Origin of the sequence: Mycobacterium sp. E2699, from assembly GCF_001666745.1 — a bacterium.
Taxonomy (GTDB): Bacteria; Actinomycetota; Actinomycetes; order Mycobacteriales; family Mycobacteriaceae; genus Mycobacterium.
Genome location: NZ_LZJH01000091.1, coordinates 1 through 57,000, shown reverse-complemented (window position 1 = coordinate 57,000; position 57,000 = coordinate 1). Strand labels below are relative to the sequence as shown.

Annotated in this window: 53 protein-coding genes and 1 pseudogene (1 of these 54 only partly in view); 29 read left to right on the top strand and 25 right to left on the bottom strand. The window is 69.8% G+C overall.

The window, feature by feature from the left end; all coding sequences use genetic code 11:
* A protein-coding gene (locus A5696_RS16795) for a cation:proton antiporter (protein ID WP_067881234.1) crosses the window boundary here: on the top strand, positions 1-1,226 show its 3' portion. The gene continues 70 nt to the left of window position 1, outside the view; only the last 1,226 of its 1,296 coding nucleotides appear in the window; its start codon lies off the left edge, out of view; the stop codon is at positions 1,224-1,226.
* A 4-nt stretch (positions 1,227-1,230) separates the two neighbouring features.
* On the opposite strand, the gene A5696_RS16790 is transcribed toward A5696_RS16795, so the two are convergent.
* The 3 genes from A5696_RS16790 to A5696_RS16780 all read right to left on the bottom strand — a co-directional run bounded on the left by A5696_RS16790 (position 1,231) and on the right by A5696_RS16780 (position 3,998).
* Positions 1,231-1,881 carry a GAP family protein gene (locus A5696_RS16790; RefSeq protein WP_067881229.1) on the bottom strand — a complete coding sequence of 217 codons (651 nt, stop codon included), beginning with the start codon at positions 1,879-1,881 and terminating at the stop codon, positions 1,231-1,233.
* A 30-nt stretch (positions 1,882-1,911) separates the two neighbouring features.
* The gene (locus tag A5696_RS16785) at positions 1,912-3,039 is read right to left on the bottom strand and encodes a YeiH family protein (protein WP_067881228.1); all 1,128 of its coding nucleotides are present in this window, start codon (positions 3,037-3,039) and stop codon (positions 1,912-1,914) included.
* Between the two features lie 155 nt (positions 3,040-3,194).
* Complete coding sequence (locus A5696_RS16780; protein ID WP_067881226.1) at positions 3,195-3,998, bottom strand: Stf0 family sulfotransferase; 804 nt, start codon at positions 3,996-3,998, stop codon at positions 3,195-3,197.
* 400 nt (positions 3,999-4,398) lie between these two features.
* Here A5696_RS16780 and A5696_RS27705 point away from each other — a divergent pair, with 400 nt between their 5' ends.
* Positions 4,399-4,698 (top strand): hypothetical protein, encoded by a 300-nt coding sequence (locus A5696_RS27705; RefSeq protein ID WP_156738437.1) that lies wholly within the window; start codon positions 4,399-4,401, stop codon positions 4,696-4,698.
* Positions 4,699-4,713: 15 nt separating this feature from the next.
* On the opposite strand, the gene A5696_RS16775 is transcribed toward A5696_RS27705, so the two are convergent.
* Entirely contained in the window at positions 4,714-7,323 is a 2,610-nt protein-coding gene (locus tag A5696_RS16775; RefSeq protein ID WP_067881223.1) for a LuxR C-terminal-related transcriptional regulator, read from the bottom strand.
* 876 nt (positions 7,324-8,199) lie between these two features.
* Here A5696_RS16775 and A5696_RS29205 point away from each other — a divergent pair.
* The 3 genes and pseudogenes from A5696_RS29205 to A5696_RS16765 all read left to right on the top strand — a co-directional run.
* Positions 8,200-8,286 (top strand): annotated as a pseudogene (locus A5696_RS29205) (DivIVA domain-containing protein); the annotation flags it as partial.
* Positions 8,284-8,868 carry a DivIVA domain-containing protein gene (locus A5696_RS29200; RefSeq protein WP_369803362.1) on the top strand — a complete coding sequence of 195 codons (585 nt, stop codon included), beginning with the start codon at positions 8,284-8,286 and terminating at the stop codon, positions 8,866-8,868. The pseudogene A5696_RS29205 and the gene A5696_RS29200, both read left to right, overlap by 3 nt.
* Before the next feature lie 40 nt (positions 8,869-8,908).
* Positions 8,909-9,373 (top strand): hypothetical protein, encoded by a 465-nt coding sequence (locus A5696_RS16765; protein WP_067881218.1) that lies wholly within the window; start codon positions 8,909-8,911, stop codon positions 9,371-9,373.
* Between the two features lie 23 nt (positions 9,374-9,396).
* Here A5696_RS16765 and A5696_RS16760 read toward each other — a convergent pair whose 3' ends face one another.
* A complete protein-coding gene (locus tag A5696_RS16760) occupies positions 9,397-10,989 on the bottom strand; it encodes a CdaR family transcriptional regulator (protein ID WP_156738436.1) in 1,593 nt (530 codons plus the stop codon).
* Positions 10,990-11,073: 84 nt separating this feature from the next.
* Between A5696_RS16760 and pruA the strand changes: the two genes are divergently transcribed.
* The 4 genes from pruA (at position 11,074) to A5696_RS16745 (ending at position 14,768) form a co-directional block, all read left to right on the top strand.
* Entirely contained in the window at positions 11,074-12,714 is a 1,641-nt protein-coding gene (pruA, locus tag A5696_RS16755; protein WP_067881214.1) for an L-glutamate gamma-semialdehyde dehydrogenase, read from the top strand.
* Positions 12,714-13,676: a proline dehydrogenase family protein gene (locus A5696_RS16750; RefSeq protein ID WP_067881211.1), complete on the top strand. Its 963-nt coding sequence runs from the start codon at positions 12,714-12,716 to the stop codon at positions 13,674-13,676. Before pruA ends, A5696_RS16750 begins: the two co-directional genes overlap by 1 nt.
* A gap of 103 nt (positions 13,677-13,779) precedes the next feature.
* The gene (locus tag A5696_RS27175; RefSeq protein WP_068280132.1) at positions 13,780-13,998 is read left to right on the top strand and encodes a hypothetical protein; all 219 of its coding nucleotides are present in this window, start codon (positions 13,780-13,782) and stop codon (positions 13,996-13,998) included.
* Between the two features lie 32 nt (positions 13,999-14,030).
* Positions 14,031-14,768: an MBL fold metallo-hydrolase gene (locus tag A5696_RS16745; protein WP_067881208.1), complete on the top strand. Its 738-nt coding sequence runs from the start codon at positions 14,031-14,033 to the stop codon at positions 14,766-14,768.
* Between the two features lie 82 nt (positions 14,769-14,850).
* On the opposite strand, the gene A5696_RS16740 is transcribed toward A5696_RS16745, so the two are convergent.
* Genes A5696_RS16740 through A5696_RS16700 form a run of 9 tightly spaced genes read right to left on the bottom strand, consistent with a single transcriptional unit; the run spans position 14,851 to position 22,615 of the window.
* On the bottom strand, positions 14,851-15,456 hold the full coding sequence (locus A5696_RS16740; protein ID WP_067881202.1) for a TetR/AcrR family transcriptional regulator: 606 nt from the start codon (positions 15,454-15,456) through the stop codon (positions 14,851-14,853).
* A complete protein-coding gene (locus A5696_RS16735) occupies positions 15,453-16,523 on the bottom strand; it encodes a zinc-binding dehydrogenase (protein WP_067881192.1) in 1,071 nt (356 codons plus the stop codon). Before A5696_RS16735 ends, A5696_RS16740 begins: the two co-directional genes overlap by 4 nt.
* Before the next feature lie 11 nt (positions 16,524-16,534).
* On the bottom strand, positions 16,535-17,704 hold the full coding sequence (locus A5696_RS16730; RefSeq protein WP_067881190.1) for a lipid-transfer protein: 1,170 nt from the start codon (positions 17,702-17,704) through the stop codon (positions 16,535-16,537).
* Positions 17,701-18,153 carry a MaoC family dehydratase gene (locus A5696_RS16725; RefSeq protein WP_067881181.1) on the bottom strand — a complete coding sequence of 151 codons (453 nt, stop codon included), beginning with the start codon at positions 18,151-18,153 and terminating at the stop codon, positions 17,701-17,703. Before A5696_RS16725 ends, A5696_RS16730 begins: the two co-directional genes overlap by 4 nt.
* A complete protein-coding gene (locus A5696_RS16720) occupies positions 18,150-19,241 on the bottom strand; it encodes an acyl-CoA dehydrogenase family protein (RefSeq protein ID WP_067881178.1) in 1,092 nt (363 codons plus the stop codon). The genes A5696_RS16725 and A5696_RS16720 overlap by 4 nt, the downstream gene beginning before the upstream one ends.
* An 8-nt stretch (positions 19,242-19,249) precedes the next feature.
* A complete protein-coding gene (locus tag A5696_RS16715; RefSeq protein ID WP_067881175.1) occupies positions 19,250-19,648 on the bottom strand; it encodes a Zn-ribbon domain-containing OB-fold protein in 399 nt (132 codons plus the stop codon).
* Positions 19,648-20,196 (bottom strand): MaoC family dehydratase N-terminal domain-containing protein, encoded by a 549-nt coding sequence (locus tag A5696_RS16710; protein WP_067881172.1) that lies wholly within the window; start codon positions 20,194-20,196, stop codon positions 19,648-19,650. Before A5696_RS16710 ends, A5696_RS16715 begins: the two co-directional genes overlap by 1 nt.
* Positions 20,193-21,392, bottom strand: coding sequence for an acyl-CoA dehydrogenase family protein (locus A5696_RS16705; protein WP_067881169.1), 1,200 nt, complete (start codon positions 21,390-21,392; stop codon positions 20,193-20,195). The genes A5696_RS16710 and A5696_RS16705 overlap by 4 nt, the downstream gene beginning before the upstream one ends.
* The gene (locus tag A5696_RS16700) at positions 21,392-22,615 is read right to left on the bottom strand and encodes a cytochrome P450 (protein WP_067881166.1); all 1,224 of its coding nucleotides are present in this window, start codon (positions 22,613-22,615) and stop codon (positions 21,392-21,394) included. The genes A5696_RS16705 and A5696_RS16700 overlap by 1 nt, the downstream gene beginning before the upstream one ends.
* 169 nt (positions 22,616-22,784) lie before the next feature.
* Between A5696_RS16700 and A5696_RS16695 the strand changes: the two genes are divergently transcribed.
* From A5696_RS16695 to A5696_RS16675, 5 genes are all read left to right on the top strand, one after another.
* Positions 22,785-24,254 (top strand): aldehyde dehydrogenase family protein, encoded by a 1,470-nt coding sequence (locus tag A5696_RS16695; RefSeq protein ID WP_067881163.1) that lies wholly within the window; start codon positions 22,785-22,787, stop codon positions 24,252-24,254.
* Positions 24,251-26,458, top strand: a complete 2,208-nt coding sequence (locus A5696_RS16690; protein WP_067881160.1) for a CaiB/BaiF CoA-transferase family protein — start codon at positions 24,251-24,253, stop codon at positions 26,456-26,458. Before A5696_RS16695 ends, A5696_RS16690 begins: the two co-directional genes overlap by 4 nt.
* A gap of 128 nt (positions 26,459-26,586) precedes the next feature.
* A complete protein-coding gene (locus A5696_RS16685) occupies positions 26,587-27,495 on the top strand; it encodes an alpha/beta fold hydrolase (RefSeq protein WP_067881158.1) in 909 nt (302 codons plus the stop codon).
* Between the two features lie 22 nt (positions 27,496-27,517).
* Entirely contained in the window at positions 27,518-28,939 is a 1,422-nt protein-coding gene (locus A5696_RS16680) for an acyl-CoA synthetase (RefSeq protein ID WP_067881155.1), read from the top strand.
* Positions 28,940-29,146: 207 nt separating this feature from the next.
* On the top strand, positions 29,147-30,424 hold the full coding sequence (locus A5696_RS16675) for an MFS transporter (RefSeq protein WP_067881320.1): 1,278 nt from the start codon (positions 29,147-29,149) through the stop codon (positions 30,422-30,424).
* 1 nt (position 30,425) lies between these two features.
* Here the strand turns inward: A5696_RS16675 and dapD are convergent, their stop codons facing one another.
* Positions 30,426-31,379: a 2,3,4,5-tetrahydropyridine-2,6-dicarboxylate N-succinyltransferase gene (gene dapD, locus A5696_RS16670; protein WP_156738435.1), complete on the bottom strand. Its 954-nt coding sequence runs from the start codon at positions 31,377-31,379 to the stop codon at positions 30,426-30,428.
* An 86-nt stretch (positions 31,380-31,465) separates the two neighbouring features.
* Here dapD and dapE point away from each other — a divergent pair, with 86 nt between their 5' ends.
* The 3 genes from dapE to A5696_RS16655 are packed head-to-tail and all read left to right on the top strand — an operon-like array spanning position 31,466 to position 33,208.
* Positions 31,466-32,530 carry a succinyl-diaminopimelate desuccinylase gene (gene dapE, locus A5696_RS16665; protein WP_067881152.1) on the top strand — a complete coding sequence of 355 codons (1,065 nt, stop codon included), beginning with the start codon at positions 31,466-31,468 and terminating at the stop codon, positions 32,528-32,530.
* Positions 32,531-32,563: 33 nt separating this feature from the next.
* The gene (locus tag A5696_RS16660) at positions 32,564-32,812 is read left to right on the top strand and encodes a type II toxin-antitoxin system Phd/YefM family antitoxin (RefSeq protein ID WP_067881149.1); all 249 of its coding nucleotides are present in this window, start codon (positions 32,564-32,566) and stop codon (positions 32,810-32,812) included.
* On the top strand, positions 32,813-33,208 hold the full coding sequence (locus tag A5696_RS16655; RefSeq protein WP_067881146.1) for a type II toxin-antitoxin system VapC family toxin: 396 nt from the start codon (positions 32,813-32,815) through the stop codon (positions 33,206-33,208). It begins immediately after the preceding gene.
* A 3-nt stretch (positions 33,209-33,211) separates the two neighbouring features.
* On the opposite strand, the gene A5696_RS16650 is transcribed toward A5696_RS16655, so the two are convergent.
* Positions 33,212-34,711: a cellulase family glycosylhydrolase gene (locus A5696_RS16650; RefSeq protein WP_067881142.1), complete on the bottom strand. Its 1,500-nt coding sequence runs from the start codon at positions 34,709-34,711 to the stop codon at positions 33,212-33,214.
* Between the two features lie 113 nt (positions 34,712-34,824).
* Entirely contained in the window at positions 34,825-36,948 is a 2,124-nt protein-coding gene (locus tag A5696_RS16645; protein ID WP_067881139.1) for an AAA family ATPase, read from the bottom strand.
* A gap of 61 nt (positions 36,949-37,009) precedes the next feature.
* Between A5696_RS16645 and A5696_RS16640 the strand changes: the two genes are divergently transcribed.
* From A5696_RS16640 to A5696_RS16610, 7 genes are all read left to right on the top strand, one after another.
* A complete protein-coding gene (locus A5696_RS16640; protein ID WP_067881136.1) occupies positions 37,010-37,573 on the top strand; it encodes a TIGR00730 family Rossman fold protein in 564 nt (187 codons plus the stop codon).
* 36 nt (positions 37,574-37,609) lie between these two features.
* Positions 37,610-39,394: a long-chain-acyl-CoA synthetase FadD6 gene (gene fadD6, locus A5696_RS16635; RefSeq protein WP_067881133.1), complete on the top strand. Its 1,785-nt coding sequence runs from the start codon at positions 37,610-37,612 to the stop codon at positions 39,392-39,394.
* A gap of 449 nt (positions 39,395-39,843) precedes the next feature.
* A complete protein-coding gene (folP, locus tag A5696_RS16630) occupies positions 39,844-40,668 on the top strand; it encodes a dihydropteroate synthase (protein ID WP_067881129.1) in 825 nt (274 codons plus the stop codon).
* A complete protein-coding gene (locus tag A5696_RS16625; RefSeq protein WP_067881127.1) occupies positions 40,665-41,621 on the top strand; it encodes a glucosyl-3-phosphoglycerate synthase in 957 nt (318 codons plus the stop codon). Before folP ends, A5696_RS16625 begins: the two co-directional genes overlap by 4 nt.
* Positions 41,622-41,668: 47 nt before the next feature.
* A complete protein-coding gene (locus A5696_RS16620) occupies positions 41,669-42,034 on the top strand; it encodes a DivIVA domain-containing protein (protein WP_067881124.1) in 366 nt (121 codons plus the stop codon).
* A complete protein-coding gene (locus A5696_RS16615; protein ID WP_067881122.1) occupies positions 42,031-42,615 on the top strand; it encodes a DNA-3-methyladenine glycosylase I in 585 nt (194 codons plus the stop codon). The genes A5696_RS16620 and A5696_RS16615 overlap by 4 nt, the downstream gene beginning before the upstream one ends.
* A 186-nt stretch (positions 42,616-42,801) precedes the next feature.
* Positions 42,802-42,969 carry a DUF3117 domain-containing protein gene (locus A5696_RS16610; protein WP_003406247.1) on the top strand — a complete coding sequence of 56 codons (168 nt, stop codon included), beginning with the start codon at positions 42,802-42,804 and terminating at the stop codon, positions 42,967-42,969.
* A 5-nt stretch (positions 42,970-42,974) separates the two neighbouring features.
* Here the strand turns inward: A5696_RS16610 and glgA are convergent, their stop codons facing one another.
* On the bottom strand, positions 42,975-44,138 hold the full coding sequence (gene glgA, locus A5696_RS16605; RefSeq protein ID WP_067881120.1) for a glycogen synthase: 1,164 nt from the start codon (positions 44,136-44,138) through the stop codon (positions 42,975-42,977).
* Between the two features lie 230 nt (positions 44,139-44,368).
* On the opposite strand from glgA, the gene glgC reads away from it, so the two are divergent.
* Positions 44,369-45,583: a glucose-1-phosphate adenylyltransferase gene (glgC, locus tag A5696_RS16600; protein WP_067881118.1), complete on the top strand. Its 1,215-nt coding sequence runs from the start codon at positions 44,369-44,371 to the stop codon at positions 45,581-45,583.
* 68 nt (positions 45,584-45,651) lie between these two features.
* Here the strand turns inward: glgC and A5696_RS16595 are convergent, their stop codons facing one another.
* The 6 genes from A5696_RS16595 to A5696_RS16570 form a co-directional block, all read right to left on the bottom strand.
* A complete protein-coding gene (locus A5696_RS16595) occupies positions 45,652-47,331 on the bottom strand; it encodes a CocE/NonD family hydrolase (RefSeq protein ID WP_067881116.1) in 1,680 nt (559 codons plus the stop codon).
* A gap of 18 nt (positions 47,332-47,349) precedes the next feature.
* Positions 47,350-48,024: an isoprenylcysteine carboxylmethyltransferase family protein gene (locus A5696_RS16590; RefSeq protein WP_067881114.1), complete on the bottom strand. Its 675-nt coding sequence runs from the start codon at positions 48,022-48,024 to the stop codon at positions 47,350-47,352.
* Between the two features lie 8 nt (positions 48,025-48,032).
* Positions 48,033-49,673 (bottom strand): ABC transporter permease, encoded by a 1,641-nt coding sequence (locus tag A5696_RS16585; protein ID WP_156738434.1) that lies wholly within the window; start codon positions 49,671-49,673, stop codon positions 48,033-48,035.
* Entirely contained in the window at positions 49,670-50,581 is a 912-nt protein-coding gene (locus A5696_RS16580; RefSeq protein WP_067881112.1) for an ABC transporter ATP-binding protein, read from the bottom strand. Before A5696_RS16580 ends, A5696_RS16585 begins: the two co-directional genes overlap by 4 nt.
* Positions 50,571-51,209 carry a TetR/AcrR family transcriptional regulator gene (locus A5696_RS16575; protein ID WP_067881110.1) on the bottom strand — a complete coding sequence of 213 codons (639 nt, stop codon included), beginning with the start codon at positions 51,207-51,209 and terminating at the stop codon, positions 50,571-50,573. The genes A5696_RS16580 and A5696_RS16575 overlap by 11 nt, the downstream gene beginning before the upstream one ends.
* Positions 51,210-51,502: 293 nt before the next feature.
* Positions 51,503-52,171, bottom strand: coding sequence for an O-methyltransferase (locus tag A5696_RS16570; protein WP_067881104.1), 669 nt, complete (start codon positions 52,169-52,171; stop codon positions 51,503-51,505).
* 202 nt (positions 52,172-52,373) lie between these two features.
* On the opposite strand from A5696_RS16570, the gene sigE reads away from it, so the two are divergent.
* From sigE to tatB, 4 genes are all read left to right on the top strand, one after another.
* A complete protein-coding gene (gene sigE, locus A5696_RS16565) occupies positions 52,374-53,150 on the top strand; it encodes an RNA polymerase sigma factor SigE (RefSeq protein ID WP_067881101.1) in 777 nt (258 codons plus the stop codon).
* 143 nt (positions 53,151-53,293) lie between these two features.
* Complete coding sequence (gene rseA, locus A5696_RS16560; protein WP_067881098.1) at positions 53,294-53,668, top strand: anti-sigma E factor RseA; 375 nt, start codon at positions 53,294-53,296, stop codon at positions 53,666-53,668.
* Positions 53,669-53,774: 106 nt separating this feature from the next.
* Positions 53,775-55,283 (top strand): S1C family serine protease, encoded by a 1,509-nt coding sequence (locus A5696_RS16555; protein ID WP_067881094.1) that lies wholly within the window; start codon positions 53,775-53,777, stop codon positions 55,281-55,283.
* Positions 55,284-55,688: a Sec-independent protein translocase protein TatB gene (gene tatB, locus A5696_RS16550; RefSeq protein WP_067881093.1), complete on the top strand. Its 405-nt coding sequence runs from the start codon at positions 55,284-55,286 to the stop codon at positions 55,686-55,688.
* A gap of 86 nt (positions 55,689-55,774) precedes the next feature.
* Here tatB and A5696_RS16545 read toward each other — a convergent pair whose 3' ends face one another.
* Complete coding sequence (locus A5696_RS16545) at positions 55,775-56,917, bottom strand: Mrp/NBP35 family ATP-binding protein (RefSeq protein WP_067881091.1); 1,143 nt, start codon at positions 56,915-56,917, stop codon at positions 55,775-55,777.
* Between the last annotated feature and the right edge of the window lie 83 nt (positions 56,918-57,000).

The following is a 57,000-nucleotide window of genomic DNA, read 5'->3' as shown; positions in this document are numbered from 1 at the left end:
GCTATGTGTTCGTGAAGCTGCGACAGCCGAAGGTGGTCGGCGAAATCTTGGCCGGGGTGGTGCTGGGCCCGGCTCTGCTCGGCCGGTTGCCGTTCGTGGCGCACGTGATGGGCACCGCCCGGCACAACACCCACATCTTGAGCTTCGTCTATTGGCTCGGGCTGCTGCTGCTGATGTTCGTCTCGGGCGCCGAGATGCAGCAGTTGTTCGGCCGGGGCGAGCGGCGCACGGTGAGCTGGCTCGTGATCGTGGGCACCGGCATCCCATTCCTGCTCGGGCTGATCTTCGCGCCGCACCTGATCACTCCCAGCCTGGCCGGGCCGCACGGCAACCGCGTGTCACTGATCATCATTCTCGCGGTGGGCGTCGCCGTGACCTCGGTGCCGGTGGTGTCCAAGATCTTCGCCGACCTCAACATCCTGGACACCCGGTTCGCGCGGCTGATCCTCGGCGTCGCCGTGCTCGAGGACATCGTGCTGTGGCTCGCGCTGGCGATCGCCACCTCGATCGCGGCGAAATCCCACTTGAATCCCTGGCAGATGTCGTTGCACCTCCTGGTGACGGTGGCCTACTTCGGGCTCGGCCTCACCGTGGTGCCGCGCCTGATCAAGCGCCTCAACACGGCCCGCTGGAACGCCCTGGCGCGGCACTCGCCCACCGGCTACGCGATCGCGGTGCTGCTGGCGTACTGCGCGGCCGCCGGGGCGCTGGACGTCAACCTCGTCTTCGCCGCGTTCCTGGCGGGTTTCGCCCTGGTGCACCGCAAGCGCCGAATCTTCGACGACTCGATCGACGCGATCAGCAAGGTTGCGTTCGCCTTCTTCATTCCCGTGTACTTCGCGATCGTGGGGCTGAAGCTGGACCTCATCCGCGGTGTCTCGCTGCCCATGATCGTCGTCTTCATCGTCGCCACCTGCGCGGTCAAAATGGCGTCGGTCGCGCTGGCCGGGCGGTTCGCCGGCTTCCGGGGCCTGGACCTGATCAACCTCGGCATCACCACCAACGCCCGCGGCGGCCCTGGCATCGTCCTGGCCAGCGTCGCCTTCGACGCCGGCATCATCAGCTCGAAGTTCTACACCACGCTGGTGGTCGCGGCGGTGCTCACTTCGCAGTTCGCCGGCGCCTGGCTCGACCACATCCTGCGCAAGGGCTGGCCGCTGCTGAAGTCGGACGTCGCGAACGAACCCGTGCAGGTGGTGACGCCGCCGGCGCCGACGCCGGCCTAGCTTTTCACGCGCCGGCCAGGCCGACCGCGAGCAGAACGCCCCCGACGCCCGTGAGCAGGGTGGCCACCTCGATGCGGCGTCGGGACCGGATCCAGGCGTGCAGGGCGCCCATCGTCGCGCGCGTCCGCCGCGGCGCCAGCAGATAGGCGAGCAGCGGAACCTCCACCAGCGCGAAGGCCACGGCGTTGAACATGACCAGCGCCCCGACCTGCGTCGCCGCGGCCGCGCCCGAGGCCAGGATGACGGCCAGCGCGGCCAGGTAGTCCACCGACGGCAGCGCGATGCCGAGGCCGACCACTCCGGCGACCCACAACGAACGCCCGTTCACGAGCCGCCGGCCGTGTGTCGCCAGCCGCTGGGGCACGGCGGCGCGGCGCGTGTCGGGTTTCAGGAGCACCGCGGCGGCGACCAGCAGGGCGAGCACGCCGATGCCGATCTGCACCCTGGGCAAGGTGAAGTACGTCGAGCCCAGCAGCCGGCGGCGCAGCACGAACAAGACGACCAGGCCCACGGTCATGCCCATCGCGAAGCCGCCGCACAGGAACACGAGCAGTTGCAGCAGCGGTCGGGGCCGGTTCAGCATCAGCACCGTCATGCCGACCCGGAACGGTTCGAGGCTCACCGCGACGGCCATCACCAGGATCGTGATCAACATGACGGCCGCCAGGTTACCGTCCGGCCTTCGCTACGTGGTTACGCCCCAATGGAACACGCGGGAGGTGAGCAGCACGAGCCCGAGGGAGACGGATGCGACGACGGTCAGCCCGATGACTGCGACGACGAGCGGACGCCACCCGGTGCGGGCGATCTGCCGGATGTCGGTGGTCAGGCCGACGCCGGCGAACGTCAGCAGGAACGCCCATTTCGACACGTTGGCCAGGTTGGCGGTCTGCCCCTTGCTCAGCCAGTGCGCCGTCGCGATCGCCGAGACCGCGAGGAAGCCGAGCACGAATTTCGGGAACTTCGCCCAGACGAACGCGGCCTTGGCCCTGGCGCCGGGCGCGATCTCGTCGGCCTCCCCGCGGGCGGCCCAGTACAGCGCGAAGCCCAGGACGACGAAGCCGATCAGCGCGTTGCGAGTGGACTTGACCAGCACGGCGATCTTGCCGGCGTGATCGGAGAACAGGTAGCCGGTGGCGGTGGTCTCGGCGGTGTTGTCCACCGCCAGGCCCGCCCACAGGCCGAATTCGTAGTTCGTCAGGCCGAGCAGGTGCCCCAACGGCGGCAACGCGAATAGCGCGACCGCGCCCAGCGCCAGGATCGCCGCGATCGCGTAGCTGACGTCGGCGTTGCGCGCCCGGATCGCGCCCTTGGCGGCCACGATCGCCGACACCCCGCAGATCGAGGTGCCGATCGCCAGCAGCGAACCCAACTTGCCCGACAGCCCGAAGGCGCGCGCGACGATGAGAATGATGGTTCCCGCGACCGCCATGTCCACCAGGATCTGGACCAGGCTGGTGGCGCCGAGCTTGGCGATGTCGCCCAGCACGAATCGCGAACCCAGGGCCACGATCCCAACCTTCAGCCAGAACTGGTAGGTCAGCACGCCAGGCCGAAATATTCGGTGCAGGCCGACGGTGTTGGCGATGACCAGCCCAATCACGATGGCCCACAACACGTATTCGATGTCGGGGACCGTCCAGTGGTGGCGTTTGGCCGCCGCGTTCCACCAGATTTGGGCGTACTTGCCCAGCACGCCCACGGCGATCAGCAGCAGGATGCCGGGCACGTAGTCCAGCGGGCGGCCGCTGGTGAAGGCGGCTTCGGCCGGCTCTTCTTCGGCTTCCGTGGCGTCGACGCTGACGGTGCTCACCGCGTCACCAGGGGATCTTCGGAAGTGCGCCCGCGACCGCCAACGCGACGATCACGCCCGCCAGCAGCGTCGCCCACCAATCTTCGGATAACCGGTTCACGACGCCATGGTGGCGTGGCTCGGGTTCGGGGCCAACCGATTGGCTCGCGCTGAGTTTAGGTGGGCAGCCCGTCGCGCTCGGCGTCGGCACGGTAACGCTCCACCCATTCATCGGAGCGCTGGTCGGCCTGGCGCTCCAGTGCCGGTTCGGGCGCCAGCGCCGGGTCGAGCCCCAACGCCTCGAGGATGGTCGCGACCACCTGAGTCAGGTTGCGCCACAACACCGGGTAGGGAACCTCCAGCGGCTCGATGCCCTCCTCGGCGAACCAGGTCCGCCAGCCCGCCTCCTGGGCGCGCAGCATGGTGACGACGTGCGCGATGGCGCCGGCGTGGTAGGTGGCGCGCGCATCCCGCGTGGGATCGGGCCTGCCGCGCCACACCCGCGTCTGCACCGCGCGCCAGAACGACACGGCCTGCGACACCACGTCGGGCCGGTGCACGTGGATGAGGAGCGGTTCTTCGCCGATGACGTCGCGGATCGCGGCCCGCAGGCCGTCGCCGGACCGGTTCGGCAGGTCCTTCGCGCGGTTCAGCAGCAGCGGCGTTTGGTTCCACATCAGCTTGCCGCCCCAGACGCCGTTCGGTGTCCGGCCGACCGTGCGGATGTAGTCGCGCCAAATCTCGGGCGGCGCGAGGTCCGGCGTCCCTTCGTCGATGGGGTCGAGCAATCGCAGGATCGACTCGTCCTCCACGTCGGCGAACCACTCCCGCGGCTGCGGGGCCTGGCTGGTGGCGGGCAGGTACTGAAAGAACTCCTGGGGTTCCCCGGCCACGCCGGTGGCGCGCAGCGATTCGACCAGCAGCGTGCTGCCGCTGCGCTGAGAAGCCAGCACCAGATATGACGACGGGCCTTCAGTCACCAAGGAAGCCTAACCGGAGCAAAATGCCCCGCAAGTCGTTCGATTGGCTTCACCCTGAACACAACCATTGCGCGATGCGGGGATCACCTGGCGCGTCGACGGGGCCGCTGAATCCGGTGGCGTGGACGGCTTTCGGGGGTAGGGGCATGCCGACGGCGGGCGCTCTGCCCCATCGAGGCGCCCGATCGGCTGTGGCTTTCTGCGACCACAGCGCGGACTCACGGTTCTTCCCCCGGCTGCCCGAGCTGTTCCCGCCGTACTCAACATTGCGATTCGGCAAACGGCGCGCTCAAGAAGTGGAGTAGCGATCGAGTAGTCAACTACGCGTGCCGGGGCGGGGCTCGCTGGGACGATTGGTTGCAGCCCGGTCCCGCACCGAACCAACAGACGAGGGGGCGGTATGACCAACCTCACCATGCGGCGCCTTCGCCCGGTGCTGCGGCTTGTCCCGCACAGCAGGCGGAGGGGTCGTCATCGCGCGCTGCCATACGATCTCCCGGCGGTCCGGATCACCAGCGCACGGCTCGATCACGGTTCCACCGTCCCGCTCTGCGCTATGTGCATCGAAGCCGGCCTGGCGACGGAAGCCACCTACCAGACGAGCGGGCTGGTGTGCGGCTGCGATCGACACATCTACGAGCTGGAGCGAGACGGCAGGGCGGCGATTCACCGTCAACGAAAGCTGACCGCGGCAACATGACGCGATGAACGTCGCTTAATTCTCGTCCCACGACAGTCGTATCAGCTCGACGAGCTGCTCGCGGTCTTCGATGCCGAGCTTGCCGAAGATGCGGTAGACGTGGCCCTCCACGGTCCGCACCGAGACGAACAGCTTTTCGGCGATCTGACGGTTGGACAAACCGGCCGTGACCAGGGTTACGATCTCGCGTTCGCGGGCCGTGATGGGCAACGGCGAGGCGGCCGCTGAGACCGCGGGCGTTCGCATTTCGCCCCTTGCGGCCAACGTGTGCGCGCGGCTCGATGACCGTATTTCCTTGGTGCGCTGGCGATTACGCGCGTGTTCGCGTGCTGCGTGGGCCGCCGCGTCGGCGGCGAGCGCCATCGCGCCCAGGCCGGCGAATCGGTCGCCGGCTGCGTCGAGCACATCTCCGTCGTGTTCGGCCAAGCCGCGGGCGTGCTGGGCGATCGCATCTGCCAGCGGGGTGTTGAGTGTCTCGGCGAGCTGCGCCAACCGCTGGGATTGAGAACGGTCATCGAACCGGACGGCGGTGTGCAGGGCGCGCATCTCGACGGCGCACATCCCGGATTGCCGTGCGAGCTGTGCGGCGCACAGCGCGTGTGTTCGCGCGGCCGTCGTGTCGCCGGCGGCGGCTCGCTCCCAGGCGCGGGCCAGCTCGAGTTCCGGCAAGAACACCGCGACATACGGTCCGTGGGCATCCTCGGCCCTGTGCAGCGCGGCCGCGGCGGCCGCGCTGTCTCCCCGTGCGCCCTCGGCCTGTGCGGACCAGGCAGATACCAGCATCAACCAGCCCGACGGAAAGCCTTGCGCCATGGCCGATATCGAATCCTGAAGGGCGGCACACGCGAACGTCAACCCGCCCCGGGAAAGCTGCACCCATCCGAGCATGGCGTGCAGGAAGGCGTCTGCGGCGGGCCACACCATGGTCGTGGAAGCGTAGCGTTCGCGAACCCGCTCGGCCGCCAAGTCATCACCGGCGGCCGTCAAGGCCACGACTTCGGCCAAACCCATCACAAACCGGCAGGGACCGGATCGATCGAACGCGCCTGCCCGCCCGGCGTCGGCTACCCGCCGGACTTCCTGGAACTGCCCCGTGAGGGCCAACGCCCAACACGTCCACGTTGCAGCCCACATCCTCATCACCGCCGGCACATCGGATTCAAGCACTTCGAATCCCAGGCCCAATGCCGTCCGGAAGTCACCGGAAAAGCATGCGAAGGCCGCTTCCATGGCCGTGACGAGCGGGCGCAGCGCGTCGGAATCGGCGCGGGCCCGTACGTCGGCCAGTGCCAGCCTCGCCGGCTCCACCTGCCGGCAGCTGAAGAAAAGATTCGCGGCGCGCAGACAACCCCACTGCACGACCATCCGCTCGTCGGCACCCTCGGGATCGACGTTGTTGAGCACCGCCTCGACCTCGGCGCCCCGCCCCTGCCAGCCCATCGCCTCCGCCAGCACCAGGGCGGCCGGTAGGCCACCGCCGCGCTCGAAGGCGAATCGGGCCAAGTCCTCTCCGCAATCGATGTCCGACATCGTCATCGCGCTCGCCGCGGCGTCGACGATCACGTCGAGGTCCGGCGTCAGGTCGCTTCGGGTCATGAGTTGCGCCAGCCGTATCCGGGTGCGCACGTCGGGAGACCCCGAATGCTGATGCTGTTTGCGCATCTGCCGCTGAAGTTGTTGTGCCAGCAGGGTTGTCAGCTGACGCGTGCGCACCACCCCGGCGCGTTGCATCGCCACCTCGCCGAACACGGGGTGACCCAACCGCGCCACCGTGGTGAAGCCGTCGGCAACCAGCCGGATCACTCCGCGTCGCTCGAGACGACTCACCACGTCGGCGTCGCAGAGCTCACGCAGGATCTCCCAGTCCAGCACCTCCGCCGCCGCCAGGATCTCTACGGCCTCCAATTCCTCCGGTGGGAAGGTCTGCAGTCGAAACTCGAGCAGATCGTGGAGTTCGCGGTCCGCACGCAGCGCGCCGTGAAGTTGCCAACCCGCGTCGGTACGCACCAGCACGCCGCTTTCGCGGCCCGCGCCCAGCAAGCTGCGCAGCAGCAGCGGGCTGCCCGCCGACCGGCCGTGCAACGCCGTGATCAGCTCGGTGTCGACGACGCCGCCGAGCACGGCGCGGGCCAGCGCCGCGGTCTGCTCCGGGGTGAATGGGTCAATGTGCAGGCTCAGCAACAACCGCTCCTTCAACAGCGCGGTGACCGCGTCCGGTACCGGCTCGCCGGACCGGATCGTCACGATCAATCGCGCGCTGCCACCGGCCGCGAGTTGTTGCACCAGCGTCGACGACAACGGATCCAGCAGCTGCGCGTCGTCCACGACGACGACGAGGTTGTCTTCCTGCTCCAGGGTGCGTTGCGCGGCCGCGAGCATGGCGGCCGGTTCCCGCGGCGCCACCACGGTCAGGGATCGATAGAACGCGCCCAACGGCACCGCGGAACCGGTCTGGGTGCCCAGCACGTACCGCACCGTCGCCCCGCGCACCTCGAGCGTGTCGGCGAGCGAGTGGGCCAGGGTCGATTTGCCCACCCCGCTGTCGCCGATCAATGCGACGCCGTGCAACTCCGCGTCATCGAGCGCCGCCAGGGCGCGGCGCAGTTCGGCGTCGCGGGCCACCATCGGCCATTCCGACGCGCTCTCCGTTGGCACGACGCGAAACCTCCATGGCCGAGCGTTTTCGGAGAGGCTACTGATTCCGCCCCGCGGTTCGGCCCGAATTGCGATTTCTGGGCAAAATCCGGTTTGCCGGGGTGGCCGCATGCGATTTCCCGCCAAAATCATGCCTCTTGCAGGGTTTTTCGGTGGGTGTCGTACTCGACGGTCTTAGGCGCGGCGCAAATCATTCTGCGAGCCGCTCCAAACGGGGGTAGAGAGCGATCGCAAGGGCACGGAAACGTCGACGCGAGTGTTTGGGAGGGAACCGATCCTCCTCCTCCGGAGGCGACGCAGAAGCCACCGTGCGGGTTTCCTTTCATGTGTTCGGGCACACCGTGATCGGCGGCTGAGCGGCGCCAAAACGTCGGCATTGCGGGTGCGCTCGGCGCCGATGCATTGAGCGCGGTCTCGCCGCCCGGTTCGCCGCCTGGCGGGCATCATCAATCCGCGCTCGCCGGGAAGTGGGCGACGGTCGGCACCCGGACACCAGAGCGGTGGCGCTTTCGCCCTTCCGCGGTCGACCGGAGCAGGTCATGATTGTCACCGGGGCCGGCAAAGCGGTGCACCGGATGTGGGTATCGCCGCGCAGTGGTTGACACGGGAGAGGCACAAGAATTTCGCAAATGCCCCGCAGTAATCTCTGGCCACACCGCAGCGACAGGAAGCGCCATGGAGATCAACCAGGACGACCCCGAGAAGCGTATCGCCGACCTGGAGCGCCAGTTGGCCGAGCAACAGCGCATGAAAGCCGCCCCCAGCGCGTCCGGGCGACAAAAGTGGAAGGTCAACAGGTTCGCGCCGGCGACGGGCGATGGCCTTACTGCGGAACAGGTTCGCACCGTGACCTTCTCCAAGCCACCCATCGGGAAGTCCGGCTACAACGAAGATCAGGTCGACGCGTTTCTCGACCTCGTCGAGTCGGCCCTGCGAGACCCCGCCGGACGCGCCCTGACCTCGGAGCAGGTGCGCAACGTGGCATTCGCGAGGCCACCGATCGGACGACGCGGGTACAACGAAGACGAGGTCGATGAGTTCCTCGATCTTATCGAGCATCAACTGAGCCCGCGGCGGGTCGCGGATTCGCAGCCGCACGTGGCCCGGGTGCCCACGACGCACGCCGCGAGTCCCCAGAGCTCGAGCCGCAGGATCATCAACATCTTCAGCTCTGTCTTCAGCAGCTTTTGGTTTTGGTACTTCATCATTTTCGCGATCTTCGCCGGCGGTGGGGCCTTGTTGCGATTTCTCGGACGCTTCGTTGCCATGGACCGGCCAGCCCCGAACTGGATGGGCATTGCGTTTTTCGCCATTCCCGTGCTGATGTTCGTCGGGTATGTGGTTCGGTCGTGGCAAACCCGCAACAGGCGCCGCCACCGCTATTGGGCGACGGGCGGCGACGGAGGGGGCGGTTCCGGCTGCAGCGGCGGGCACAGCGGCTGCGGCGGCGGTCACAGCGGTTGCGGCGGAGGATCCGGCTGCGGCGGAGGCGGCTGCGGTGGCGGCGGCCATTGACATACCGAAAATCCGCCGGCGCGGCGGTCGGTTCGATCGGATGAACGCCGCGGTCGCGCGGCTGGAGCTTCCCGCGGCGGTGTTCAAAACCTGCCCGTGGGAGCCGAGATCGCTTGTCGACACTGGGTTGCGGCAGTGGCTGCGTTGCTGTGCGCCCGCGCTGCGGGACCATCGCGTGATCGGGATGCCTTCGCGCGCAGTCGATGAGGCGTGGCACGGACTGATCCTGTGCACAGTCCAGTATGCGACGTTCTGCAGGCGGGCGTATGGCCAGTTTCTGCATCACTACCCGGAGGGAGGCGCACCGGAGGAGGTTCGCGGCGCGTTCGATCCAACCGAAGAGCAGCTGCGCAGGACGGTTCTCGCATGGTCGCTCGTCGCAACCCCGGGCGAGCATTGCGTCCTGTGGGATCTGGACCAACGCGTCGGCGTCGACGAGCCCTGGGGTATCGATCGCGAAAGGGTCGCGGCGATCCAGAGCGCTGCGGCGAAAGCCCATGGTTGATTCGACGACACCCGTTCCCTGAGCTACGCCGAGCGTTCGGTCACCCGCAATCCCAGCGAAAACACCAGCCGCACCTCGGGATCCGACAGTGACGTCGACAGTAGCTTCTCGATCCGCCGCACGCGGTACCGAACGGTGTTGGGGTGCACCTGCAGCGCCCGCGCTGCCGCACCGACGTCGCCGAAGCTGTCCAGGTAGGCCCGCAGTGTCTCGACCAGCACCGGGTCCTGCGCGCGCAGGTCGGCTATCCGCGGATCGACGAGCCGCTCGTCCGCGCCGACCAGGGTGACGATCTCGTCGAGCAGGACCGTGGTGCGCGCTTCGGCCAGTGTCGTCACCTGGCCCATCGAAACCGGGTGCCGCCCAGCGCTATCCAGGACGCGGTCGACCTCCGAACGCGCCGCCGCCACCTCCCTCAGACCGGCGACCGGTGCTGCGATGGCGGCCCGCAGCTCGACGCCGAGTTCGGCGCGCAGGGAGCCGATCGTGCCGCGCACCCATGAGGCGACCGACCGTACCTGTGTCTGGGGCAGCAGCACGTAGATGCGGGATTGTCGCGAAGCGACCTGGGCGTCGCGCCGAAAAGCGCTGGCGCTCAGCGCCATTACGTCCGCCATCCGTGGGTGCGGAGTCCCGACGGTGTCCCAGCCGACCAGCGCGGCGACGCCGTCGGCGGGGAGGCCGAGTTCGCGGGCGACGGCGGCCGCGTCGGCGGGTTCGGCGACATCCGCCTCCGAGAGCCCGAGAAGTTGCTGCACCCGCCGCGCGTGCGTCGACGGCCGGGCCGCCAGCCGGGCCATGATTCGCGCGGCGAGGACCGCCGCGCCCCGCAGCATGTCCTCGGCGTCGTCGGCCAGGGGCTGCGAGCCCTGCTGCACCCAGATCGCGCCGGCGAACACCGGCGGTCGGCGGGCAGCGGCAGGTGGCTGGTGGATGCCGATCGCCAGCCGCGGACGCAGGCCCAATTCCGGGCGCTCTTCGACACGCACTACCTCGCCGCTGGAGCGCAGCGCATCGAAGATGCCCCATTGACCGATCCACTCGAGATGCTCGGGCGGCCCGGCGCGCCCCAGGATGGACAGGCGGCGCAGTTCGTCGGCCTCGTCGTTCGACGCCGAATAGGCGAGCACGTGCGACTGGGCGTTCTCGATGCTGACCATGCCGTGGATGCGGTCGGCCAGCGACTGCGCCAGGCCGAACAGGTCGGTGCCCGAGTCGTCGACCGGATCGCCGCGGTCGCCGTGATGTTCCAGCACGTGATTGACCAACTGATAGAGCCGCTCCCAACGCGCCCGCGGCTCCACGGCCACCACCGCCGACCCGGCCGCGGCCGCCGCCGCCACCAGGGCATCGGACGGCTCCTTGACGAAGATCGCCGCCGGTGCGGGCGTCCGTCCGTCGAGCCACCGCAGCGCTTCGTCCGCGGTCACGCCGAGCAGGAAGAAGACGTCGGCCGAGCCCGCCGCCGCCGCAAGGCCGAGGCGCACATCGTCGGAATCGATCAGCGCCGCCGACGCCACCGGCAGGTCCAGGCCCCGGGGGGCGTCGACCAGGCTGACCAGCGTCGCGTCCAGCGCGAGCAACAGCTGGCCCAGACCGACACCCGCCACCCGCATGTTGTTCGATCTTACTAGCGCCCGCTCTAAGTCTTGTCCAATCAGCCAACACGATAGGCGCGCGCGCCGGGGATCCTGAGCACCATGGACGCGATCACTGGGTTTTCCGAGGTACCAGCTCCGGCCAACGAGCCGGTCCACGACTATGCGCCACAATCCCCGGAACGCGCCCGGCTGCTCGCCGAGTTGCGCGCGCTGGCCGACCAACCGATCGACCTGCCGCACGTCATCGGCGGCAACCACCGGATGGGCGGGGGCGAGCCATTCGGCGTCGTCCAGCCGCACCGGCACACCGCGAAGCTGGGCACCCTCACCAACGCCACGCACGCCGACGCGGCGGCCGCCGTCGAGGCCGCGATGGCCGCCAAGAAGGACTGGGCGGCTATGCCTTTCGACGAGCGCGCCGCGGTTTTCCTGCGGGCCGCCGATTTGCTGGCCGGTCCGTGGCGCGAAAAGATCGCCGCCGCAACAATGCTCGGCCAATCCAAGTCCGCCTATCAGGCCGAGATCGACTCGCCGTGCGAGCAGGTCGACTTCTGGCGGTTCAACGTCGCGTTCGCCCGCCAGATCCTGGCGCAGCAGCCCATCAGCGGGCCGGGCGAATGGAACCGCAGCGACTACCGCCCGCTCGACGGCTTCGTCTACGCGATCACGCCGTTCAACTTCACCTCGATCGCCGGCAACCTGCCGACCGCGCCGGCGCTGATGGGCAACACCGTGGTGTGGAAGCCGTCGATCACCCAGACCCTGTCGGCGTACCTGACCATGCAGTTGCTCGAGGCCGCGGGTCTGCCGCCCGGCGTGATCAACCTGCTCACCGGCGACGGCTTCGCGGTTTCCGATGTGGCGCTGAACGATCCGCGACTGGCTGGCATCCACTTCACCGGATCCACGGCCACCTTCCAGCACCTGTGGCAGCGCGTGGGTGCCAACATCGGCGGCTACCACAGCTATCCCCGCCTGGTCGGCGAGACCGGCGGCAAGGACTTCGTCGTCGCCCACCCCTCGGCGCGCCCGGACGTGTTGTGCACGGCGCTCATTCGCGGCGCGTTCGACTATCAGGGCCAGAAGTGCTCGGCCGCATCGCGGGCGTTCATCCCGCACTCGGTGTGGCAGCGCATGGGCGACACGTTCCTGGGCGAGACCGCCGCGCTGCGCTACGGTGACATCACCGACCTGACCAACTACGGCGGCGCGCTGATCGACCGACGGGCCTTCCTCAAAAACGTCGACGCCATCGAGCGGGCGAAGGGCGCGCCCGGGGTCACGATCGCGGTCGGCGGCGAATACGACGACAGCGTCGGCTATTTCGTGCGGCCCACCGTGCTGCTGTCCGACGACCCGACCGACGATTCGTTCGCGACGGAGTACTTCGGCCCGCTGCTGTCGGTGCATGTCTACCCCGACGCCGACTACGAACGGATCCTCGACGTCATCGACATCGGGTCTCGCTACGCGCTGACCGGCGCCGTCATCGCCGACGACCGGGCGGCCGTGCTGACCGCCCAGGACCGGCTGCGGTTCGCCGCCGGAAACTTCTACGTCAACGACAAGCCGACCGGTGCGGTGGTCGGTCGCCAGCCGTTCGGCGGCTCGCGCGGATCCGGCACCAACGACAAGGCCGGCTCGGTGCTGAACCTGCTGCGCTGGACGTCGGCCCGCACGATCAAGGAGACCTTCGTCCCGGCCACCGACCACACCTACCCGCACATGGCGGCCGACTGATGGCCGGGTTGTTCGCCCACACCGTCCGCCCGGCGATCATGGCGGCGGGCCGGTGGGACGGGTTGCGCCGCACCGCCGAGCGGACGCCGATCACGCGCAAGGTGGTGCGGCGGTTCGTGCCCGGCGAGACGATCGACAGCGCGCTGCACAGCGTTGCCGCGCTGCGTGATTCGGGGCGTCTGGTCAGCGTCGACTACCTCGGCGAGGACGTCACCGACGTCGACGACGCCGACGCGGCGGTGCGGGTGTACCTGGACCTGATCGACCGGCTGGGCCGGTTGGGCACGGGGTGTGGCGGCGTTCGGCCGCTGGAGGTGTCGCTGAAGCTGTCCGCGTTGGGGCAGGCCGTGGATCGCGATGGGGAGAAGATCGCCCGCGAGAACGCCTGGTCGATTTGTGATGCCGCCCGGAGGGCCGGTGTGTGGGTGACGGTGGACGCCGAGGACCACACCACCACCGATTCGACGCTGTCCATCGTGCGCGACCTGCGGGCCGACTTTCCTTGGCTGGGCACGGTTCTGCAGGCCTACCTGAGGCGTACGCACGCGGATTGCGAGGAATTCGCCGCGGCCGGCGCGCGGATCCGGTTGTGCAAGGGCGCCTACGACGAACCCGCATCCGTGGCCTACCGGGACGACGCCGAGGTCACCGACTCGTACCTGCGGTGCCTGCGTGTGCTGATGGCGGGCAGCGGATATCCGATGGTGGCGTCGCACGACCCGGCGGTGATCGACGCGGTTCCCGGCATGGTGCGCGAATCCGGCCGCGGCGTAGGCGATTTCGAATACCAGATGTTGTACGGCATCCGCGACGGCGAACAGCGACGGTTGGCCGACCTCGGCAACCAGGTCCGTGTCTACGTGCCGTTCGGCACCCAGTGGTACGGGTACTTCGTCCGGCGGCTGGCGGAACGACCCGCCAACCTGAAGTTCTTCCTGCGGGCGCTGACGCACCGGGCGTGAACTCGGGGCTTTCAGTGTGAACGCAGGGCGAAGATTTCGCGAAAACCCCGCCGCGGCGGCACACTCAACGCCCAGGATGCACTCTCGCTATAGATTTGGGGCCATGCGTATCAAGCAGCTGCTGGCCGGTTTCACCGTCGCCGCGGCGCTGGGGGTGGGCGCATCCGGTCTCGGCGTCGGCGCGGCGCACGCCGATCCGCCGCCACCCCCGCCGCCCGGGCAACCTTGGGGCCAACCGCCACCGCCGGCCCCGCCGTCGACCGAGCCCCCGCCGTGGTCCCCGCCCCTCGACTTCCCGATTCCCGTGCCAGGCGCGGGCTAGTAGTCGGCTGAGCCGGGCGTAGCCTCTCGGGCATGAGCCTGGTTATCGACGAGATGCCGGATCTCGGCATCTCGCGGGTGTCGCGCTGGATTTTCAACTGCTATGTCCTGAGGGGCGGCGACGGCGTCGTGGTGGTCGACGCCGGGCTACCGCGGGTCGCCCGCGACCTGGCCGCCGTCCTCGGTGGGGCGCTGCAAGCCGTGGTGGCAACGCACGGGCACAGCGATCACGTCGCGGGCGCGTCGGCGCTGGCCGCGCGGCACGGGGCGCCAATCTGGTTGCCCGACAAGACGCTTACCTATCTCGACGGGGTGAAACCGCGCACTCCGACGCCGGCGAAGGCCGCAACGATCTGGCCCACCATGATCGACCAGCCATTTGATCGAATCGGGGTGGCGGGGCTCTTCGGCGGCGCCCGGGTGGCGGGGTACGGCACCCCGCTCGGGATGCGCTGGAGGGGGCCGTCGCCCGCTGGTGGGCTGGCCGAGGGTCAGCAGGTGCCCGGGGCGCCGGATTGGACCGTGGTCAATGCCAACGGTCACACGGACGACAGCATCGCGCTCTGGAACCCGACCACCCGGACGCTGCTGTCCGGCGACGCCGTGCTGTCCGTCCGCGGCCAGGCCTGGCACACGCCGGAGATCGTCGACGCCGAGAGCGCCGCCGCCACCCGCAAGCGCCTCGAGGAACTACCCGTCGCGCATCTGCTGCCCGGCCATGGCCGGCCGGTTCATGCGGCCGACACCGTTTGGGCCCAACAGCGCCGTTGAGTGTGCGCTCAGGTACTTGAGTGTGCGTCCAGGGCGCCCTCGGCGCACACTGGACGCCCACGATGCACACTCATCAGCGCCACTAACCGCGCCGGGGCCGCGCGCGATCCCCGGCGAACCCGCGGAGCACGAAGGCGCGCACGAATTCCGCAGCCACCTCGGGGTCGTCCATGTCCAGGGTCGACGACGGCGTGCTGAAGAGCGAGAAGAGTATCCGGGCGAACCATTCGCCGGCGGCCTCGACGTCGAGGTCTTTGCGGACCTCGCCGGTGAGCCGGGCCGCGGCGAGATACGGCGCGAAGAAGTCGACACACTCGCGCAGCAACACCGCGGCGTCCTTGGTCAGCAGCAGGCTGACCGCGTCCTCGTCAAAGTACTTCTCGGAGGCGATGACTCGCCGCGCCTGGGTGACGAACACCGCCGCGCGGCTCAGCTTGTCCTCCAGCGAGCTGCCCCGGTCCATCGCCTTGGACATTTCACAGTAGAACCGTTCGGAGGCGTGTTCGGCGCAGGCTTCGACGATCGCGCCCTTGTCGCTGAAATACTCGTAAATGGTGCTGCGTGAAACGCCGGCTTGCTTGGCGATGTCGACGATGGTGGCCTTGTCCAATCCCTGTCTGCCGAAACAAATGAACGCGGACTCGACGATGAGTTCGCGCGTGTCGGTGCTCTGCGCCGCCTGAGTCATGGCACCAGCGCCCCGCGCGGCACCAGGCCGGCATCGGCCGAGGCGAAGGCGTCGTTGACCTCGGCGAGGTGGAACGGCTTGGGCATCAGCCGGCCGAATGGAAAGTCGGTGTGCTGCAGGAAGTTCAGGCCGATCGCCAGCGTGACCGGGTCGTAGAGCATGACGCCGCGCACGGCCTTGTTGCCGTAGACCAGCGCGCTCGGGTCGAGTTCGAACGTGCGGCCCATCCCCACGTTGCCGACCTCGAGCAGCGTGCCGCCGTTGTTCAGAAAGCCCACCCCGTCGGGGATGACGCCCGGCACCCCGACCACCTCGAGCACCCAGTCGGCGCCGATGCCGTCGGTGTGCTCGCGGACCCGCTCCGCCACCTCGAAGGTCGAGATGCCGCTCGCGTCGATGCAGAAGGTGGCGCCGAAATCGGCTGCGACATCGAGCCTTTCGGGGATCTTGTCGATGACGATAACGGCGGACGCCCCCGCGGTGCGCGCGACGGCGGCGGCGTTGATGCCCAACCCGCCCGCGCCCTGGATGACGACCGTGTCGCCCAGCCGCACGTCGCGGAGCGCGAACAACACCTGGGCCAGGGCGCAATTCAGCGGCGCGACGGCCTCGTCGGCGAGGTCCTCGGGCACCTTGTACAGCGGCTGCCGCCGGCTGGTGTAGTAGTACTCGCCGTGCGCGGCGACGAAGTGCGGCTCCTGGTCATGGGTGCGGTACTCACCGGCCATCAGGTTCTGGCACGCGTGGGGCCGGCCGCGGGCGCACGCGTGACACTGCCCGCAGGTCCAAAAGTAGGGTGTGACGACGCGATCGCCGACAGCCAGCGGCTTGCCGGTCGCGTCAGTGGTGAGTCCCTCGCCGAGTTCGGTTATCTCCCCGACCATTTCGTGGCCCAGGGCAAACGGGCACGGCAACGGCAGCTCGCCGCGGAAGATGTGCAGATCGGATCCGCAGATGCCCGCCATCCGCAGCTTGAGCGCCGCCGTTCCGGGCGCGGGCGCGGTGAGCGGGAACTCGGCCAGCTCGATCGGCCCCCCGGGTGCGGTCAATACCGCGAGCTTGGGCATGAGCTTCCCCCTTAGTCGGCAGGCGCGAGGATCAGTCCGCTGGTGGGCACGCCGGTGCCCGACGTGACGAGCACGTGCTCGACGCCCTCGACCTGGTTGTGCGAGGTACCGCGGATCTGCCGCACGCCCTCGGTGATGCCGTTCATGCCGTGGATGTACGCCTCGCCGAGCAGCCCGCCGTTGGTGTTGATCGGGAATTCCCCGCCGAGCGACAGCCGCTCCACGGTGGCGAAGTCCTTGGCCTCGCCGCGCCCGCAGAAGCCGAGCTCCTCGAGCTGCGTGAACACGAACGGCGTGAAATGATCGTAGATGAAGGCGGTTTGGATGTCTTGGGGCTTGAGGCCCGAATCGCGCCAGAGCCGGTTGGCGACCACCCCCATCTCCGGGAGCCCCGTGATGTCCTCGCGGTAGTAACTCGTCATCATCTCGCCGTTGGCGGCCGCGCCCTGGGCGGCCGCGGTGATGACCGCCGGCGGCTGGCGAAGATCCCGGGCGCGTTCGGCGCTGGTCACCACCAGGGCGACGCCGCCGTCGCTCTCCTGGCAGCAATCCAGCAGTCTCAGCACGGGTTCGACGATCCAGCGCGAGTTCTGGTGATCCTCCAGCGTGATCGGGCGTTGGTAGAACCAGGCGTCGGGGTTGTTCGCCGCGTGCGCCCGGTCGACGACGGCGATACGACCGAAGTCCTCGTTGGTCACCCCGTACGTCGACATGTAGCGCTGGGCGTGCATGGCGACCCAGGCCGCCGGGGTGAGCAGTCCGAACGGAGCATAGTGCGCCATGAACAGCGGGGTCGCGGTCATGTCGCGCCCGCTGCCGCCGAAGCGGAAGCCGGACCGTTCGTTGAACGCGCGCCAGCACACCACGACGTCGGCGACGCCGGTCGCGACGGCCATCGCCGCGTGCACGACGGTGCCGGCCGCCGCGCCGCCGCCGTGATGGACGCGGGAGAAGAAACTCAGGTCGCCGATGCCCACGTTGCGGGCGATGTCGATCTCGTCGCTGGAGTCCATGGTGAAGGTCACCATGCCGTCGACGTCGGCGGGCGTCAGGCCGGCGTCGTCGAGCGCGGCGCTGACCGCCTCGCAGGCCAATTGGAGCTCGCTGCGCCCGGAGTCCTTGGAGAACTCGGTCTGGCCGATGCCGACGATGGCGCAGCTGCCGGGAAGCGAGGAGGTCACGCGCCCGCCCCGTCCAGCAGGCTGAGCACCGCGGTCCCGGAGACGTGATCGCCGAGGCTGTTGGAACCCTTGAACGTCACTTCGACGAAGTTCTCCCCGCCGGAGCCCTCGGTCTTGGAAGTCACGGTGCCGGTGAAGCGCAGCGGGTCGTCGGGGAAGCACGGCACACCGAGGCGGATCGACAGGTTCTTCACCATCGCCTCGGGGCCGGCCCAGTCGGTGAGGAAGCGCACGCAGTACCCGTTGGTGGTCAGGATGTTCATGAACAGGTTCGGCGAGCCCTGCTTCTTAGCGAAGTCGCGGTCGTGATGCACCGGCATGAAATCCCGTGAGGCGATCGCGCCGGCGACGATCATCGTTGTGGTGATCGGGATTTCGAGCGGGGTCACCTCGTCGCCGACGTTGATGTCGGCCCACTTGAGCGTGGTGTGGCTGTCAGCGGTCGTCATCGGATTCCTTCCGGATAGGTACTGCCGATACTGGCCAGCTGGGCGGGCGCGGGACCGAGGGTGAGCTCGTTGTGCTTGGCCCACAGGAAATAGCGGTGCAGCGGGTAGGTCACGTCGATGCCGATGCCGCCGTGGACCTGCTGGGCGCTGGCGGCGACCCGCGAGCCGGCCTCGGCCGCCCAGAACTTCGCGATGCGGGCCGCCCGCTCGGCCTCTCCCGGGGGGCGTCCCCGCGCGATCAGCCAGGCCGCGTGCCAGGTGGTCCAGCGGATCGCCTCGACGTCGATGAAGGCGTCGGCCAGCCGCTGCTGCACGGCCTGGAAGCTGCCGATGGGCCGCCCGAATTGCTCACGGCCGCTGGTGTACTCGGCCGCGATGCGCAGGGCGCGTTCGCAGACGCCGAGCTGGATCGCGCACAGCCCGACCAGGGCGCGGGTGTGCAGCGATCCGACCGGGCCGTCGAGCCGGTCGTCGGCGGAAACGGTTGCGCCATCGAGGAATACGTCGGCGTGCGGTTCGCGGTTGGTGGTCGCGACCGGCCGGACCTCGACGCCGCCGGCGTCGGCGGGCAGCAGGAAAAGGCCGGTGTCGTCCTCGTCGATGGCTGCCGGAATCAGGATGGTGTCGGCGATTTGGGCGGCCGGCACCAGCTCCTTGACCCCGTCGAGGCGCCAACGGGGGCCGTCGCGGCGCGCCGTGGCGGCGGGGCCCTGCAGGCCCGCGGTCAGGATGCGGGTCCCGGCGGCGACGCCGGGCAGGAACCGTCGCCGTTGCTCCGGGCTTCCGTGCCGGGCGATCGGGTCGGCGCCGAGCACCAGCGTCGCGTAGGCGGGCACCGGTGCGACGCTCCAGCCGACCTCGGCCAGCAGCACGCCGAGCTCCAGGAAGCCGCCGCCGTTCCCGCCGTCCGCCTCCGGTAGCGCCGCACCCAGCAGGTCGGTGGCGGCGAGCTCACTCCACAGCGCCGGGTCGTAACGGGTCTCGCCGGCTTCCAGCTCGGTCAGCCGGTCGGGGGCGGCGCGGCGCTCGAAGATCTCGCGGGCGAGCTCGGCGATGGTCTCCTGCTCCTCGGTGAACGTGAAATCCATTGCGCCACCTACCGGACGGGCCGGAACTGGTGCAGCACCAGGTCGTTATCGAAAGTCTGGTAGTAGATTTCGACCGGCATCCCGACCGTGACGTCGGCGGGGTCGATGCCACACAGGTTCGACACCAGCCGCACCCCCTCGTCGAGCTGCACCAGCGCCACGATGTAGGGGTAGTCGAAGAACGGGAACCGTGGTTCGTGCGGCATCACATAGCTGTAGACGGTGCCGCGGCCGGACGACTCGATCGCCTCCCAGTCCAGAGACCGGCAGTGCGGGCACATCGGGCGGGGCGGGTGGCGCAGCGCCCCGCATCCGGAGCAGCGCTGGATGAGCAGCTTCTGCTCGCGCAAGCCGTTCCAGAAGAACTCGGTGTCCGGGCTGATGGCCGGCGCCAGGCGGGTGGCCATCAGCGCGCCGGCCTGAATCGCAACACGCGGAATCGCTGCCGCCCCAGCACCTCACCGTTCTGGTCGGTGTAGGTGATCAGCCAGGTCAGGAAGAACCCGGTGCCCAGCGCCGTCGTCTTCTCGTCGGAGACCTCCTCGAACACCGACGTCGAGCTGATGACATCGCCCAGCCGGGGATAGCGTTCGATCTCGAATTCCGAGTTGGTGGCCACGGTGCTGGTGTATCCGGCCTCGTCCAGGAACGCCGTTGGGTTGCTGAGGATCTCGACGGGGGCGCCGCCCCGGTCGCCGATCCCCTCCAGCTTCGGAGACGGCATCGTCCAGGTTTGCAGCATGACCGGCGGCGACACGATGCCGCCGAACCGCGACGACGCCGCGAACTCCGGATCGAGGTAGACGGGGTTCATGTCGTCGAGCGCATGGGCCCAGTGCCGAATCATCGGCTGGTTGACCGGATCCGGTGCCACCGAGGGCAGTCCGGTGCCGCCGGTGGGCTGGCCGACGAGCGCCCGCAGTTTGGCGCGCACCTCGGATTCTTGCTCGGTCATGGTCCTCCTGTTGTCTGCTGGGCGCGAAGGTCGCGGGGCGCCCTCGGCATCCCCAACCCGGCCATGGCGATGATGTCACGCTGAATCTCGTTGGCGCCACCGCCGAACGTATTGATGACCGCCCAGCGATATGCGGTTTCCAGGGCGCCGCGCAGCGGCGCGTCCTCGCCGCGGCGCACCCCGTTGCCGTCGAGCACCTCCAGCAGCTGGCGGGCGACCTGTTGCGTGAGCTCGGTGCCGAAGACCTTGGCGGCGGAAGCCTCTCCCATGCCGAGCACGCCTTTCGTCATCGCCGCGTTGACCCGCATGTTGACGAGCTTGTAGGCGGCGACCTGCGCCTCGACCCGAGCCAGAGCGAGCCGCACCCAGGGCTGGTCGATGACGCGGCCACCGTCGAGATCGGTGACGGTGGCCCACTCCAGGGTCTTCTCGAACAGGGGCTCGAGCGCCCCGAGGTTGCCCAGGGCGGCGCGTTCGAAGTTCAACTGGGTGGTGATCAGCTGCCAGCCCTGGTTTTCGCCGGCCACGATGGCGCTGTCCGGGACCCGGACGTCGTCGTAGAACGTGTAGAAGGTCGAGATGCCCGGCATGGTGTGCAGCGGCTGCCAGGAGAACCCGGGCGACGAGGTGGGCACGATGAAGATGGAAATGCCCTTGTGCTTCTTGGCGTTCGGGTCGGTTCGCGCCGCCAGCCAGATGTAATCGGCATACGCGGCGCCGCTGGTGAACATCTTCTGGCCGTTGATCACCCAGTCCGCGCCGTCGCGCACCGCCGTGGTGCGCAGCGACGCCAGGTCGCTGCCCGCGCCCGGCTCGGAGTATCCGATCGCGAATTCCACGCTGCCGTCGAGGATGGCCGGCAGGAATTTCTGCTTTTGCTCCTCGGTGCCGCATTGCATCAAAGTGGGGCCGACCGTGTTGAGCGTCACCAGCGGGATGGGCGCGTTGACTCGCTGCGCTTCTTGGGCGAAGATGAACTGTTCGATCGCCGAGAAACCCCGTCCGCCATATTCTTTGGGCCAGCCGACGCCCAGCAGGTTGGCCGCGGCCAGGGCCCGTACGCATTCCCGCACCTCGGGACCGCCCTCCATGCGCTCGCTGAGCGCCATGGTTCGTTCGGGCGTCATCACCTTTTCCAGCGCGGCGCGGATCTCGGCGCGCAGCCGCTGTTGCTCGGGCGTGTAGTCGAGCTCCATCAACCGGCCGCCCCGAGCCGCACCGGCATCCGCTTCACGCCGGGCACCATCGTGGCCCGCATCCGGTCCACCTCGCCGACCAGCTCCAGCCGGGGAAACCGCCGCAGCAGCTCGTCGAACATGACCGACGCCTCCAAACGCGCCAACTGCGCACCGACACAAGAGTGTTCGCCGCAACCGAACGCGATGTGCGGGTTCGGGTGCCGGGTCACCCTGAACTCCTCGGAATCAGGTCCGAAGATGTCCTCGTCGCGGTTGGCCGACCCGTACAGCATCACCACCGTGTCACCCTCGGCGATGCGCTGCCCGCGGATCTCGACGTCGGCCGTCGCGGTGCGGGCCATGTGCACCACCGGGCTGTTCCAGCGCAGCATCTCCTCGACGGCGCCCGGGATCAGCGACCGGTCCTCGACCACCAGGCGACACTGGTCGGGGTGGGCGATCAACGCCAGCGTGCCCAAGGCGATGAGATTGCGGGTGGTTTCGTTGCCGGCCACCAGCAACAGGAACGCGAAGTTGAGCAGGTCCTCGTCGGTGAGCCGGACCCCGTCGATCTCCGCGCCGGCCAGCACCGACAGCAGGTCGTCGTGCGCCTCGACTCGCCGCTGGGCGATCAGCTTCTGGAAGTACTCGAAGAGCTGCCCCATGGCCACCAGGGGATCGAGTTCGATCTCCGGGTCGGCGCTTCCGGTGGCGGCGTCCGACCACGCCCGGAACTGCTCCCAGTCGTCGGGAGGGGCGCCGATCAGCTCGGCGATCATCCGGGTGGGCAGCGGGGCGGCGATCTCCTCGGCGAACTCGTGGACCGAATCGGGTTGTACGCCATCGAGAATGCCGCGCACGATCTCGCGGATCTTCGGCTCGAGGACGGCCACCCGGCGCCGGGTGAACCCGGAGTTGATCAGCTTGCGCATCTGCCGGTGCCGCGGCGGGTCGGTGAAGATCAGGCTGCCCGGCTGGACCGGGCTCGGCTGTGCCGGATCGGGGATGGTGATGCCCCCCGCCGACGAGAACAGCGCCGGGTTGCTCGACACGAAGCGGACGTCCTCGTACTTCAGCAGCGCCCAGAAGTTCGTCACATCGTTCCAGCACACCGGCGACGACGCGCGCAGCTCCCGGTACGCCGGGTACGGGTCGCCCGCGTAGAAGTCGGGGGAGTGCAACAGACAAGCGGGAAACGTGGTCCGCACGGCGGGCCTCCCTCGGCAGGCGATCCGACACATCACACCAATGTGTCTTGCGACGTTGTGTCTACTCGGTCCGGCCAGGTCTGTCAATGCACCGCCAACGCAATGAAATAGGACGGAATTCGCCGATTTGATGATTGACGCCGGGGAGCCATGGGTGAACACTGGCTGTCTAGATGACCGACGTTCGGGTGAGGAAGCGCGCATGACCGAGCTGCAAACCGCGGGATCCCTTGTCGACACCTACCAGCTCTACATCGACGGCAGCTGGGTCGACGCGGAGGACGGTCGCTACGACGACATCAATCCGGCCACCGAACAATCGATCGGCACCGCGCCCGACGCCAGCATCGCCCAGGTCGGCGCAGCGATCGACGCCGCGCGCCGGGCCTTCGACAGCGGGCCGTGGGGCCGCATGGGCCCGCAGGAGCGGGCCGGCTGCCTCAACCAGCTCGGCACGGCGCTGCTGAAACACGCCGACGAGTTTTTCGCGCTGTCGCAGGCGGAGTGGGGCTGCGTTTCGAACGAGCGGATGATGCAGATCGACGGGGCCGGATACATGTCGATGGTCGCGGCCCAGCTCGCCGAACAGCTGGGCGAGGAGGCGGTGACCGGGATGAGCGCGGGCACCACGTTGCTCCGTCACCAGCCGCTGGGCGTCGTATCGGTCCTGACGCCGTGGAACTTCCCGCACTGCCTCAACGTCATGAAGCTCAACCACGCTCTGGCCGCCGGCAACACCGTCGTGCTCAAGCCCTCGCCGCTGACCCCGCTCGCGGGGCTCGCACTCGCGCGGATCATCGACGAGGATACCGACATCCCGCCCGGGGTGGTCAACGTCGTCACGCCGTCGGGCATCGAGGCGGCCAAGCTGCTCACCGCCGACCCGCGCATCGACATGGTGAGCTTCACGGGCAGTTCGGTCGTCGGGCGCCAGGTCATGTCCGCCGCGGGCGACACCATGAAGCGGATCCTGCTGGAGCTGGGCGGCAAGTCGGCCAGCATCGTCCTGGACGACACCGAGGTCACCGACGAGATGTTGCAGCAGATGCTGTTCGACTCGTGCTCGCTGCACGCCGGGCAGGCCTGCATCCTGCACAGCCGGATGCTGCTGCCCGATTCGCTGCACGACGACGTGGTCGACCGGCTCGTGGCGCTGGCCCGCGACGTCAAGGTCGGCGATCCCGCCGACCCCGACGTGCAGATGGGGCCGCTGATCAGCGCGGCGCAGCGGGACCGGGTCCAGGCGCACGTCGACGGCGCGGTCAACGACGGAGCCCGGCTGGCAACGGGAGGTGGCCGCCCGGCCGGCCTGGACGTCGGATTCTATTTCGAGCCAACGATTCTCACCGGCGTCGACCCGGATTCGACCATCGCCCAGGAGGAGGTGTTCGGGCCGGTGCTGACGGTGCTGCGCTACCGTGACGACGACGAGGCGGTCGCCATCGCGAACAACTCCCGGTACGGGCTTTCCGGAGCGGTGTGGGGCGGGGATGTGGACCGTGCCGTCGGCGTCGCGCGACGCATCCGCACCGGGCAGGTCGCGGTCAACGGGTGCGGTCCCGGTGGCGCGCCGTTCGGCGGGTTCAAGCTGAGCGGGTTGGGGCGCGAGGGCGGCGGCATCGCCGGGCTGCACCAGTACATGGAACAAATGGCAATCGGGGTACCCGCGTGAGCGGACCCCTCGCGGGGCTGTCCGTCGTCGAAATCACCAGGGAGATCTCCGGCCCTTATGCGGCAAAGCTTTTCGTCGACCTCGGCGCCGAGGTCACCAAGATCGAGCCGCCGGGCGGAGATCCGCTGCGCCACTGGGGCCCGTTTCCCCGCGGCGTTCCGGATCCCGAACGCAGCGGATTATTTCAATATCTGAACGCCGGCAAGCGAATTGCGGCGCTCGAGGATGCCCGCGAGCTGATCGCGGGTGCGCACCTGGTCATCGAGAACTTCCCGCCCGGAACGCTGGAAGGCTGGGGATTCGACCGCGACGCCCTGAGCGGGCTCAACCCGAACCTGGTGCTGCTCCGCTTCTCTGCATTCGGGCAGTCCGGGCCGTGGCGGGACCGGCCGGCCACGTCGCTGACGCTGCAGGCGGCGTCGGGCTGGGTCAGCGCCCGCGATCCCGACCGCCCGCCGGTGCAGGTCGGCGCGCGGATCGCCGAGTACGTCGCGGGCGCCTACGGCGCGCTGGGCGCGCTCACCGCACTGCGTTGCGCATCCGATGAGGTTGTGCAGGTGGATGTTTCGGAATTCGAGTCGTTGCTGTCGACGCTGCCGTATCCCATGCTGATGGCGCAGAAGATGCTCGGCCTGGGTCTGCCCGCCAATGCCCGGGGGGCTCCGATGCTGGGCGTGGTCCGCGCCGCCGACGGCTGGGTGGGGATCAACTGCCTGACGGGCCAGCACTGGCTGGACGTGTGCGCGATGCTGGGACTGCCCGAGTTCGGCGAGCAGCAGATCCCGATCATGTTGGGCGGGCCCGAACGCGGCGAATTCTATGCTCGCGCAGAGCCGTTGCTCGCCGAGCAGACCGTCGCCGAGATCGTCGACCTGAGCCAGGCGTTGCGGATCCCGGCCACCCCGGTCAACGACGGCGCCACCGTGCTGGAATGTCCGCAATACGCCAAGCGCGAGTTCTTCCTCGACGGCGGGGCGTTCCAACGCCCCAGTGCGCCCTTCCGCCTGACCAAAGGCCCCGTGGTGCAGCATCATCCGGCATCTACCCAGGCGTCAGGGGCCCTTCCCTTTGCGGGGGTGAAGGTGCTCGACCTCAGCACCTTCTGGGCGGGCGCATATCTGACCTGCTACCTGGGCGCGTTCGGCGCCGACATCGTCAAGGTCGAGTCGATCCAGCGGCCCGACGGCTTCCGCTACTCCGGCGCGTTTCCCTTCGAGGGCGACGATTGGTACGAGCGCAGCGGCCTATGGCAGGCCACCAACCTCAACAAGAAGGACCTCACGCTGGACCTGACCTCGCGGCGCGGCCGGGACATCGTCCGGCGGCTGGCCGCACAGGCCGACGTTGTCGTGGAGAACTTCTCGCCGCGCGTGGTCGAGCAGTTCGGTCTGGACTATGACTCGCTGGTGGCGCTGAAGCCCGACGTGATCATGGTCCGGATGCCGGGTTTCGGCCTTCAGGGCCCCTGGCGCGATTACGTCGGCTGGGCGCTCAACTTCGAGCAGACCGCGGGGATGTCGGCCGTCACCGGATACGCGGACGGGCCGCCTTGCAACCCGCAGGGGCCGGCCGACCCGATCGTCGGCGTGCACGCCGGGGTCGCGCTGCTGGCCGCGCTCGAGCACCGGCGCCGCACCGGGGAGGGGCAACTGATCGAGGTCGCCCAGATCGAGGTCGCCGCCGCCGTGACCGCCGAACCGGTGATCGAGTACTCGATGAACGGCGTCGTGTCAGCGCGGGAGGGCAACCGCCGGCGCGGCTACCTGCAGGGGGTGTACCCGACGAACGAGGACGGCGCGTGGGTGGCCCTGTCGTTACCCGAAGAGCCGGGAGTCGACCACGACGCGTTCGACGCACTGGTCGCCGCGTGGACCCGCACCCAGGCTCCGGAAGCGATCGTCGAAGCCCTTGCGGCGCAGGGCATCCCGGCCGAGCGCGTGATCACCGGAGAGCGGATGTACGAGATCGCCCAGCTCGACGCTCGCGGGTTCTACCAGGAGCTCGTGCATCCCGTCACCGGATCACACCGGTATCCCGGCTGGCCGTTTCGGATCGCCCCCGGGCCGGCGCGTCACCACCGCAGCGCCCCGCCGACGCTGGGTCAGCACAACGACGAGATCCTTTGCGGGCTCGGCCTTTCCGACGACGAGCTGGCCGCCCTGCGGGCCGACAGGGTCATCGGGGAGCGGCCGCTCGGGTCGTAGCGTGGTCGCACCCCATTCACGAAGTGGTAGCGCCCGCGATAGCGGTTTCGGTGAACGGTCATCGGTCCGGACTCGGTGGCGCTCGTGAGCCTTTGGTAATCGGCTCGTCACATGCAAAGCTTCTGGGCATGGTCATCGAGATCGCCCGCCCCAAGCTCGAAGGCAACATCGCCGTCGGCGAGGATCGCCAGATCGGCTTCGCCGAGTTCGGTAACCCCCAGGGGCGCGCGATGTTCTGGCTGCACGGCACCCCCGGCGCCCGCCGGCAGATCCCGGTCGAGGCCCGCGTCTACGCCGAACAGCACAACATCCGGCTGATCGGCCTGGACCGGCCCGGCATCGGGTCGTCGACGCCCCACCGGTACGAGAACATCCGGGCCTTCGGCGACGACCTGCGGACGATCGCCGACACGCTGGGCATCGACAAGATGGCCGTCATCGGCCTGTCCGGCGGCGGCCCGTACGCGCTGGCGGCGGCCGCGGTGCTGTCCGATCGCGTGGTGGCGGCCGGCGTGCTGGGCGGCGTCGCGCCCTTCCTCGGTGACGAGGGCATCACCAGCGGCCTGATGAACCTTGGCAAGCGGGTGGCGCCGCTGCTGCGGCTCGGGGGCGACCCGCTGCGTATCGGCGCCAGCCTGGTGGTCCGGATGATCCGTCCCGTAGCGAACCCCGCGCTGTATCTGTACGCCGCGATATCGCCCGAAGGCGACCGGCGGCTGCTCACCCGGCCCGAGTTCGGGGCCATGTTCCTCGACGACCTGCTCAACGGCAGCCGCAAGCAACTGGCGGCCCCCTTCAACGACGTCATCCTGTTCACCCAGGACTGGGGTTTCCGGCTGGACGAGGTGAAGGTCCCGGTCCGCTGGTGGCACGGCGACAGCGACCACATCGTCCCCTTCGCGCACGGCGAGCACGTCGTGTCCCTGCTGCCCGACGCCGAGCTGATCGTGCTGCCGGGTGAAAGTCATCTCGGTGGGCTGGGCCGCGGCGAGGAGATCCTGTCCACCCTGATCAAGATCTGGGACGAGCAGGCCTGAGGCCGCCGGGTAACCTGCAGACGTGCTACTCGCGTCGCTCAATCCCTCGGCCGTTACCACCACCGACATCGCCGACGCAGTGCGGATCGACGGCGCCACGCTCAGCCGCGGCGACTTGGTCGGTGCCGCAACGTCGGTGGCCGAGCGGGTCGCCGGTGCGAACCGGGTCGCGATCCTGGCCACGCCGACCGCGGCCACCGTCCTCGCGGTCACCGGCTGCCTGATCGCCGGCGTGCCCTTCGTGCCGGTGCCGTCCGACGTCGGCGTGGCCGAGCGCCGGCACATGCTCACCGACTCCGGGGCGGAGGCGTGGCTGGGCCCCGACCCCGACGACCGCGACGGGTTGCCGCACATCCCGGTTCGCTTGCACGCCCGCTCCTGGCACCGCTACCCCGAGCCGTCGCCCGACGCGACGGCGATGATCATCTACACGTCGGGCACCACCGGCCTGCCCAAGGGCGTGCAGCTGAGCCGACGCGCGATCGCCGCCGACCTCGACGCGCTGGCGGAGGCCTGGCAGTGGACGGCCGACGACGTCCTCGTGCACGGACTGCCGCTGTTCCACGTGCACGGCTTGGTGCTGGGCCTGCTCGGGTCGCTGCGGATCGGAAACCGCTTCGTGCACACCGGAAGACCGACGCCGGCCGGCTACGCCCAGGCCTGCTCGGAATGGGGCGGAACCCTGTACTTCGCCGTTCCCACGGTGTGGTCGCGGGTGGTGGCCGACCCGTCGGCGGCCGAGGCGCTGCGGCCGGCGCGGCTGCTGGTGTCCGGCAGCGCGCCGCTGCCGGTGCCGGTGTTCGACCGGCTGGCCGAGCTCACCGGGCATCAGCCCATCGAACGGTACGGCGCGTCGGAGTCGCTGATCACCATCTCGACGCGCGCCGACGGCGAGCGCCGCGCCGGCTGGGTGGGCCTGCCCGTCGCCGGCGTGCAGACCCGGCTGCTCGACGACAACGACGCCCCGGTGCCGCAGGATGGGGAAACCGTTGGGCGGCTTCAGGTTCGGGGCCCGATGATGTTCGACGGCTACCTGAACCGGCCCGAGGCCACCGCGGAGGCGTTCACGCCCGACGGCTTCTACCGCACCGGCGACGTCGCGGTGATCGACGGTGGCGGCATGCACCGCATCGTCGGGCGTGAATCGGTCGACCTGATCAAGTCCGGCGGGTACCGCGTCGGCGCGGGAGAGATCGAGACCTCGCTGCTGGGCCACCCCGGCGTGCAGGAGGCGGCCGTCGTCGGGCTGCCCGACGAGGACCTGGGCCAGCGCATCGTCGCCTACGTCGTCGGCTCCTCCGAGCTGCGGGCCGACGACCTGATCAACCACGTCGCCCAGGAGCTCTCGATACACAAGCGCCCGCGCGAGGTGCGCCTGGTGGAGGCGCTGCCCCGCAACGCCATGGGCAAGGTGCTCAAGAAGCAGCTGCTCGCCGAGGGCTGAGTCGGGCCGAACCCGGGCGCGAGCGTGCGCAGATGTACGGCCTCAACGGCGTGTCTATGTACAAACACGCACGCTCGCGGTGAATGGCCCTTAGGCGACACGCAGCGTTTTGCCAGCTTTTCCGTCGAGCGCGACCGTGAACCTTCACCTACCGTCGTAGGCGTGACGGAACTGCCGACAGTCGCGGCGCGAACCGCCCCGACGCCCATGCGGCGGATTGCGGCCGCCTGCCTCGTCGGCTCGGCGATCGAGTATTACGACTTCCTCATCTACGGCACGGCGGCGGCGCTGGTGTTCCCGACGGTGTTCTTCCCCCGACTCGGTTCGACGCTGGGCATCGTCGCCGCGATGGCGACGTTCGCGACGGCGTTCCTGTCCCGGCCGCTCGGCGCGGCCGTCTTCGGGTACTTCGGCGACCGGCTGGGGCGCAAGAAGACACTGATCGCCACGCTGCTGATCATGGCCGTGTCGACCGTCAGCGTCGGGCTGGTGCCCAGCACGGCCGCCATCGGCGCCTTCGCCCCCGTGATCCTGATCCTGCTGCGGCTCATGCAGGGGTTCGCCGTCGGCGGCGAATGGGCCGGGTCGGCGCTGCTGAGCGCCGAGTACGCGCCCCCCGGCAAGCGGGGCCGCTACGGCATGTTCACCCTGCTCGGCGCCGGCACCGCGTCCGTGCTGGCCAGCGTGACCTTTCTGGGCGTGAACTTCAGCATCGGCGAAAAGAGCGCCGCGTTCATGCAGTGGGGATGGCGGCTGCCGTTCCTGTTCAGCGCGGCGCTGATCGGCATCGCCCTCTACGTGCGGCTCAACATCGACGAAACCCCGGTGTTCGCCGAGGAGAAGGCCCGCAACCTGGTCCCCAAGGCGCCGCTCGGGGAGCTGTGGCGCGTGCAGCGCCGCGAGATCCTGCTGGCCGGCGGCAGCCTGCTGGGCGGATTCGGGTTCGGCTACCTCGGCCACACCTACCTCCTCATCTACGCCAATTCCCACCTCGGGTATACGCGTGGCTTCATCTGGTCGGTGGGCGCGTTGACCGGGCTGATCAGCATCGCCACGGTCGCGGCCTCGGCCACCCTGTCCGACCGGGTCGGGCGCCGCCGCCTGATGCTGCTGGGCTGGTCGATCCTCTTGCCGTGGGCGTTCGTGGTGATGCCGTTGCTGGACACCCGCAACCCGGCGCTGTACGTGGTCGCCGTCGTCGGCATGGCCGTCGGTGGTGCGATCGGCTCCGGACCCACCGCGGCCTTCATTCCGGAGCTGTTCGCCACGCGGTACCGCTACAGCGGATCGGCGCTGGCCCTCAACCTCGCCGGCGTCATCGGCGGGGCCCTGCCGCCGCTGCTCGCCGGCTCACTGCTGGCGACCTACGGCAGCTGGGCGATCGGCCTGATGCTGGCCGCCCTGCTGGCGGCCGGCCTGTTGTGCACGTATCTGTTGCCGGAAACCATCGGGACGACGATGGGGGCCGGAAGCGAAGACCGGTGACTCAGTTGGCGTGCAGGTCCTCGTTCAGCGCGATGCCCTGACCGTCGCGGGCCACCACCTCGACCGCGCCGGTGACCGAGTTGCGCCGGAACAGCAGGTTGTTCGCCCCGGAAAGCTCGCGGGCCTTGACCGCCGCGCCGTCGGGCGTGGTGACCTTGGTGCCCGCGGTGACGTAGAGGCCGGCCTCGACGATGCAGTCGTCGCCCAGGGAGATGCCCAGGCCCGCGTTGGCGCCGAGCAGGCACCGCTTGCCGATCGAGATGACTTCGGTGCCGCCGCCGGAGAGCGTGCCCATGATGGACGCCCCGCCGCCGATGTCCGACCCGTCGCCCACCACGACGCCGGCCGAGATGCGCCCCTCTACCATCGACGCCCCCAGGGTGCCGGCGTTGTAGTTGACGAAGCCCTCGTGCATGACCGTCGTGCCCGGCGCCAGGTGCGCGCCCAGCCGCACCCGGTCGGCGTCGGCGATGCGCACCCCGGTCGGCAGGACGTAGTCGACCATCCGCGGGAACTTGTCGATGCCGTAGACGGTCACCGTGCCGTGCCGGCGCAGCCGCGCCCGGACCGCCTCGAAGCCCTCGATCGCGCAGGGCCCGCGATTGGTCCACACGACGTTGGTCAATACCCCGAACAGGCCGCCGGCGTTCAGCCCGTGCGGCGCCACCAGCCGGTGCGACAACAGATGCAACCGCAGGTAGGCGTCGTAGGCGTCGGCGGCCACGTCGTCGAGCGAGCCGATGACCGTGCGCACCGCGACGGTCTCGGTGCCGCGGTCGTCGTCGCGGCCGAGCAGCGCGGCCAACTCAGGGGGGATGTCGGACAGCGCCAGCCGCGACGTCCCGCCGATGCCCGATTCCGTCAGCTCCGGGGCCGGGAACCAGGTGTCCAGAATTGACCCGTCGAACGCCAGCGTCGCCAGCCCGATACCCGCAGCTCCAGTCACGGCGGACACGCTACTTGCCTGGGGCGAGCAGACACAAAAGCCCCCGACACGCCGATGAAAAGGGGGCTTTTGCGTCTGGTGGGCAGAATGGGGGCGTGCTGGACTTGCGCGGTGACCCGATCGAGCTGACCGCTGCGCTGGTCGACATCCCCAGCGAATCGCGCGACGAGGCGCGCCTGGCCGACGAGGTGGAGGCCGCGCTGCGCGCCCAGGCGCCGGGTTTCGAGATCGTCCGCAACGGCAACGCCGTGCTCGCCCGCACTTCGTGGGGCCGACCGTCGCGGGTGCTGCTGGCCGGCCACCTCGACACCGTCCCGGTGGCCGACAACCTGCCCAGCCGTTTGGACGGTGCCGACCTGTACGGCTGCGGCACCGCCGACATGAAATCCGGTGACGCGGTCTTCCTGCACCTGGCCGCCACCGTGGCCGACCCGGTGCACGACCTGACGCTGGTCTTCTACGACTGCGAGGAAATCGACGCGGCCGCAAACGGTTTGGGCCGCATCGAGCGCGAGCTGCCGGACTGGCTGGCCGCCGACGTCGCCATCCTGGGCGAGCCCACCGGCGGCTATATCGAGGCCGGCTGTCAGGGCACCCTGCGCGTGGTGATCAGCGCCGCTGGCACGCGCGCCCATTCGGCGCGAGCCTGGTTGGGCGACAACGCCATTCACAAGCTCGGCGCGGTGCTGGACCGGCTCGCCTCGTACAGCCCGCGCCGGGTCGACATCGACGGCTGCGAGTACCGCGAGGGCCTGTCGGCGGTGCGCATCGACGGCGGCGTGGCCGGCAACGTGATTCCCGACGCGGCCTCGCTGACGGTCAACTTCCGCTTCGCCCCCGACCGCTCGGTGGATGCGGCGCTGCAGCACGTGCGCGACGTGTTCGACGGGCTCGACGTGCGCATCGAGCAGACCGATGCCGCGGCGGGCGCGCTGCCCGGCCTGTCGCAACCCGCGGCCAAGGCGCTCGTCGAGGCCGCCGGTGGGCGCGTCAGGGCGAAGTACGGCTGGACCGACGTGGCGCGGTTCGCCGCGCGGGGCATCCCGGCGGTGAACTTCGGTCCGGGCGACCCCAACGTGGCGCACGCGCGCGACGAGCGGGTGCCGGTCGCCAACATCACCGCCGCGGTGGAGATGCTGCGGCGCTATCTCAGTGCGTAGCGCGCTGTAGCACAAAGCGCTACACTAACGGGGATGGTTCGGACAATCGCCCAGCGTGAGCTGCGAAACGACAACGCCAAGGTGATCGAAGCGGTGACGGCCGGTGAGACCTTCGTCGTAACGCGAAACGGCGAGCCGGTAGCCGAGCTCCGTCCCATCAGAGCCGGCCGTCGCTCTTTCATCTCGCGCGACGAAGTCGCGGCGCTGGCGGCGTCCGCCGTGCGGATCGACCATCGCCGGTTTCGCGCCGATCTGGACCGTTTGATCGACCAGGGTCTCTGAGTGTCCTCGGGTCTGGTCGACACCTCCGTGGTGATCGACTGGCATGACCCGGCCGTGGTGGCCGCGCTTCCCGACGAGATCGCGATATCTGCAATCACCGCAGCCGAATTGGCATCCGGTCCGCATCTGGCCGCGAACGCGGTGGAGGCGGCGAAGCGTCAGGCGCGGTTGCAGGAAGTCGAATCCGTACTGGAGCCAATCCCGTTCGACGCGACCGCCGCGCGCAGCTACGGGCTCGTCGTTGCCGCGGTGGTCCGAGAGGGACGAAAGCCCCGGAGCCGATTCGCCGACTTGCTCATCGCGGCCACCGCACACGCGCGTCGCCTCGACCTCTACACCCGCAATGGCGATGCCTTCGCGGGACTGGAAAACCTTGTTCGCGTAGTCGCCATTTGAGCATCACGACGGCGCCACGACCACGTCGACGGCCGCGGCCCCCGGATTGGCCACGACGGCCAGCACGGGGGCGTTGGGCGGCGAAACCACCTGTCCGCCTGTGACATTCACCTGATAGCCGTTCGGATACTCGACGGGCGGCACCGAGATGAACGTCTGGGCGCCGGGCGCGAAACTGCCCCCGCGGTCGGCCCGCTCGGTCGTGTAGCACAGCCGGAAAACGCCCGACCGGAACGACCACTCCCGCGGCGTCCCCGCCACCACCTGCGGGTAGGGGGAGGCGAGCACGGCGAGCTTCGCGGTGTTGACGTTGGCGCCGGTCGGCGGCAGCGCGGGGTTGAACACCAGCGCCTGGTCGGTCGGCGAGGAACTCGTCTTGTCGTTGCCGGTGTAGGCCCACTCCAGCCAGCCCATCCGCTGGTGATCGGTGTGGCGCATCACCTCGGCGAGGTTGTTCAGGTCGTTGGTGGCGCCGAACTCCGTCAGCAGCGGCGGGATGTGATGGAAGTCCGCGTAGAGGTTGGCGTTGGTGATCGTCAGGCCGTCCTGGAAGCGGCAGGTGATGTTCTTGTGCAACGCCGACTCGATGGCGCAGTAGTCGTGGAACGAGAACCCGGTGCTCGGGTCGACCACCCCGCCGAGGTCGGTGTGGACGCCCTCGTCGGACAGCGTGTTCGGCTCGAAGAACACCAGCGTGGTGGGGTCGGCCGCGCGGATCACCGGCACGACCTTCCGGTAGAACACGGTCAGCTTGTGGTCCTGCACCGGGCAGCCCAGCACGAAGTTGAAGCAGCCCTCCCAGATGAAGCCGGGCCACGGCTCGTTCAGCACCTCGTAGCCGAACACGCCGGGGTTGCCCCGGAAGAAGGACGCGACGTGCGCCCAGGCGCGCGCGTAGTGGTCCTGCAGCCCGATCCCGTCCGGCGCCGGGGCGTTCCGCCAGAACGCGCTCCACGCGTACTCCTCGGCGGGGTTGAGGAAGTAGTTGCCGGGGAAGCCGAGCTGCGGGTTGGGCAGGCCTGCCTGCGCGACCGCCCAGCCCGGCGCGCCCTCGCCCTGGAACGCCTCGTTGTACAGATCCTGATGGAAGTCGAGCAGGCTGACGATGCCGTGCGACGCCAGCGTCGCCACGGTCTGCGCGATCGAGGCGAGGTAGTTGTCGTCGTAGCTGAGCGGCTGCGGCTCGACGGCCGCCCAGATGACACCCAGCCGCATCGCGTTGAATCCATTGGCCTGCAGGAAGGCCGCGTCGTCATCGCCGAACCCGTCGGCCGACGGCTCGTACGGCGGCACCTTGTACACCTGGTTGAGCCCGTGCAGGATGACGACGCGCCCGTCCGCGTCGGTCATCCAGCGGCCGGCGTGGCCGAGCGGCAGCGTCGGCGCGGTGGCCGCCGCCCGGGCGGCCGGTGGGCCGACGACCGAGGCCGCGTCAGTCGTCAGCGCGGCGATCAGCAAACCGGCCGCGAGCAGTCTGGCCGCACGCGAAGGGCGGATACGCATCAGCCTCCCACCGCCGAGCGAAATCACTTTCGGAAAGAGTGAGGCGTCATGGTCACCGCGTTGACACGGCGGTGTCACGGTTGGCGCACAATGCGGCGCGCCCGTTTGCGGTGCTAGGCGCCGAGGCGGCCCGCCTGCGCGGCGGCATCGGCCGCCGCCGCACGCATCCCGACCGCCGCCAGCTCGTCGGACACCGCCCGTAGCGCCGCGCCGTCGCCGGCCGCCAGGGCACGCGCGTGGGCGAGGGCGAGCCGCCCTGCCGCACAGTCGATCTCGCCGCACAGCCGGGCGAGCGGATCCCCCGCGCGGGTGTCCCCGAGGCGGACGGCCTCGTGCCAGGCGCGCAGCGCCACCGCCGATTGGCCGCCGCGTTCGGCCATCCGCGCGGCCTCGCGGGCGGCGGCGACGGCGCCCCGGGCGTCGCGCATGGTGACCAGCCGCCACGCCCGCGCCACGCCGAGCTCCGGGGCGAACAGTGCGGACTTGGTGCCGTGCCGGGATTCGGCCCGGCTCAAGGCTTTCGCGGTCGCGGCGGTGTCGCCCTGCTGGGCCAGCGCGATGGCCAACAGCGTCAGCGACAGCGGCCCCCACGAGTAGCCGGTGCGTTGCAGGATGGCGGCCGCCGGGCCGAGCAGCGCCACGGCGCGGGCGAAGTCGCCGTCGGCGATCAGCACATGCGCCAGCAACACCTCGCCGATCGCGCGGCCCGGCTGCTGCAATTCGGCGAAGTCGGTGAACTGCTGCGCCAATTCGCGCGCCGGGGCGAGCTCGCCCGCCATCAACAGCGCGGTCGTCTGGCCGAGCCCGATCGTGAAGCGCAGCAGCCCGGGGTGCTCGGCGGCCAGGGCGCGCTGCGCCAGCGATTCGACGTCGCCGAACCGGCCCTGCCGCGCGGCGCAGAGTGCGGACGCGCTGGCGGCCCAGGCCACCGCCTGGTCGTCGGCCGACGGCGACCCCAGCACCTCGCCGGCGACCTTGACCGCGTAGCCGACGTTGCCCGCGTTCATCGCGAAGGTGGCGCCCAGCGCGTCGAGCGTGGTCCGCGGGCCCGGGTCGGACACCCGGCCGCGGATGGTCCGCAGGAACGCGGTGGCCCGTTCGGGTTCGCTGAGCATCCAGAACTGGTTGGCGGCCCGCAGCAGGGCCCAGTCCATCAGCGCCGGCTCGGCCAGCGCGCCCGCGTCGACGGCGGCCAGCACCGCGTCCGCCTCGCGGCCGCGGCCCTGCCAGGCCAGCGCGTGGGCCAGGGCCAGCCGCGCCGCCAGGCCCCCCGACCGCTCCAGCGCCGAGCGGGCCAGCCGTTCGCCGAGCGCGAGGTCGCCCAGCCGCAGCGCCTGCTGCGCGGCGGCGGCGACGTCGGCGGCCCGCTGGGGGGTGTCGCTGTCGAGCGCCAGGTTCGCCAATCGCAGCCGGTCGCTGAGGTGCTCCGACGGGTGCCGCGACAGCACCTCGACGATCTCGGTGCGCCGCCGGCGTGCGTCGTCGGCGCCCAGCGCGGCGAGCGCGCGCTCGGCGAACAGCGGGTGCGCCGTGTACACGACGGGGTCGTCGGAACGCCCGCCGCGGTCCCGGGTCTCCGCCGCGCCGAGGTCCACGGCCTCGCTGGCCGCGCCCGGGCCGGCGAGGGCCGTGAGGTCGGCGAGCGACAGCGGTTCCTCGATGGCGAGATAGTCCAGCACGACCCGCGCCGCGGCCGGTAACTCGGCGAGGAAGGCGTCGACCTCGGCGGGGGTGGTCACTCCGCCGGGTGCCTCGATGTCGATCCGGTCCAGCAGGCCGTCGGTCCACAGCGCCGCGACGGCCTCGGGCGCCACCTCGGCGCGGGCGGTGACGATCATCCGGGCCGTGCCGGCCAGCGCCAGCTGGTACACCAGCGTGGCCGACAGGACGTCGAGCTCGTGGGCGTCGTCGACGACGAGCAGCAGCTTGCTTTCCCCGTAGCCGCCCAGCGATTCCCGCGCCGCGCGCAACAGCGCCGCGGGCTTGCCGATCTCGGAGATGGCGACCAGGTGGCCGAACGCCCCGAAGGGGACGGGCCGCTCGGTCGGGGTGCCGGTGACCCAGCGGGTCAGCGTGCCCGGGTGGGCGCCCGCGTAGGCCTCGGCGGCCAACCGGGCCAGGGTCGATTTGCCGCACCCGTCGGGGCCGAGCACGACGGCGCCCCGGCCGGCCGCCAGCGCGTCGTTCAGCCGCTGCAACGCCTCCTCATGCTGGGGGACGTTCCATCGAATCGGCACCCGCCGGATTTTATTGCGCGTGGTGTGCGAGCCGCATCGGGTGTGGTCTACCTTTCGTTCTATGCCCTCCGAACGCGATCCGTCAGCCGCCTGGGCGGTGTGCGTGTATTGCGCGTCGGGCCCCGAGCACCCCGAATTGCTTGCGCTCGCTACGGAACTCGGCGAGGCGATCGCCGAGCGCGGCTGGACCCTGGTGTGGGGCGGCGGCCGGGTCTCGGCGATGGGCGCGGTGGCCGGCGCGGCGCGGGCCCGGGGCGGGCGGACCGTCGGCGTCATCCCGCAGAACCTGATGCGCCGCGAGGTCGCCGACGCGCGGGCCGACGAGCTGGTCGTCACCGACACCATGCACGAGCGCAAGCACGTCATGGAGCAGCGCGCGGACGCGTTCGTCGTGCTGCCCGGCGGCGTCGGCACCCTCGACGAGCTGTTCGACGCCTGGACCACGGGTTATCTCGGGGTGCACGGCAAGCCCATCGTGCTGCTCGACCCCTTCGGGCACTACGAGGGCCTGTGGCTGTGGCTGTGCGGATTGGTCGACAGCGGCTACATCGCGCAAGCCGCGATGGACCGGTTGGTGCTGGTCGATAAGGTGGGTGCCGCAGTGGAGGCGTGCGCACCCGCCTGAGTTTGCGGACAGGCGCCCAGGGGAATCGAGGATGACGTGTCCGACCACGACGGGGGAGCGCGCACAGCGGTCAGGCTGACCGACGTCGCATCGCGGGTGCCGGGGGTGCTGGCCGACATCCCGGTGATCATGCGCGGGGCGCTGACCGGGCTGCTCGCCCAGCCGGGCTCCCGCAAATCGATCGGCACGGTGTTCGCCGACCGCGCCGCCCGCTACGGCGACCGGGTCTTCCTGCGGTTCGGCGATCAGCAGCTGACCTACCGCGACGCCAACGCGGCCGCCAACCGGTACGCCGCGGTGCTGGCCGCGCGCGGCGTCGGCAGCGGCGACGTCGTCGCGATCATGCTGCGCAACTCGCCCCAGGCCGTGCTGGCCATGCTTGCGGCGGTCAAGTGCGGCGCCGTCGCCGGCATGATCAACTACCACCAGCGCGGCGAGGTGCTGGCGCACAGCCTGGGGCTGCTGGACGCCAAGGTGCTGATCGCCGAGACCGACCTGGTCAGCGCGGTGGCCGAGTGCGGCGGCGCGGGCGCGACCGAGACGCTCACGGTCGAGGACCTGGAGCGGTTCGCGGTGAGCGCCCCGGCCACCAACCCGGCGTCGGCGTCGGCCGTGCAGGCCCGGGACACCGCGTTCTACATCTTCACCTCGGGCACCACAGGCTTCCCCAAGGCCAGCGTGATGACGCACCTGCGGTGGCTCAAGGCGCTGGCCGCGTTCGGCGGCATCGGGTTGCGGCTGAAGAGCTCCGACACGCTGTACAGCTGCCTGCCGCTGTACCACAACAACGCGCTGACGGTCGCGCTGTCGTCGGTGATCAACTCGGGGGCGACGCTGGCGCTGGGCAAGTCGTTCTCGGCGTCGAAGTTCTGGGACGAGGTGATCGCCAGCGAGGCCACGGCGTTCATCTACATCGGCGAGATCTGCCGGTACCTGCTCAACCAGCCGGCCAAGCCGACCGACCGCGCGCACAAGGTGCGGGTGATCGCCGGCAACGGGCTGCGCCCGGAGATCTGGGACGAGTTCACCCAGCGGTTCGACATCGCGCGGGTCTGCGAGTTCTACGCCTCGAGCGAGGGCAACACCGCGTTCATCAACGTCTTCAACGTGCCGCGCAGCACCGGCGTGTTCCCCATGCCGCTGGCCTACGTGGAGTACGACCCCGACACCGGCGAGCCGCTGCGCGACGACAGCGGCCGGGTGCGCCGGGTGCCCCCCGGCCAGCCGGGGCTCCTGCTCAGCCCGGTGAACCGGCTGCAGCCGTTCGACGGCTACACCGACAAGGAATCGAGCGAAAAGAAGTTGGTGCGCAACGCCTTTCGTGAGGGCGACGTGTGGTTCAACTCGGGCGACGTGATGAGCCCACAGGGCATGGGCCACGCCGCGTTCGTCGACCGGCTCGGCGACACCTTCCGGTGGAAGGGCGAGAACGTCGCGACCACGCAGGTCGAGGCGGCGCTGGCGTCGGATGCGTCGGTCGAGGAATGCACGGTGTTCGGCGTGGAGATCCCGCGCACCGGCGGCCGCGCCGGGATGGCCGCGGTCCAGCTCCGCGAGGGCGCCGAGTTCGACGGCCAGTCCCTGGCCCGGGCCGTATATGACCAGCTGCCGCCGTACGCGCTGCCGTTGTTCGTGCGGGTGGTCAAGACGCTAGAGCACACGTCGACGTTCAAGAGCCGCAAGGTGGAACTGCGCGACCAGGGCTACGGCCCCGGCGTCGAGGACCTGCTGTATGTGCTGGCCGGCCGCGACGAGGGCTATGTGCCGTACTACGACGAGTACCCCGAGGAAGTGGCCGAGGGTAAGCGGCCCAAGGGCTGAGTCGCCGCACGGCCGCGACGGCCTGGGCGTTGCGTGTGAAGCGTGGGCGCGAATCCGGCCGGGATTCCCACCCTGTGTTCACTCCCAAAGCCGTGAGTTCACGGTCAACGGCTGAGCCGTCGGCCCGGCCGCCGCGTGTGAAGCGTGGGCGTTGAGTGTGAAGCGTGGGCGCGAATCCGGCCGGGATTCCCACCCTGTGTTCACTCCCAAAGCCGTGAGTTCACGGTCAACGGCTGAGCCGTCGCCCCGGCCGCCGCGTGTGAAGCGTGGGCGCAAATACGGCGGCCGCGGTCGCACCCGGTCCCGGGGCCGCGCCCGGCGCGGTGACCAGGCACCATGTACGGGTGCGTTCGACACCGCCGGCGTCAGCCGGCCAATCGACACCGCCGGCGTCAGCCGGCCACTCGACTCTCTGCGGGCGGCCCGTCGCCGGGGATCGCCCACTGATCATGGCGATCGTCAACCGCACCCCGGATTCGTTCTACGACCGGGGCGCGACCTTCGGCGACGAGGCCGCCCGCGAGGCCGCCCACAAAGCCATCGCCGAGGGCGCCGACGTCATCGACGTCGGCGGGGTCAAGGCCGGGCCCGGCGAGACGGTCGACGAGCAAACCGAGATCGCCCGGCTGCTGCCGTTCATCGAATGGCTGCGCGGCGCCTATCCCGACCAGCTGATCAGCGTCGACACCTGGCGCGCGGGGGTGGCGCGGGTGGCCTGCGCCGCCGGCGCGGACCTGATCAACGACACCTGGGGCGGCATCGACCCCGCGCTGCCGGAGGTGGCCGCCGAGTTCGGGGCGGGGCTGGTGTGTTCGCACACCGGCGGGGCGCTGCCGCGCACCCGGCCGTTCCGGGTGAGCTTCGGCACCACCACGCGGGGGGTGGTGGACGACGTCATCGGCCGGGTCACCGCGGCCGCGGACCGGGCGGTGGCGGCCGGGGTGGCCCGCGACCGGGTGCTGATCGATCCGGCCCATGATTTCGGCAAGAACACCTTCCACGGGCTGCTTTTGTTGCGACACGCGGGCGAACTTGTTAACACCGGATGGCCCGTCCTGCTCGCTTTGAGCAACAAGGACTTCGTCGGGGAGACTTTGGGTGTGGAACTGACCGAACGGCTCGAGGGGACGCTGGCAGCCACCGCGCTGGCGGCGGCGGCCGGGGTCCGGATGTTTCGGGTGCACCAGGTCGCGGCCACCCGGCGGGTGCTCGAGATGGTGTCCTCGATCCAGGGGACTCGCGCGCCGGCACGCACGGTACGGGGGCTCGCATGACGGACGTGGTAGACCTCGCCAGCGAGGGCGTGCTCGCCGCGCGCCCCGGGGACGTTCTGCTGGCCGACCGCAATTGGAACCGGCCCGGCTGGACCGTCGGCGAACTTGAAGAGGCGAAGGCCGGGCGGACCGTCTCGGTGGTGTTGCCCGCCCTCAACGAGGAAGCCACCGTCTCCTCGGTGATCGAAAGCATCTCGCCGCTGGTGGACGGCCTGGTCGACGAGCTGATCGTGCTGGACTCCGGCTCCACCGACGACACCGAGATCCGCGCGATTGCCGCCGGCGCGCGCGTCGTCAGCCGGGAACAGGCGCTGCCCGAGGTGCCCGTCCGGCCGGGCAAGGGCGAGGTGCTGTGGCGTTCGCTGGCGGCCACCAGCGGCGACATCGTGGTGTTCGTCGACTCCGACCTGATCAACCCGCACCCGATGTTCGTGCCGTGGCTGGTGGCCCCGCTGCTGACCGGTGACGGGATTCACCTGGTGAAGAGCTTCTACCGGCGGCCGCTGCACGGCGCCGAGGCGGGCGGCGGTCGGGTCACCGAGCTGGTGGCCCGGCCCTTGCTCGCGGCGCTGCGCCCGGAACTGGGCCGCATCCTGCAGCCGCTCGGCGGCGAGTACGCGGCCAGCCGGGAACTGCTGACGTCGCTGCCGTTCGCCCCCGGCTACGGGGTGGAGATCGGCGTGCTGGTGGACACCTTCGACCGGCTGGGCCTCGACGCGATCGCGCAGGTGAACCTCGGGGTGCGGGCGCATCGCAACCGGCCGTTGGCCGAGCTGGGCGCGATGAGCCGCCAGGTCATCGCGACCCTGCTCTCGCGCTGCGGGATCCCCGACTCCGGGGTCGGGTTGACCCAGTTCTTCGCCGACGGCGCCCAGGGGTTCGGCTACACCGCGCGCACCTCGCCGGTGTCGCTGGAGGATCGGCCGCCGATCAATCGGGTCAGGCCCCGCTAGGGCCCACGCGCGCCGGGATGTCGGCGGCATAGGGCAATATCGAACGCGTGGCGTTGGTGTTGCTGTACCTGGTGGTACTCGTCCTGGTGGCGATCGTGCTGTTCGGCGCGGCGAGCCTGCTGTTCGGCCGTGGCGAGCAGCTGCCGCCCCTGCCGCGGGGGACGACGGCGACCGTGCTGCCGGCTTACGGGGTCACCGGCGCCGACGTCGACGCCGTCAAGTTCACCCAGGTGCTGCGTGGATACAAGACCAGCGAGGTGGACTGGGTGCTGGACCGGCTCGCCCGCGAGCTCGAGGCGCTGCGCGGCGAGCTGGCGGCGGTGCACGCCTCGGCTTCCGCGGCCCCCGAGAGCGAGGGCGAGCCCGATTCGGTGGAACCCGACGAGCGCGAGGATCGTCAGGACTCAGTGTGAGCGACGACGACGGGCTGGTGCGGTGCGGCTGGGCGGCCATTCGGCCCGGGCCGGACTTCGGGATGTACCGCGACTACCACGACCGGGAATGGGGCCGCCCGCTGCACGACGGGGTGGCGCTGTTCGAGCGGATGAGCCTCGAGGCGTTCCAGAGCGGCCTGTCGTGGCTGATCATCCTGCGCAAGCGGGAGAACTTCCGGCGCGCCTTCGCCGGGTTCGACATCGAGACGGTCGCGGGCTACACCGACGCCGACGTGCAGCGGCTGATGGCCGACGAGGGGATCGTCCGCAACCGGGCCAAGATCGACGCGACGATCGCCAACGCGCGCGCCGCCGCCGAGCTGGGATCCGCCGAGGACCTGTCCAAGCTGTTGTGGTCGTTCGCGCCGTCACCGCGGCCGCGTCCCGCCGACGGGTCCGAAATCCCCTCGGCCAGCCCCGAATCGAAGGCGATGGCGGCCGAGCTCAAACGGCGCGGGTTCCGTTTCGTCGGGCCGACCACCGCCTACGCGCTGATGCAGGCGACCGGCATGGTCGACGACCACATTCGCGGTTGCTGGGTGCCGGCAAACCCCGGTTAGGGGCCCGATGACGCGTCAGAAGCGGGTCTTTGTATAACTGTCGCCCCCGATAGGGAACAATGGAGGGGTGATTTGGCAGGCGATGCATTTCAAAGTCGGGTATGGCTGGAAATCCACTGGCGGGGCATGCTCGGCGCCGACCAGGTCCGCCACGCCGGGCCAGCTCGAAGCTGAAGGGAGCACTCGATGGCGGCGATGAAGCCCCGTACCGGAGACGGTCCTTTGGAGGCAACCAAGGAGGGGCGCGGCATCGTTATGCGAGTACCGCTTGAGGGCGGCGGTCGGCTGGTCGTTGAGCTGACGCCCGACGAGGCCGCGGCCCTCGGTGACGAACTCAAGGGCGTCACCAGCTAAACGGCTTACGCAGAGACCTTCCGGTAGATCTCCAGCGTCTGCTCGGCCACGTGGGCCCAGGAGAAGTCCTCGATGCAGCGCTGGCGTCCCGCCTCGCCATAGCGTTTGGCCTTGTCCGGGTCGGCGACCAGCTCGTTGACCGCTGCGGCCAGCCCCGCCCGGTAGCCCGCCGGATCGTCGGGGTCGTAGTGGACCAGCGACCCGGTGATCCCATCCCTGACCACCTCCGGTATCCCGCCGACGTCGGAAGCCACCACCGCCGTCGCGCACGCCATCGCCTCGAGATTGACGATCCCCAACGGCTCGTACACCGACGGGCATACGAACACCGTTGCCGCCGAGAGTATTTCGCGTAGCTCCCCGATGGGCAGCATCTCCCTGATCCAGAACACCCCGTCGCGGTCGCGGGCCAGCTCGCCCACCGCGGCGCGAATCTCCTCGGCCAGTTCCGGGGTGTCGGGGGCCCCGGCGCACAGCACCACCTGAACCCCGGGGGCGAACCGGTGCGCGGCGGCCACCAGGTGCGCGACGCCCTTCTGCCGGGTGATCCGCCCGACGAAGGCCACGGTCGGCCGGCCGGGGTCGACGCCGAGCTCGGCGAGCACCGATCCGGTCTGCATCGGCCCGGCGGGATACCAGACGTTGGTGTCGACACCGTTGCGGATGACGTGCACCAGGCTCGGGTCCAGCGTTTGGTAGACCCGCAGGATGTCTTCGCGCATCGCCGCGCTGACCGCGATGACGGCGTCGGCGGCCAGCACCGCGGTCCGTTCCACCCACGTCGAAATCTGGTAGCCGCCGCCGAGCTGTTCGGCCTTCCACGGGCGCAGCGGCTCGAGCGAATGCGCGGTCATGACGTGCGGAATGTCGTAGAGCAGCGCGCTCAGGTGCCCGGCGAGGTTGGCGTACCAGGTGTGCGAATGCACGACGGTGGCCGCCGACGCGGCGTTGGTCATCATCAGGTCAGCGGACAGGGTGGACAGCGCGGGGTTGGCGCCGTGGATGCGCGGGTCGGGTTGCTGCGCGAAGGCGTCGGGGCGCGGCGCGCCGATGCAGTGCACGTCGACCGCGCAGAGCCGCCGCAGTTGCGCGACGAGTTCGGTGACGTGTACCCCGGCCCCCCCGTAGACATCTGGTGGGTACTCCCGCGTCATCATCGCCACCCGCATACTCCGCACGGTAGTTCGGCGACGCCGCGGCCCGCGAGTCGGGCGGCGAGAAAATTTGCCGAATCCGGTTTTCGGCGCGGCTGTCGAGCGGGCCTGCGCAATAATGGGCGGTATCGGGTTGTGAAACGTGGCGAGAACGACGCCAAATACCTTGACAGGCAGTCCGTCAGAACGGCGTCCACCGGGATTCCCCCTGGCAGCGGCTGGCGGCGGCCGATAGTTTGGGAGCCATGAGGGAAGCGCCACACGTGCTGGGCATTGTCCTGGCCGGCGGTGAGGGCAAGCGGTTGTATCCGCTGACCGCGGACCGGGCGAAACCCGCGGTTCCCTTCGGTGGCGCCTACCGGCTGATCGACTTCGTGCTCTCCAACCTGGTCAACGCCCGCTATCTGCGGATCTGCGTTCTCACCCAATACAAGTCGCATTCACTCGACCGCCACATTTCGCAGAACTGGCGGTTGTCCGGCCTGGCCGGCGAGTACATCACGCCGGTTCCCGCGCAGCAGCGCCTCGGCCCGCGCTGGTACACCGGCTCGGCCGACGCGATCTATCAGTCGCTCAACCTGATCTACGACGAAGATCCGGACTACATAGTCGTTTTCGGCGCCGACCACGTCTACCGGATGGATCCCGAGCAGATGGTCCAGTTCCACATCGAAAGCGGCGCCGGCGCGACCGTGGCCGGCATCAAGGTCCCCCGCAGCGAGGCTTCGGCCTTCGGCTGCATCGACGCCGACGACTCCGGCCGCATCCGCGCGTTCGTGGAGAAGCCGCTGGATCCGCCGGGCACCCCCGACGACCCCGCGTCGACGTTCGCGTCGATGGGCAACTACATCTTCACCACCAAGGTGCTCATCGACGCGATCCGCGCCGACGCCGACGACGACCACTCCGATCACGACATGGGCGGCGACATCATCCCGCGGCTGGTGGAGGACGGGATGGCGGCGGTGTACGACTTCTCCGACAACGAGGTGCCCGGCGCCACCGACCGCGACCGGGGCTACTGGCGCGACGTCGGAACGCTGGACGCGTTCTACGACGCGCACATGGACCTGGTCTCGGTGCACCCGGTGTTCAACCTCTACAACAAGCGCTGGCCGATCCGCGGCGAGTCCGAGAACCTGGCGCCGGCCAAGTTCGTCAACGGCGGCTCGGCGCAGGAGTCCGTCGTGGGTGCCGGCAGCATCATCTCGGCGGCCTCGGTGCGCAACTCGGTGCTGTCGTCCAACGTCGTGGTCGACGACGGCGCGATCGTGGAGGGCAGCGTGATCATGCCGGGCGCGCGGGTCGGGCGCGGCGCGGTGGTGCGCCACGCGATCCTGGACAAGAACGTCGTCGTCGGGCCCGGCGAGATGGTGGGCGTCGATCTCGAGAAGGACCGCGAGCGCTTCGCCATCAGCGCCGGCGGCGTGGTCGCCGTCGGCAAGGGCGTCTGGATTTAGTCCCGCCAGCAGACGCAAAAGCCCCCATTTCGGCCGTTAAATGGGGGCTTTTGCGTCTGCTCGGCGTATTACCGGACCTCCGGGACCAGCAGGTGCGCGTCGTGGCGCGGCCCCCAGTGCAGGGTGACGCGGCCGCGGGGCGAGCTCTCGTAGGCCGCCGGCATCTGACCGATCAGCGGATTGGCCGGGCACAGCCACCGCCCGGCGACCACCAGGCGCAGCTGCTCGCGGGCCCGGAACAGCGTGGCCGACGGCCCCAGCGCGACATCGACCGCGACCACCTCGCCGGCGGCGACCGGACGCGGATCCGCGCACGATGGGACGGGCTCCCACGGCCGGGACAGCTCGGGGTCCAGCGCCCGCAGCGCGACCCGCTGCCACCCGGTGGTCACGCGGTCGCGCCCGTAGCCGTAGGACCCCTCGAAGGCGACGAACCGGCCGGCACGCCACTTCTCCACGCCCACGAACAGGTTGGCGTCGTCGCAGCCGTCCAGCGCCACCCACAGCCGGGCGGCCATCGGGCCGGTCAGCTCGACGTCGGCGGGCACCGTCCAGCTGAAAGCCGCTGCGGCGGAATGCGTTTCGAACGCGATGCTGCCGGCCTCGGCCGGCCGCTCCGGCACCAGCGTCCCGGCGCCGCCCAGATACAAGGGGCGCCAACGGGTTCGGGGTAGCGGCCAGTCCGCCTCCTCGCGCACCGCGGCGACGGTGTCGCGGTCCTCGCGGACCTCGAGGCGGACGCTGCGGGAACCGGCCGCGCCGTCGAGCACGCCCCGGAAGAAGTCGAGCTGTTCGGCCCGCGCGGCTTCGGAGTAGAACGTCGCCCACTTGCCGCCCCGATGGGTGTACAGGCGGGCGTGGGCCGAGCCGGCGTGAGTGAAGGCCCGGATCGACCCGCGGCTGTGCAGGTTGTTGTCCGAGAAGCTGCCGCAGACCAGCATGGGCACCGTGATCGCGGACAGGTCGGGCACCACCGAGCGCCAGAAGTCGTCGCGCAGCGGGTGGGCGTCCTGCATCCGCTCCAGGTCGTAGGTCTGCCGCGTATCGCGACGCAGGTTGCGCGACCACATCCTTGTGAACCCGTGTTCGCGAACGCCGCCGGGGAAGGTCAGGTCGCGGTAGGCGTCGGTGAAGCCCTCCCACGGGCAGATCGCCCGCAGGGCCGGCGGTGCCAGGGCGGCGACGGCGTACTGGCTGATGGCAAGGTAGGAGACCCCGAGCATGACGACGCGGCCGTCGCACCATGGTTGGCCGGCGATCCACTGCACCAGGTCGTAGCTGTCCTCGGCCTCCCTGTGCGACAGCAGGTTTCCGGTGCCGTCGGAGTGGCCGCAGCCGCGCGAGTCGGCGTTGACCACGGTGAAGCCCCGCGCGGTCCACCACGCCGGATCCGGCGCCTCCCAGCCGGTGAGCGCCGAGAAGGTCACCGGCCGCGGCTGGCGCAACACCCGGTATTGGATCGAGAACGTCCACCTCCCGCGCCGCCGCCTCGGCAGATTGTCCTTGCCGTACGGATGGATGCTGAGGATGACCGGCCGGGCTTCGTCCGTCCGTCGATAGACGTTGATCCGCAACGCCGTGCCGTCGCGGGTGGGAACGGCGACGTCGGGCTCGACGAGGACGTCCGATGGCGCGGCGGTGACGGTGATGGGGGGTTTGGCGATGCCGCGCAGCCGGGTCAGTGCGTATCGCAGGGCGCCGGGGCGGCGCCATGGCCGGTCGAGCGCCGGTGCCGGATTTCGCGCCACGCCAATACCTTAGGACCTCTACCAGACATTGGGCACCAACCGGTACCGCACGTGCTGCGCGTACTCGCGGTAGCCAGGCAAGTCCCGGGTGAGCAGCTCCTCCTCGTCGAGGATGCGCAAGACGAGCGCCGCGACGCCCGGGATCACGAAGAGCAGTCCCCAGTAGGAGCCGAGCGCCAGCGGGATGCCGACCATCATGATCACGCTCCCGACGTACATCGGGTGCCTGACGAACTTGTAGACGCCGGTCGAGGCCACGGTCTGGCCGGCCTCGACCGTGACGGTGGACGCTGCGTAAGCGTTTTGGATGACCACCAGCATGGACAGTCCGAGGCCGGCGGCCAAGAGGACCTGGCCGAGCACACACACCCATGCCGGAACGGTCGACCAGCCCATTCGATGATCGAGGGCGCTGAATGCCATCATCCCGAAGATGGTCAGGAAATTAGCGGTGATGATGAACTTTTGAGCCGTTCGCGTTTCCGCCCTCGGCCCGGCGCGCATGCGGCGCTGCAGCGTCGCGGGGTTGTTGCGCGCCAAATAGATCGTGGGGCCGATCGTCGACAGCGTGAACACGGCGATGAAAGCCCATCCCTGCCAATAGCGCAGCGTGCCGGCCGGTCCGAACAGGATCAGGCCGTAGAAGGCCAATCCGAGTACCGCGGATGTCGCCAATCGAAGTGCAAGTTTCATAACCCCTCCTAGCAACGCAGATCGCGACGTCGAAAAGCCATGGCCCCCAAGATGATCAGGGCGGTATCGATGGCCAGCAGCCACACCAGCGGCACGGCGGTGAAATCGGCGCCGACCCGCGGCGTGTGCGCGAACGGTTCCAGGTCGAGCACCCACTGCGGCAGCCGGGCCAACTCGCCGATCAGGTACAGGGCAACGAACCCCACCAGCACACCCCACGCGACGGGCGTGAACCGCGGCGCCACACCGAACAACGCGACCGTGATTGCGGCGAGCAGCCAGACGCCGGGCAATTGGACGGCCGCGGTGCCGACCACGACGGCCAGCTTGCCGCCGACGTCGCCGGCGGCCACGCCGTAGACGACCCCGCCGGCCACGCCGCTGGCCAGCATCGCGACCGCGGATCCGATCAGCGCGGCGCCCAAATGGCTTGCCAGCCAATGAATTCGGGAGACCGCGCCGGCCAGCGTAGTCTCGGCGCGCTGGCCGGATTCCTCCTGATGCAAGCGCAGGGTGAGCGAAATGGCGAACGCGGCGGCGACCATGCCCATCATGGCGTATGCCACCGCGATGAAGGCCTCCTCCAGGACGCTGGTGCCGCCCATCCGCGCGACGATGTCGCGCACGACGGTGCTACCGCCCAGCTGGTCGCCGATGCCGTGCACCACGCTGCCCATCAGCAGGCCGTACAGGCACAGGCCCACGGTCCACAGCAGCAGCGCGCCGCGGTCCAGCCGCCACGTCAGGCCGTCGACTCCGCCCAACCGCGGCCCGGCCCCGCCCGGACCGGCGCGCTCGGCGACGAGGCCGGCGCCCACGTCGCGCCCGGCGAGCAGCCGGTAGGCCACCAGGGTGAGCGCCGCCGTCGTCGCCAGGTGCAGCAGCAGGACCCACCAGCGGTCGCCCGCGTAGGGCCGGACCTGCAGCGACCAGCCCAGCGGCGAGAGCCACGACAGCCTGCCGTCGCCCGCATCGCCGATGGCGCGCAGCGTGAAGGCGGCCCCCAGTACCGCGAACGCGGCGCCCCGGGCGAACCGGGCGCTCGGCGACAGCTGCGCGGTCACCGCGGCGACCGCGGTGAAGACCAGGCCGGAGCAGGCCAGCGCCGCCCCGAACGCCAGCGATCCACTGGCCGGGACGTCGGTCGTCAGCAGTCCCATCGCGCCGATCGCGCCGGTGGCGACGGACGCCCCGAACGACAACAGCAGCGCCGCGCTCAGGCTGGCGTAGCGACCGATCGCGGTCGAGTCCACCAGCTCGGTCCGGCCGGTCTCCTCGTCGGCGCGGGTGTGCCGGATCACGGTGAGGATGACGGCCACCGCGATCAGCAGGTGGAACATCCCGGCCTTCCAAATGCCCACGGCCCCAAGGCTGTCGTTGTAGACCTGGCCGTAGAGCGCGCGCTGGGCCGGGCTGGCCATGATCGCCGCGGCGAAACCGGCACGGGCGGCCTGGGTCGGGTAGACCTTTTCGATGCTGCCGATGTACACGGTGGCCAGGGGCACGGACAGCAGTAGCACCCACAGCGGCAACGAGACCCGGTCGCGGCGCAGGTAGAGCCGCAGCATGGCAAGCGTGCCGGAGAAATTCGAAGCGGTCCGCGGCGCCGGATGTGCGGGCCGCGGCCGATCCAGGATCGCGGTGCTCATGCTGAGACCTTGTCCGTGGTGTTGTAGTGGCGCAGGAACAGTTCCTCGAGGGTCGGGGGCTGGCTGACGAGTGAGCGCACGCCGGCGTCGCCGAGCGCCCGGATGAGTTCGCCCAGGCTTTCGCTGTCGACCTGCGCGCGCAGCGTGTTGCCGTCGAAGCTGACGTCCTCAACGCCCCTGATCCGGGTGAGATCGCCCGGGTCGCCGATGACTTCGGCCTTGATCGAGGTGCGGCTGAGATGCCGCATGGACTCCAGCGAGCCGCTCTCGACGGTCTTTCCCGACCGGATGATGGTCACCCGTTCGCACAGCGCTTCGGTCTCGGCCAGGATGTGGCTCGACAGCAGGACCGTCGTGCCGCGGTCACGCGCCTCTGCGACGCACTGCTGAAACACGTTCTCCATCACCGGGTCCAGCCCGCTGCTGGGCTCGTCCAGGAGCAGCAGCCGGGCGTGTGACGAGAACGCGGAGATCAGGGACACCTTTTGCCGGTTGCCCTTCGAGTAGGTGCGCGCCTTCTTGTGCGGGTCGAGGTCGAAGCGCTCGATGAGCTCGGCGCGACGCCGCTCGTCGATGCCGCCGCGCATGCGGGCCAGGAGGTCGATGGTCTCGCCGCCGGTCAGCGACGGCCACAGGGTCACATCGCCCGGCACGTAGGCGATGTGGCGGTGCAGTGTCACCGCGTCGGTCCACGGGTCGCCGCCCAGCAGCCGAGCGGTGCCGCCGTCGGCCCGCACCAGGCCGAGCAGGATGCGGATGGTCGTCGACTTCCCGGCACCGTTGGGCCCCAGGAAGCCGTGCACCTCGCCCTCGCGCACCGTCAGATCGAGGCCGTCCAGTGCGCGCACCGCGCCGAAATTCTTCGTCAGGCCGCGGATTTCGATGGGTGCGGCGTGGTCAGCTGGCATGGGATCCTCCTTGATCGTCGGCGGCCAGGAATGCGTCGTACATGGTGCGGTCCACCATCAGGCCCTCGGTGTAGATCTCCAGGGCGGGCAGAATCATGTCGCTGGCGTAGTCGCGCAGGACCGCACGCAAATCGGTTGGCGTGTCGTGCATTTGTATGTAGAGCAGGAGGCTGCCGCCTCCGGTGATGCCGAGATATTTGGCCCGGGCCTTCGGGTCACGGCTGGGCTTTATCGTCCCGGCCCGCACGCCTTCGTCCATATACTCTTCGACGTTCTCAATCATCCTCTGCCACAACATCTTCGCGAGGTCGCCACCGGTCTGCATGCTGCGAACCAGGTAGGCCGTCAGTGGGGCGAATTCCTCGATCTCGGCGAGCTGCGCGAACCAGGTGGCGGGGTCGTTGGATCGCATCGCCTCCGATTTGGTGCTGCGGATCTGTTCGGCGACGTAATCGTCGCAGGCCTTGCGCAGGCCGTCCTTGGATCCGAAGTGGTGGATGACCAGCGCGGCGCTCACCCCCGCCGCCTCGGCGATCGCGCGCAGACCCACGTCGAACCCCCGCTCGCCGAACTGCTCGATGGCCGCGTCACGGATCCGGGCGGCGGCGGTCAGGTCGGCTGAACGCATGTTCAGTACGCTAAACGCTCGTTCAGCCGCCGGTCAAGGGGGCGCGCCGTCAGGAATCCGTCAAAATCGCCCCGGGCGGGCAGTGACGCGCCGCGAATGGATGTCCAACAGCACTCGGGCTTCGACAACTCGAGCCAACCACGGCGGCGGGGCGTACAACATGGGCTTCTTCAACCGGCGTGATGGATTTAGTCCTGGGCAACGCCACCGAACGTGCACTCACGGCGGAATTTCAGCCAAAAACTCGCCGCCAGTGCACGCTCGGCGCGGCGGTCAGAGCCGGCGACCCGCCGTTAGTCCCGCACCGCGGCCAGCAGCCCGTCGCCGAGCGGCACCAGCGCGGGGGTGAGCCGCTCGTCCTCGGCGATGAGCCGGGCCGCCTCGCGCACGGCAGTCACCTCGGCGTCGCGTGCCGCGGGATCGCCCGCGCGGCCGCCCAGCGCCGCCCGGTGCACCACGATGACGCCCCCGGGCCGCAGCAGCCGCACCCCCTCCACGACGTAGTCGGGCTGGTCGACCGGGTCGGCGTCGATGAACACCAGGTCGTAGGACTCGTCGGCGAGCCGGGTGAGCACCTCCTGGGCGCGCCCACGGATCAGCCGGGTGCGCGATGGTCCGATCCCGGCGTCGGTGAACGACTGCTTGGCCAGCCGCAGGTACTCGGGCTCGATGTCGATCGTGGTCAACACGCCGTCGTCGCTCATGCCCGACAACAACCAGAGCCCGCTGACCCCGGCGCCGGTGCCGACCTCGGCGACGGCCTTGCCGCCGCTGAGCTTGGCCAGCAGGGCCAACAGCGCACCGACGGCCGGCGTCACGGCGCCGGCGCCGATCTCCTCGGCGCGCTCGCGGGCCGCCGCCAGCAGCGCGTCCTCCGAGATCGATCCCTCGGCGTGCGCGCAGAGTGACTCGGCTCGACTGGGAGCCGTCTGGCCGGGGGCTGCTGCGTCGGTGCCGTCCATGCCCCGCAGCGTATTCCAAATTGCCGCGCAGCCGGGCAGGCGCGCCTGACTCGAACCTGGCCGACACGCCCGGATCCTGCGGGGCGACGCAAGTCACTCGCCCGCCAATTCGCCCTGTTCAGCGCAGGTAACGATATGGTTTCTCAGCTAAACTTCAGACTGCTCCTATGTCGCGCATACGCCGATGGGCGACGGTATGCGTATGGAACGGGGTTCGCGGGGGGCCGGGAATACAAGCCGCCGGAATGGGAATACAGGCTGGGAACTCCGCGTTGACGCGGTCGACGAACTGCCGAACTTTGATGGCAGGCCGATTCTGGAGGATCCAATCACCACAGCGCTTTTGAGTCCGACCACGATGTCGCACGCGCAGGAATGCCGCGACGACGAGTGGGTGGAGACGACGGACGCGTTACAGGGCACCGCGGTGTTCGACGCGACGGGGGACAAGGCCACGATGCCGTCGTGGGACGAGCTCGTGCGCCAGCACGCCGACCGGGTGTACCGGCTGGCCTACCGGTTGTCGGGCAACCAGCAGGACGCCGAGGACCTGACCCAGGAGACCTTCATCCGGGTCTTCCGGTCGGTCCAGAACTACCAGCCCGGGACGTTCGAGGGCTGGCTGCACCGCATCACCACCAACCTGTTCCTGGACATGGTTCGCCGGCGCGCTCGCATCCGCATGGAGGCGCTGCCCGAGGACTACGACCGGGTGCCGGCCGACGAGCCGAACCCCGAGCAGATCTACCACGATTCGCGGCTGGGGCCCGACCTGCAGGCGGCGCTGGATTCGCTGCCGCCGGAGTTTCGCGCCGCGGTCGTGTTGTGCGACATCGAGGGCCTGTCGTACGAGGAGATCGGCGCCACCCTCGGCGTCAAGCTGGGCACCGTGCGCAGCCGCATCCACCGTGGACGCCAGGCGCTGCGCGACTACCTGGCCGCGCATCCCGAGCACGGGCTGCACGCCGAGTCGGCGTAGCTGCCCTCGCCCGCCTGACGGCTCATCCACAGCCGAATAGCACCGTTGGACGCGAGAACCCGACGGCTTTAAGCGCTGTACGCACGGTATGGGGCGCGACCTCGCGCTACATTCGTGAGAGGGCGGTAAGAAAGGAACTGGTGATGGCGGATCGAGGCGAGGTGTTCCGCCGCGCATTCTCCTGGCTGCCCGCGCAGTTCGCCTCCCAGAGCGACGCGCCCGTCGGCGCACCGCGCCGGTTCCGATCCACCGAGCATCTGTCCATCGAGGCGATCGCGGCTTTCGTCGACGGCGAGCTGCGGATGAACGCCCACCTGCGCGCCGCCCACCACCTCTCGCTGTGCTCGGAATGCGCGGCTGAGGTGGAGGACCAGAGCAGGGCGCGCGCCGCGTTGCGCGATTCCCACCCGATCCGCATCCCCACCAACCTGCTGGGACTGCTCTCCGAAATCCCCCTTCACCCGTCGGACGACGACGCGTCCGAGCGTGATACGCGCGACCAGCGTAAGCGCCGATAACCGGCGCGCCCGTGGATACTAGGGTGGGTAAGCACAATGCCGCCGCGCCGCAACGCGCCCGGTAAGCGGCCTGCTCGAGCGCTCAAGAAGAGGATCCAGAACAAACGTGACCTCCGACGGCAATAACAGCGGCAACGGCGAGGACCGCCTGGCGCCGCGCCCCATCTCTCGGCCACCGGTCGACCCCGCGTCGCGTCAGGCGTTCGGCCGTCCCACCGGGCTCCGGGGCTCCTTCGTGGCCGAGCGGGTGCGCCCGCCGAAGTTTCGCGAGCAGTCCGAGTTCACGCCGCACGAACCACCGGCCGATCCCGTCCTCGCGGAGGCGTTCAGCCGCCCCCCCGGCACGGCGGACACGCTGCAGCGTCACCCGATCGACGCCGGCGCGCTGGCCGCCGAGCAGGACGGCGCCGAGCCCGAGGGCGCGGAAGACCCCTGGCGCGACCCCGCCGCCGCCGCCGCCCTGGGGACGCCGGCCGTCGCGCCGGCCGGACCGCAGGCGGTACCGGGCTACGGCGGCAAGCTCGGGGTCCGCGACGTGCTGTTCGGGCGCAGGGTGTCCTACCTGGCGCTCGCGGTCCTGCTGTTGATCGCGCTGGTCATCGGCCTGATCGGCGGTGTGATCGGCCGCAAGACGGCCGAGGTGGTCGAGGCGTTCACCACCTCGAAGGTCACGCTGTCGACGCCCGGCAACAGCGAGCTGCCGGCGGGCCGGTTCGCCAAGGTGGCGGCCGCCACCGCCAACGCCGTGGTCACCATCGAGTCGAAGAGCGACCAGGAGGGCATGCAAGGCTCCGGGGTCGTCATCGACGGCCGCGGCTACATCGTCACCAACAACCACGTCATCTCCGAGGCGGCCAACAACCCCAGCCAGTTCAAGACGACCGTGGTCTTCAACGACGGCAAGGAGGTGCCGGCCAACCTCGTGGGCCGCGACCCCAAGACCGACCTGGCGGTGCTCAAGGTCGACAACGTCGACAACCTGAGCGTGGCCCAGCTGGGTGACTCCGACAAGGTGCGCGTCGGCGACGAGGTGCTGGCCGCCGGCGCGCCGCTCGGCCTGCGCAGCACCGTGACCCACGGCATCATCAGCGCCCTGCATCGCCCCGTCCCGCTGTCGGGCGAGGGCTCCGACACCGACACCGTCATCGACGCCCTGCAGACCGACGCGTCGATCAACCACGGCAACTCCGGTGGCCCGTTGATCAGCATGGACTCGCAGGTGATCGGCATCGACACGGCCGGTAAGTCGTTGTCGGACAGCGCAAGTGGGCTCGGCTTCGCCATTCCGATCAACGAGGTCAAGTCGGTGGCCCAGGCCCTGATCAAGGATGGCAAGATCGTGCACCCGACGCTGGGCGTCAGCACCCGCTCGGTGAGCAACGCGATCGCCTCGGGCGCCCAGGTGGCCAACGTCAAAGCCGGCAGCCCGGCCCAGAAGGGCGGGATCCTGGAGAACGACGTGATCGTCAAGGTCGGCAACCGCAAGGTCGCCGACGCCGACGAGTTCGTCGTCGCCGTGCGGCAGCTGACCATCGGCCAGGACGCCCCGGTGGAGGTGGTCCGTGACGGCCGGCACGTCACGCTGACGGTGAAACCCGATTCGGACAACGGCTAAGTGTTCGCGAACCTGAGCTGGGAGCACATCCTGGTCCTCGTCGTGGTCGGGCTGGTGATCCTCGGCCCCGAGCGGCTCCCGGGCGCGATCCGGTGGACGTCGAATGCGCTGCGGCAGGCGCGTGACTACCTCAGCGGGATGACGACCCAGCTCCGCCAGGATCTCGGCCCCGAGTTCGATGACCTGCGCGAGCCGCTCGGCGAGCTGCAGAAGCTGCGCGGCATGAGCCCGCGCGCCGCGCTCACCAAGCACCTGCTCGACGGCGACGACTCGTTCCTCACGGGAAACTTCGACCGGCCGGTCAACGGGGCGCCGGCGCAGCCGGCGGAGCCCGCGCGGCCGGTACCGCAGACGCAGCCCGAGCACACCGGCGGACCCGCGCCGTTCGACGCCGACGCGACCTGACGCGTGGGCAGCCCGTCGCGAGCGTGCGCAGTTGTACGCCTGCGACGGCGTGTCGGCGTACAAACACGCACGCTCGCGGAGGAAACTCAGCGCCTGGCCGGGTCCAGCCCCAGCGACACGCCCGCCAGCCCCCGCTTGCGCGACGAGAGGCTGTCGGCCACGCCGCGCAGTTCCTTGCCGACGGGGGAGTCCGGCGCGCTCAGCACGATCGGTAGGCCGGCATCACCGGCGGCGACCAGCGCCGGGTCCAGCGGGATCTGGCCCAGCAGCGGCACATCGGCGCCAACCGCGCGCGACAACCGCTCGGCGACCTGCCGGCCGCCGCCCTCGCCGAACACCTGCATCGTGGTGCCGTCGGGCAGCACCAGCCCGGACATGTTCTCGACGACGCCGACGACGCGCTGTCGGGTTTGCAGCGCGATGCTGCCGGCCCGTTCGGCGACCTCGGCCGCCGCCAGCTGCGGCGTGGTCACCACCAGGATCTCGGCGTTGGGGATCAGCTGTGCCACCGAGATGGCGACGTCCCCGGTGCCGGGCGGCAGGTCGAGCAGCAACACGTCGAGGTCGCCCCAGTACACGTCGGCCAGGAACTGCTGCAGCGCGCGGTGCAACATCGGTCCGCGCCACACCACCGGCGTGTTGCCCTGGGTGAACTGGGCGATCGAGATGACCTTCACCTCGTGGGCGACGGGCGGCAGGATCATCGACTCGACCTGAGTGGGCCGATCGGTGGTGCCCATCATGCGCGGGATGGAATGGCCGTGAATGTCGGCGTCGAGCACCCCGACGGACAGGCCGCGCGCGGCCATCGCCGCGGCCAGGTTGACCGTGACCGTCGACTTTCCGACGCCGCCCTTGCCGGAGGCGACGGCGTAAACCCGGGTCAGCGAGCTGGGCTGGGCGAACGGGATGACGGGCTCGGCGGCGTCCCCGCGCAGCTGCTTGCGCAGCTCGGTGCGCTGCTCGTCGCTCATCACGTCCAGGCTCACCTTGACGGCCCCGGTGCCGGGCACGTCGGCGACCGCGCTGGTGACGCGCTCGCTGATCTCGGCCTTCTTAGGGCACGCGGAGGTGGTCAGGTAGATCGCGACGTGCACGCCGCCGTCGGGCTCGACGTCGACGCTCTTGACCATCCCGAGTTCGGTGATGGGACGGCGCAATTCGGGGTCGATCACCTTCCCCAGTGCGGTACGGATGGCCGCGCTCAGGTCGGCAGTGTCGTTGGACATCACCGCCGAGTCTAGGCGTGCTTGGCGGGGCCGTTTGGCGGCGACCCGCTTCACGCGGCTTCGCCGCGCTTGCGATCGCCGCG

Coding starts and splice junctions, on each gene's coding strand:
- A5696_RS16710 (WP_067881172.1), bottom strand. CDS start 20,196: ATGACCGAGCAAGAATCCGAGGTGCGCGCCAAACTGCGGGCGCTCGTC.
- A5696_RS16740 (WP_067881202.1), bottom strand. CDS start 15,456: ATGACTCAGGCGGCGCAGAGCACCGACACGCGCGAACTCATCGTCGAG.
- A5696_RS16575 (WP_067881110.1), bottom strand. CDS start 51,209: ATGCGTTCAGCCGACCTGACCGCCGCCGCCCGGATCCGTGACGCGGCC.
- A5696_RS16590 (WP_067881114.1), bottom strand. CDS start 48,024: ATGAAACTTGCACTTCGATTGGCGACATCCGCGGTACTCGGATTGGCC.
- A5696_RS16735 (WP_067881192.1), bottom strand. CDS start 16,523: ATGCCCAAGCTCGCGGTATTGACCGCACCCGGGGGGCCGATCGAGCTG.
- A5696_RS16695 (WP_067881163.1), top strand. CDS start 22,785: ATGACCGAGCTGCAAACCGCGGGATCCCTTGTCGACACCTACCAGCTC.
- A5696_RS16625 (WP_067881127.1), top strand. CDS start 40,665: ATGACGGACGTGGTAGACCTCGCCAGCGAGGGCGTGCTCGCCGCGCGC.
- A5696_RS27175 (WP_068280132.1), top strand. CDS start 13,780: ATGCGTATCAAGCAGCTGCTGGCCGGTTTCACCGTCGCCGCGGCGCTG.
- rseA (WP_067881098.1), top strand. CDS start 53,294: ATGGCGGATCGAGGCGAGGTGTTCCGCCGCGCATTCTCCTGGCTGCCC.
- A5696_RS16700 (WP_067881166.1), bottom strand. CDS start 22,615: ATGTGTCGGATCGCCTGCCGAGGGAGGCCCGCCGTGCGGACCACGTTT.
- folP (WP_067881129.1), top strand. CDS start 39,844: ATGGCGATCGTCAACCGCACCCCGGATTCGTTCTACGACCGGGGCGCG.
- A5696_RS16705 (WP_067881169.1), bottom strand. CDS start 21,392: ATGGAGCTCGACTACACGCCCGAGCAACAGCGGCTGCGCGCCGAGATC.
- A5696_RS16760 (WP_156738436.1), bottom strand. CDS start 10,989: ATGCGGGTGGCGGGTGTCGGTCTGGGCCAGCTGTTGCTCGCGCTGGAC.
- A5696_RS16675 (WP_067881320.1), top strand. CDS start 29,147: ATGCGGCGGATTGCGGCCGCCTGCCTCGTCGGCTCGGCGATCGAGTAT.
- glgC (WP_067881118.1), top strand. CDS start 44,369: ATGAGGGAAGCGCCACACGTGCTGGGCATTGTCCTGGCCGGCGGTGAG.
- A5696_RS16570 (WP_067881104.1), bottom strand. CDS start 52,171: ATGGACGGCACCGACGCAGCAGCCCCCGGCCAGACGGCTCCCAGTCGA.
- A5696_RS16725 (WP_067881181.1), bottom strand. CDS start 18,153: ATGACGACCGCTGACAGCCACACCACGCTCAAGTGGGCCGACATCAAC.
- A5696_RS16640 (WP_067881136.1), top strand. CDS start 37,010: ATGCCCTCCGAACGCGATCCGTCAGCCGCCTGGGCGGTGTGCGTGTAT.
- A5696_RS16685 (WP_067881158.1), top strand. CDS start 26,587: ATGGTCATCGAGATCGCCCGCCCCAAGCTCGAAGGCAACATCGCCGTC.
- glgA (WP_067881120.1), bottom strand. CDS start 44,138: ATGCGGGTGGCGATGATGACGCGGGAGTACCCACCAGATGTCTACGGG.
- A5696_RS27705 (WP_156738437.1), top strand. CDS start 4,399: ATGACCAACCTCACCATGCGGCGCCTTCGCCCGGTGCTGCGGCTTGTC.
- A5696_RS16745 (WP_067881208.1), top strand. CDS start 14,031: ATGAGCCTGGTTATCGACGAGATGCCGGATCTCGGCATCTCGCGGGTG.
- A5696_RS16765 (WP_067881218.1), top strand. CDS start 8,909: ATGAACGCCGCGGTCGCGCGGCTGGAGCTTCCCGCGGCGGTGTTCAAA.
- pruA (WP_067881214.1), top strand. CDS start 11,074: ATGGACGCGATCACTGGGTTTTCCGAGGTACCAGCTCCGGCCAACGAG.
- A5696_RS16580 (WP_067881112.1), bottom strand. CDS start 50,581: ATGCCAGCTGACCACGCCGCACCCATCGAAATCCGCGGCCTGACGAAG.
- A5696_RS16610 (WP_003406247.1), top strand. CDS start 42,802: ATGGCGGCGATGAAGCCCCGTACCGGAGACGGTCCTTTGGAGGCAACC.
- A5696_RS16660 (WP_067881149.1), top strand. CDS start 32,564: ATGGTTCGGACAATCGCCCAGCGTGAGCTGCGAAACGACAACGCCAAG.
- A5696_RS16545 (WP_067881091.1), bottom strand. CDS start 56,917: ATGTCCAACGACACTGCCGACCTGAGCGCGGCCATCCGTACCGCACTG.
- A5696_RS16790 (WP_067881229.1), bottom strand. CDS start 1,881: ATGTTGATCACGATCCTGGTGATGGCCGTCGCGGTGAGCCTCGAACCG.
- sigE (WP_067881101.1), top strand. CDS start 52,374: ATGGAACGGGGTTCGCGGGGGGCCGGGAATACAAGCCGCCGGAATGGG.
- A5696_RS16585 (WP_156738434.1), bottom strand. CDS start 49,673: ATGAGCACCGCGATCCTGGATCGGCCGCGGCCCGCACATCCGGCGCCG.
- A5696_RS16775 (WP_067881223.1), bottom strand. CDS start 7,323: ATGGTGGCCCGCGACGCCGAACTGCGCCGCGCCCTGGCGGCGCTCGAT.
- A5696_RS16720 (WP_067881178.1), bottom strand. CDS start 19,241: ATGGATTTCACGTTCACCGAGGAGCAGGAGACCATCGCCGAGCTCGCC.
- A5696_RS16715 (WP_067881175.1), bottom strand. CDS start 19,648: ATGGCCACCCGCCTGGCGCCGGCCATCAGCCCGGACACCGAGTTCTTC.
- A5696_RS16650 (WP_067881142.1), bottom strand. CDS start 34,711: ATGCGTATCCGCCCTTCGCGTGCGGCCAGACTGCTCGCGGCCGGTTTG.
- A5696_RS16750 (WP_067881211.1), top strand. CDS start 12,714: ATGGCCGGGTTGTTCGCCCACACCGTCCGCCCGGCGATCATGGCGGCG.